40 protein-coding genes and 1 pseudogene are annotated in these 40,397 nt (G+C 70.7%); 22 read left to right on the top strand and 19 right to left on the bottom strand.

Annotated features, from left to right (window positions below):
* Positions 1-217 precede the first annotated feature (217 nt).
* The 4 genes from GA0115233_RS30730 to GA0115233_RS30715 form a co-directional block, all read right to left on the bottom strand.
* Positions 218-1,135 carry an immunity 49 family protein gene (locus GA0115233_RS30730; protein ID WP_255310414.1) on the bottom strand — a complete coding sequence of 306 codons (918 nt, stop codon included), beginning with the start codon at positions 1,133-1,135 and terminating at the stop codon, positions 218-220.
* Positions 1,136-1,210: 75 nt separating this feature from the next.
* Positions 1,211-1,582, bottom strand: a complete 372-nt coding sequence (locus GA0115233_RS30725; protein ID WP_255310413.1) for a toxin-antitoxin system YwqK family antitoxin — start codon at positions 1,580-1,582, stop codon at positions 1,211-1,213.
* Between the two features lie 9 nt (positions 1,583-1,591).
* Complete coding sequence (locus GA0115233_RS30720) at positions 1,592-2,083, bottom strand: RDD family protein (RefSeq protein ID WP_093723587.1); 492 nt, start codon at positions 2,081-2,083, stop codon at positions 1,592-1,594.
* Positions 2,084-2,248: 165 nt separating this feature from the next.
* The gene (locus GA0115233_RS30715; protein ID WP_093723586.1) at positions 2,249-4,063 is read right to left on the bottom strand and encodes a bifunctional metallophosphatase/5'-nucleotidase; all 1,815 of its coding nucleotides are present in this window, start codon (positions 4,061-4,063) and stop codon (positions 2,249-2,251) included.
* A gap of 189 nt (positions 4,064-4,252) precedes the next feature.
* Here GA0115233_RS30715 and mshD point away from each other — a divergent pair, with 189 nt between their 5' ends.
* On the top strand, positions 4,253-5,179 hold the full coding sequence (gene mshD / locus GA0115233_RS30710) for a mycothiol synthase (RefSeq protein WP_093723585.1): 927 nt from the start codon (positions 4,253-4,255) through the stop codon (positions 5,177-5,179).
* A gap of 104 nt (positions 5,180-5,283) precedes the next feature.
* Here the strand turns inward: mshD and GA0115233_RS30705 are convergent, their stop codons facing one another.
* The 5 genes from GA0115233_RS30705 to GA0115233_RS30685 all read right to left on the bottom strand — a co-directional run bounded on the left by GA0115233_RS30705 (position 5,284) and on the right by GA0115233_RS30685 (position 9,731).
* A complete protein-coding gene (locus GA0115233_RS30705; RefSeq protein WP_255310412.1) occupies positions 5,284-5,919 on the bottom strand; it encodes an ABC transporter in 636 nt (211 codons plus the stop codon).
* 89 nt (positions 5,920-6,008) lie between these two features.
* A complete protein-coding gene (locus tag GA0115233_RS30700) occupies positions 6,009-7,523 on the bottom strand; it encodes an ABC transporter permease (RefSeq protein ID WP_093723584.1) in 1,515 nt (504 codons plus the stop codon).
* On the bottom strand, positions 7,520-8,380 hold the full coding sequence (locus GA0115233_RS30695; protein ID WP_093723583.1) for an ABC transporter ATP-binding protein: 861 nt from the start codon (positions 8,378-8,380) through the stop codon (positions 7,520-7,522). Before GA0115233_RS30695 ends, GA0115233_RS30700 begins: the two co-directional genes overlap by 4 nt.
* Positions 8,377-9,192, bottom strand: coding sequence for a hypothetical protein (locus GA0115233_RS30690; RefSeq protein WP_093723582.1), 816 nt, complete (start codon positions 9,190-9,192; stop codon positions 8,377-8,379). Before GA0115233_RS30690 ends, GA0115233_RS30695 begins: the two co-directional genes overlap by 4 nt.
* A complete protein-coding gene (locus tag GA0115233_RS30685; protein WP_093723581.1) occupies positions 9,189-9,731 on the bottom strand; it encodes an RNA polymerase sigma factor in 543 nt (180 codons plus the stop codon). The genes GA0115233_RS30690 and GA0115233_RS30685 overlap by 4 nt, the downstream gene beginning before the upstream one ends.
* Positions 9,732-9,841: 110 nt before the next feature.
* Between GA0115233_RS30685 and GA0115233_RS30680 the strand changes: the two genes are divergently transcribed.
* The 11 genes from GA0115233_RS30680 to pstB all read left to right on the top strand — a co-directional run bounded on the left by GA0115233_RS30680 (position 9,842) and on the right by pstB (position 21,734).
* Positions 9,842-10,228, top strand: a complete 387-nt coding sequence (locus GA0115233_RS30680; RefSeq protein WP_093723589.1) for a GntR family transcriptional regulator — start codon at positions 9,842-9,844, stop codon at positions 10,226-10,228.
* On the top strand, positions 10,225-11,112 hold the full coding sequence (locus tag GA0115233_RS30675) for an ABC transporter ATP-binding protein (RefSeq protein ID WP_093723580.1): 888 nt from the start codon (positions 10,225-10,227) through the stop codon (positions 11,110-11,112). Before GA0115233_RS30680 ends, GA0115233_RS30675 begins: the two co-directional genes overlap by 4 nt.
* Positions 11,113-11,209: 97 nt before the next feature.
* Positions 11,210-12,205: an ABC transporter permease gene (locus GA0115233_RS30670; RefSeq protein ID WP_093723579.1), complete on the top strand. Its 996-nt coding sequence runs from the start codon at positions 11,210-11,212 to the stop codon at positions 12,203-12,205.
* Positions 12,202-13,101 carry a hypothetical protein gene (locus GA0115233_RS30665; RefSeq protein WP_093723578.1) on the top strand — a complete coding sequence of 300 codons (900 nt, stop codon included), beginning with the start codon at positions 12,202-12,204 and terminating at the stop codon, positions 13,099-13,101. The genes GA0115233_RS30670 and GA0115233_RS30665 overlap by 4 nt, the downstream gene beginning before the upstream one ends.
* A gap of 482 nt (positions 13,102-13,583) precedes the next feature.
* Positions 13,584-15,815: an RNA degradosome polyphosphate kinase gene (locus tag GA0115233_RS30660; protein WP_176712000.1), complete on the top strand. Its 2,232-nt coding sequence runs from the start codon at positions 13,584-13,586 to the stop codon at positions 15,813-15,815.
* Positions 15,796-16,863, top strand: coding sequence for a CHAD domain-containing protein (locus tag GA0115233_RS30655; RefSeq protein ID WP_255310411.1), 1,068 nt, complete (start codon positions 15,796-15,798; stop codon positions 16,861-16,863). Before GA0115233_RS30660 ends, GA0115233_RS30655 begins: the two co-directional genes overlap by 20 nt.
* A 24-nt stretch (positions 16,864-16,887) precedes the next feature.
* Complete coding sequence (locus GA0115233_RS30650) at positions 16,888-17,319, top strand: NUDIX hydrolase (protein ID WP_093723575.1); 432 nt, start codon at positions 16,888-16,890, stop codon at positions 17,317-17,319.
* 277 nt (positions 17,320-17,596) lie between these two features.
* Positions 17,597-18,721, top strand: coding sequence for a phosphate ABC transporter substrate-binding protein PstS (gene pstS, locus GA0115233_RS30645; protein WP_093723574.1), 1,125 nt, complete (start codon positions 17,597-17,599; stop codon positions 18,719-18,721).
* 112 nt (positions 18,722-18,833) lie between these two features.
* The gene (gene pstC / locus GA0115233_RS30640) at positions 18,834-19,838 is read left to right on the top strand and encodes a phosphate ABC transporter permease subunit PstC (protein ID WP_093723573.1); all 1,005 of its coding nucleotides are present in this window, start codon (positions 18,834-18,836) and stop codon (positions 19,836-19,838) included.
* Positions 19,835-20,887, top strand: a complete 1,053-nt coding sequence (gene pstA, locus GA0115233_RS30635; protein ID WP_093723572.1) for a phosphate ABC transporter permease PstA — start codon at positions 19,835-19,837, stop codon at positions 20,885-20,887. The genes pstC and pstA overlap by 4 nt, the downstream gene beginning before the upstream one ends.
* Positions 20,888-20,957: 70 nt before the next feature.
* Positions 20,958-21,734 (top strand): phosphate ABC transporter ATP-binding protein PstB, encoded by a 777-nt coding sequence (gene pstB / locus GA0115233_RS30630; RefSeq protein WP_093723571.1) that lies wholly within the window; start codon positions 20,958-20,960, stop codon positions 21,732-21,734.
* 131 nt (positions 21,735-21,865) lie between these two features.
* Here pstB and GA0115233_RS30625 read toward each other — a convergent pair whose 3' ends face one another.
* On the bottom strand, positions 21,866-22,864 hold the full coding sequence (locus GA0115233_RS30625; RefSeq protein ID WP_093723570.1) for an inorganic phosphate transporter: 999 nt from the start codon (positions 22,862-22,864) through the stop codon (positions 21,866-21,868).
* An 8-nt stretch (positions 22,865-22,872) separates the two neighbouring features.
* Positions 22,873-23,493: a DUF47 domain-containing protein gene (locus GA0115233_RS30620; RefSeq protein WP_093723569.1), complete on the bottom strand. Its 621-nt coding sequence runs from the start codon at positions 23,491-23,493 to the stop codon at positions 22,873-22,875.
* 188 nt (positions 23,494-23,681) lie between these two features.
* On the opposite strand from GA0115233_RS30620, the gene GA0115233_RS30615 reads away from it, so the two are divergent.
* Positions 23,682-24,020, top strand: a complete 339-nt coding sequence (locus GA0115233_RS30615; RefSeq protein WP_093723568.1) for a metal-sensitive transcriptional regulator — start codon at positions 23,682-23,684, stop codon at positions 24,018-24,020.
* A 17-nt stretch (positions 24,021-24,037) separates the two neighbouring features.
* Here GA0115233_RS30615 and GA0115233_RS30610 read toward each other — a convergent pair whose 3' ends face one another.
* Together GA0115233_RS30610 and GA0115233_RS30605 are read right to left on the bottom strand one after the other, a co-directional pair.
* Positions 24,038-24,241 carry a hypothetical protein gene (locus tag GA0115233_RS30610; RefSeq protein ID WP_093723567.1) on the bottom strand — a complete coding sequence of 68 codons (204 nt, stop codon included), beginning with the start codon at positions 24,239-24,241 and terminating at the stop codon, positions 24,038-24,040.
* A gap of 88 nt (positions 24,242-24,329) precedes the next feature.
* Positions 24,330-25,147: pseudogene (locus GA0115233_RS30605) on the bottom strand (hypothetical protein).
* A 453-nt stretch (positions 25,148-25,600) separates the two neighbouring features.
* On the opposite strand from GA0115233_RS30605, the gene GA0115233_RS30600 reads away from it, so the two are divergent.
* Positions 25,601-27,145 (top strand): FAD-binding oxidoreductase, encoded by a 1,545-nt coding sequence (locus GA0115233_RS30600; RefSeq protein WP_093723566.1) that lies wholly within the window; start codon positions 25,601-25,603, stop codon positions 27,143-27,145.
* A 27-nt stretch (positions 27,146-27,172) separates the two neighbouring features.
* Here GA0115233_RS30600 and GA0115233_RS30595 read toward each other — a convergent pair whose 3' ends face one another.
* Both GA0115233_RS30595 and GA0115233_RS30590 read right to left on the bottom strand, forming a co-directional pair.
* Positions 27,173-27,880 (bottom strand): phosphatase PAP2 family protein, encoded by a 708-nt coding sequence (locus GA0115233_RS30595; protein WP_093723565.1) that lies wholly within the window; start codon positions 27,878-27,880, stop codon positions 27,173-27,175.
* 206 nt (positions 27,881-28,086) lie between these two features.
* Positions 28,087-29,109, bottom strand: coding sequence for a C40 family peptidase (locus GA0115233_RS30590; protein ID WP_176711999.1), 1,023 nt, complete (start codon positions 29,107-29,109; stop codon positions 28,087-28,089).
* Between the two features lie 176 nt (positions 29,110-29,285).
* Here GA0115233_RS30590 and GA0115233_RS30585 point away from each other — a divergent pair, with 176 nt between their 5' ends.
* Positions 29,286-29,648 (top strand): DUF1330 domain-containing protein, encoded by a 363-nt coding sequence (locus GA0115233_RS30585; protein WP_093723564.1) that lies wholly within the window; start codon positions 29,286-29,288, stop codon positions 29,646-29,648.
* A gap of 3 nt (positions 29,649-29,651) precedes the next feature.
* Here the strand turns inward: GA0115233_RS30585 and GA0115233_RS30580 are convergent, their stop codons facing one another.
* The 3 genes from GA0115233_RS30580 to GA0115233_RS30570 are packed head-to-tail and all read right to left on the bottom strand — an operon-like array spanning position 29,652 to position 31,677.
* Positions 29,652-29,924, bottom strand: coding sequence for a hypothetical protein (locus GA0115233_RS30580; protein ID WP_255310410.1), 273 nt, complete (start codon positions 29,922-29,924; stop codon positions 29,652-29,654).
* A gap of 51 nt (positions 29,925-29,975) precedes the next feature.
* Complete coding sequence (locus GA0115233_RS30575) at positions 29,976-30,743, bottom strand: PIG-L deacetylase family protein (protein WP_093723563.1); 768 nt, start codon at positions 30,741-30,743, stop codon at positions 29,976-29,978.
* A gap of 28 nt (positions 30,744-30,771) precedes the next feature.
* On the bottom strand, positions 30,772-31,677 hold the full coding sequence (locus tag GA0115233_RS30570; RefSeq protein ID WP_093723562.1) for an oxidoreductase: 906 nt from the start codon (positions 31,675-31,677) through the stop codon (positions 30,772-30,774).
* Between the two features lie 99 nt (positions 31,678-31,776).
* Here GA0115233_RS30570 and GA0115233_RS30565 point away from each other — a divergent pair, with 99 nt between their 5' ends.
* From GA0115233_RS30565 to GA0115233_RS30535, 7 genes are all read left to right on the top strand, one after another.
* Positions 31,777-32,370 (top strand): TetR/AcrR family transcriptional regulator, encoded by a 594-nt coding sequence (locus tag GA0115233_RS30565; RefSeq protein WP_093723561.1) that lies wholly within the window; start codon positions 31,777-31,779, stop codon positions 32,368-32,370.
* Between the two features lie 405 nt (positions 32,371-32,775).
* Positions 32,776-33,084 (top strand): hypothetical protein, encoded by a 309-nt coding sequence (locus GA0115233_RS30560; RefSeq protein WP_003991275.1) that lies wholly within the window; start codon positions 32,776-32,778, stop codon positions 33,082-33,084.
* 198 nt (positions 33,085-33,282) lie between these two features.
* A complete protein-coding gene (locus GA0115233_RS30555) occupies positions 33,283-34,083 on the top strand; it encodes a hypothetical protein (protein WP_093723560.1) in 801 nt (266 codons plus the stop codon).
* Positions 34,073-35,398 carry a hypothetical protein gene (locus GA0115233_RS30550; RefSeq protein WP_093723559.1) on the top strand — a complete coding sequence of 442 codons (1,326 nt, stop codon included), beginning with the start codon at positions 34,073-34,075 and terminating at the stop codon, positions 35,396-35,398. Before GA0115233_RS30555 ends, GA0115233_RS30550 begins: the two co-directional genes overlap by 11 nt.
* Positions 35,395-36,954 carry an SCO6880 family protein gene (locus GA0115233_RS30545; RefSeq protein ID WP_093723558.1) on the top strand — a complete coding sequence of 520 codons (1,560 nt, stop codon included), beginning with the start codon at positions 35,395-35,397 and terminating at the stop codon, positions 36,952-36,954. The genes GA0115233_RS30550 and GA0115233_RS30545 overlap by 4 nt, the downstream gene beginning before the upstream one ends.
* A 9-nt stretch (positions 36,955-36,963) precedes the next feature.
* Positions 36,964-38,373, top strand: a complete 1,410-nt coding sequence (locus tag GA0115233_RS30540; protein ID WP_093723557.1) for an ATP-binding protein — start codon at positions 36,964-36,966, stop codon at positions 38,371-38,373.
* A 16-nt stretch (positions 38,374-38,389) separates the two neighbouring features.
* Positions 38,390-39,835 (top strand): type IV secretory system conjugative DNA transfer family protein, encoded by a 1,446-nt coding sequence (locus tag GA0115233_RS30535; protein WP_093723556.1) that lies wholly within the window; start codon positions 38,390-38,392, stop codon positions 39,833-39,835.
* Here the strand turns inward: GA0115233_RS30535 and GA0115233_RS30530 are convergent.
* Entirely contained in the window at positions 39,824-40,381 is a 558-nt protein-coding gene (locus tag GA0115233_RS30530; protein ID WP_093723555.1) for a GNAT family N-acetyltransferase, read from the bottom strand. The two genes, GA0115233_RS30535 and GA0115233_RS30530, sit on opposite strands and share 12 nt — an antisense overlap.
* Positions 40,382-40,397 lie beyond the last annotated feature (16 nt).

Here is a 40,397-nt window from a genome sequence, read left to right as displayed (position 1 = left end):
CCCTCACCGTGGACCACGACGTACTCCAATCCCTTTCCCACAACGCCTTATCCATTGCACGAACAAGATCGCGTTCACCACGCTTCGCCATTGCCGCAAGGATGTCTTCAAAAAAATCCGATTGAAGCCGCTCGGCGAATTTTCAAGCCTGTCGATGGAACGAGTTAGACTGTCGCGCAGGATTTTCAGCGCCTCCGGTGATGAGGCGGTAGGAATTTCATGGCGCAGCAGTTGCGTCGGCACCGGTCACCCCCTCCACCGTTGGCGCGTGGCGTTGCAGCAGCGCCTTGGGAAGGTAATCGGACTCGACCTCGATCGGCATGCCCGCGTCGAAGGCCATGCAGGCGATGGCCAGCGGAGCGAGAGCGACAAGGCCCTCGCCACTCAGGGAGCGAGCCTCGTTGGCGGTCCAGTACTCCCGGTGCCAGGTCAGCGCGTCGGCCAACGCCGCGTTGAATTCGTCGGCCTGCCCGCGCGAATATCGGTGGAAGAGCTCCAGCGGAGGATGGAGAAGCTTCAAGGCGAGTTCTGCGCCGACGATGCGCGCGACTTGCGGGTCGGTTCCTTGCACGGCCGTGACCAGGGCGTTCCAGGTCTCGCGATGGTGGAAACAACCGTGCTGCAAGGCTTCCACCCAGGCGTAGACGTACTCGTCGAACTCCGCGCCAGATGCGCGGAGGAATGAGACGGGGACGCGCGCGAGCTGCTCGGCTCTGTCGTGCTCGCGGCAGATCACGGCCAAGTAGTACGCCGTGAGCCAGTTTCCGGCGTGGAGGTAGTCCTGGGGACCGGTCGCCGGGAGGTGTTTCACCTCGCCCATGCTGCCGATACGGCACGCCACGGGGCCCTCCGTCGCGGTGCCCGCGGCGAAGAGAGCGGAACCGACCTGCGTCGCCGTGACCCATGCCTCCCAGGTCGGGAACTGCCCGGCGAACGGGTCCGTCAGGCAGTGCCACTTCGCCACGGGCAGCGTCAGCATTTGTGCGTCGTAGCGTTCGAATTCCGAGGTCTCGATCTCGGCGAGTGATGCCTGCGCGGTCTCGACGATGGGCGCCATGGCGTCACCGGCGTTGTCGTACGGAATGCGTGGCGCGGAACACGTATCACCGTCTGCTTCCCCCTCCTGGGCGCTCACTGGCACCTTCAGCCGCTGCGTCGCTGAACCCCGCCGCATCGGACTCCGGAAGCTCATGCCACACGATCCGCACACTCACGCCCCGCTCTCCTCCCCCAACCGCCAAGTCCTGACCGGCCGCCCCTCCTCATCCCATTCGCAATGCTCACGAACCGTCAACCCATCGGCGTCGAACACCTGCTGGGACGCCAGTACGCCATTGCGGTGCCACTCCTTGAACTCGTCGCGAGGCAAGCCGTTCTGCACGAGGCCCTCGGAGCGCGGGGTGCCGTCCTCGTACCACTCCTGGGAGAGGCCGTTCGGGATGCCGTCGGTGTAGGCGTCCAGGCTCACGAGGTTTCCGAAGACGTACTCCGCCACCTCTCCCGTGAATGGCTCGCCCCGGTAGTAGAGGAGTTGACTATCCGTCATATCCACCTCGGGGTCGTCGATGTCGATGCGGCGCACCGTCTTCTCCTAGCGCTCCACCGCCACACTGTCCGCGAGCTTGTCATGCCAGCACTGGCGCAGCGGCTGGTCCCAGGTGCAGCGGAGGGAATTCGTCCAGCCGAGCACCGGGATCACTATCGAGACGCCCCAGACCAGCTCCCGTGTGGTCGCGTCCCAGAAGCCGGGGTTGCCGCCCGTCTCGCGGTCCACGATGCGGACGCCGCAGATGCGTTTGCCGAGGGTGGAGCCGAACTGCCAGATGGGCAGGGCGAAGCAGATGAGGTAGGAGGTGAGGAGCCAGACCAGGAGTCCGGTCCTCGCTGTGTCGTTGCCGGCGTCGATCTCGTCGGCCAGCCACCAGCCCAGGCTCATGTAGACGACGTACCAGATGATCACGTCCAGCACTCGTGCCCCCAGCCGGGATCCGGGGAGCGCCAGGGCGAAGGGGTGCGCGAGGCCCTCGGGGTGGGGGTACGGGGAGTAGCCGGGGTGTTGGGGGTAGTGCGGGAGGTTCGACATGCCACCTTCTGCGCGGGGTCCGAAATCGACGGTATGGAAGGAGAGTTCGGAGCCGCGTCTGCGGTTGCGGTCGCAACTGAGATGGGGTGGAGATCACATACGGCGAAGGCGGTGACGGGCCGCCTCGGCCCGTCACCGCCTTTCTGTCCGCGGCCCGTTAAGGGCTCAGCTCACGATCGTGATCCGGTTCGCCGCCGGAGGGGCGATCGGGGTCGTGGGCGAGGAGTTGGCCGTCAGGTACTGCTCCAGGGCCGTGAGGTCGTCGGAGCCGACGAGGTCGTTGGTGCCCTGGCCCAGGGTGGTGAAGCCGTCGCCGCCGCCCGCGAGGAAGCTGTTCGTCGCGACGCGGTAGGTGGCGGACGGGTCGATCGGGGCGCCGTTCAGACGGATGGTGTCCGTGAGCACACGGTCGGCGCCCGTCTTCGTCATGTCCAGCGTGTACGTCAGGCCCGCCGACGGCAGCAGAACCTTCGGCGCGCTCTCGTTCACGCCGCTGACCTGCTCCTTGAGGACCTGGATCAGCTGGGCGCCGGTGAGGTCCTGGAGGTTCACCGTGTTGGAGAACGGCTGGACCGTGAAGCCCTCGGCGTAGGTGACCACACCGTCGCCCTCGGAGCCCTGGGCCGCGTAGGTGAGGCCGGCGCGCACGCCGCCCGGGTTCATCAGCGCGAGATCGGTCTCGGGGTCGAGCTGCTTGCCGTGGGCGAGCTGGGCGTCGGCGATCAGGTCACCCATCGGGGACTCGGTGCCGGTGCTGGGGATGTCGGCGGAGATGTAGCCGATCGCGCGGTTGCCGATGGGCGCCGCGAGGGTGTTCCACTTGCCGATCAGCGCGGTCATGTCGGCCGCCTTGGCGACGTCCCGGGTGACCACGTGGTTCGCCGACTTCACGGCCGTACGGGCGATGTCACCCGTGCGGCGGTCGTAGGTCAGCGTGGTGTCCGTGTACAGGCGGCCGAAGGACGCGGCCGAGGTGACCGTGCGCGGCTTGCCCGACGGGTCGTCGATCGTGCAGGCGTATGCCTGGTGGGTGTGGCCGGTGACCAGCGCGTCCACCTGCGGGGTGACGTTCTTGGCGATGTCGACGATCGGACCGGAGATGCCGTCGCCGGCGCCCGGGGAGTCACAGTCGTAGTTGTACGCCGTCGACGCCGGGGCGCCGCCCTCGTGGATCAGCGCGACGATCGACTTCACGCCCTTGCGCTGCAGCTCGCGGGCGTACTTGTTGATCGTCTCGACCTCGTCCTTGAACTTCAGGCCCTTGACGCCCTCGGCCGAGACGACACCCGGGGTGTCCTCCAGGGTGACGCCGATGAAGCCGATCTTGACGTCCTTCTTCTTCCAGACCCAGTACGGCTTGAGGATCGGCTTGCGCGTCTTCTCGTTCAGCACGTTCGCCGCGAGGTAGGGGAAGTCGGCGCCCTTGTACCGCTTGTCGGTGTAGCAGCCGTCCGTCTTGTGGCAGCCGCCGTACTGGAGGCGCTTCAGCTCCGCGGAGCCCTCGTCGAACTCGTGGTTGCCGACGCTGGTGACGTCCAGGTCGAGCTTGTTCAGCGCCTCGATGGTGGGCTCGTCGTGGAACAGGCCCGAGATCAGCGGGGAGGCGCCGACCATGTCACCGGCGGCCGCGGTGATGGAGTACTTGCTGCTCTTGCGGGCCTCGCGCAGATGGGTGGCGAGATACTCCACACCGCCCGCGTTGATGGTCTGGGTGGTGCCGTCCTCGTTGAGGTGCGTGACCCGGCCGGAGGAACCGGACGGCGGCTCCAGGTTGCCGTGCAGGTCGTTGAAGGACAGCAGCTGGACGTCCTGGTAGCGGCTGTGGCCGTGGTTGCCCTTGTGCTTGTTCTCGTGCGCGCTCGCCGTCGTGGGCAGCGCGGCTACCAGCGCGCCGACGGTGGCGAGGCTCGCCGCGCCGGTGAGGACGAGCTGTGTCCGGCGTCTGCTGCGGTGCGGCGGCTGCTGGGACTTGGCTGGCATGCGCCCCCCTGTGGTCATGTCGTACGGACCCCTGCGGTCGTGTCGTACGGAGCGGAAGAGAGTCATGAGAAGGCAGTAGTGCCCGGGCGCAGCCTAGAGTCAACGCGCGTAGCGCGGAAGGTGGTTCCGGTTACATCCTGGTTTATCTTTTGCCGCCGGTTTCCGGTGCCCTCGGCTTACCGTGTACGCATGACCAGCGACGACACCCCACGGCGCGGCGCGGGCCGCTCCATCGAGACCTACTCCGCGCTCGAACCGGACCAGATCGAGGCCGTGCTCGCCCTGCTCGCCGAGGCCGCCCGCACCGACGGCCAGCAGGCGGTGTCCGAGCAGGGCCGGCTGCAACTGCGCGGCGGTGAACGGGAGGGAGTGGCGCATCTGCTGCTCACCGTCGGCGACCAACTCGTCGGGTACGCCCAGCTGGAGGACACCGATCCGGTGGAGGCCCCGGCCGCCGAACTGGTCGTCCACCCCGCGCACCGCGGCCACGGCCACGGCCGGGCGCTCGGCTCGGCCCTGCTCGCCGCCTCCGGCAAGCGGCTGCGGGTCTGGGCCCACGGCGGCCACTCCGCCGCCCGGCACCTGGCGCAGGTCCTCGGGCTCACCCTCTTCCGCGAACTGCGGCAGATGCGCAGGTCATTGACCGACCTGGACCTTTCCGAGCCGGGTCTGCCCGGCGATGTGACGGTACGTACCTTCGTGCCCGGCCAGGACGACGCGGCCTGGCTCGCGGTGAACGCCGCCGCCTTCGCCCACCACCCCGAGCAGGGCTCCCTCACCCAGCGCGACCTCGACGACCGGATGGCCGAACCGTGGTTCGACCCGACCGGGTTCTTCCTCGCCGAGCGCTCCGGCGAGCTGATCGGCTTCCACTGGACCAAGGTCCACGCCGAGGAGCAGCTCGGTGAGGTCTACGTCCTCGGCGTGAAGCCCGGCGCCCAGGGCGGCGGCCTCGGCAAGGCCCTCACCGCGATCGGCCTGCGGCACCTGGCGGACCAAGGGCTGCCGACCGCCATGCTCTACGTCGACGCCGACAACAAGGCCGCCGTGTCCGTGTACGAGCGGATGGGCTTCGAGACGTATGAGACGGACCTGATGTACCGGACGGAAACGTAAGAGACGGATCTGATGTACCGGACGGGGACGTAGGGGACGGAGACCCAGGGTCCAGCTGCACGCGCCGGGCCCCGGGTCTCGTGGGGTGGCCGCCGGACGGAGCCCTAAGCCCCCGACCGCCGGTACCCCCGCCGCCCCAGCGGTTCCCTGGCCCATACGGCCGCCAGCGTCACCGCCGCCGCCAGCACCCCCCACCACCGCTCGTGCGAGTCCGCCCAGCGCGGGTCGTCCGGGTCGACGAACAGCGTCCAGTCCTCGGGTATGAGCAGCAGTGTCAGTACGGCGAGGGTGAGGAGTGCCACCGCGATACTCACCCCCGGTTCCGGCTCCTGGGACCACCGTATCCAGGCCGCCCCGAGAGCCAGCGCCAGCACGCCCGCGGTGATTGCCTCCAGGGTGACCGGGCCGAGCGGAGGGCGCAGACCGGTGGGGACCAGCAGGATCGCCGCGATCCACGACAGTGCCGCGAAGGGGGCGACCACCGCCAGGCGCAGGGCCTGGCGGAGGGGCCGTGGGGTGGGCACGGTGGCCGTGGTGTGGCGGGCCGGGTCGTCCAGGAGGAAGGCCAGGCCCAGGGCGAAGGCGAGGGCTGAGGCGCGCAGGGTGTTGAGGGCGAGCCAGGGGTTGTAGTGCTCCTCCCACACCCGGGTGGTTCCGGCGATCACCAGCCCCATCGCCGCGCCGGAGCCCAGCGCGCGCCAGGGCAGCGTGCGCCAGACGGCGGGGATCAGTTCGGCCACGTGGGCCGGGGACAGCGGCCCCGGGGCCGCCCCTCGGGCGGGGCTCCCCCCGGGCTCCTGTCGCGCCTGTCGCTCCGGTCGTGCGGCGCTCACTCCTCGCACCCGTTCTTCTCGGTAATGCCCTTCACGCCGACCAGTTCGGCGGCCCGCGCGGTGGTGATGCCCGGTGCCGTCAGCTCCTTCCAGTGCTTCTTCACCAGGGCGGTCACCTCGGCACGCGGCCGGGTGAGCAGCGTGCGGACGACATCGGTCTGCGCGGCCGACATGGAGATCGCCGAGGTCGGCTGGAGCACGATCGCCGAGCCGCTGATGCTGTCGTCGAGGCGGACGTTGCGCAGTTCGTCGATCGGCTTGTCCTGCCAGCCCAGGGAGATCCACATCACGGTGACGACCCGTCCGTCGCACATCGAGGTGCCCTCTTGCTCGGACCCCGCCACCAGGACGGCGGCGACGGCCGAGGAGAACTCGGGGACCCGGGGCCCGCCCCAACGGGTGCCGACGGTGACCTCGTTCGGGGCGTCCAGGGTCTCCAGGGCGCCGTCGGAGGAGAGGCCGTAGCGGGCCTCCACGCGCTGGCGGACGAGGAGCTTCTGGTCCTTCGCCGTGCCGCCCGCGAGTCCTTGGACACCGTCGACGACCTCGGCCCAGGTCCCGATCCGGGGCTCCCACTCCGGGAACGCGCAGTACGTCGAACCGCCGCGCTGCTCACAGGTCTGCTCCGGGTTGAGCGTGGCCTTCTCCCGTGCCGCCGTCAACGAGGCCGGGGTGCCGCCGGACTGGCCGAACGCGCCGGCCAGCAGCAGGGACAGGGCCGCGCCCAGGGCGGCGTAGCAGGTCCGCACCCGGCGTCCGCCGCCCGCCAGCACGGCGAGCGCACCGAGAGTGAGGCCGAGGCCGAGCAGATACAGGGCGTGCCAGGCGGCCGGGCGGCCCAGCAGGTCGGAGGGGAGGGTCTTGCTGCTGCCCTCGCCGACCACCGGGTTCAGCCAGCGCGTGCCCTCGCCGTCCTGCGGGCTCGCCCCGAGCACGAAGAAGAACAGCAGGAACACCACGAGCATCGGGCCGACGAAGGTCGACTTCAGCACCCGTGCCATCAGCACCCCGAGCGCCCCGCACACCAGCACCGTCAGCGGTCCGACGGCCAGTTCGCCCAGGGAACCGTGGCCGACGGCGCCCGGCTTGAGCGCCTCCCAGCCGAACTGGACGCCCACGCACACCGCGGTCAGCAGCACCGCCGGGACGACGGAGAGCACATGGGCGACGGTCCGGCGCCAGGTGTTGACGGGCAGCACCGCGAAGTGGCGTTCGGTGTCGCGGCGCCGCGAGCGCAGCACGGCCTGGTTCACGCTCAGCATCACCGCGAGCCCGACCAGCAGCGGGGTGCTCTGGGTGTCCCGGTCGGCGTCCTGGAGGGCGGGGAAGCCGTGGTAGGAGTCGAGGGTGTGCCAGACGATCCAGGCGATGTAGACCGCGAAGGCGACCAGGACGGGGATGGAGAGCAGCAGGCGCCGCCCCTCCAGGCGGGCGAGGGCGAACACGGCCCCCCAAGCGTTCCGGGGCTCGGTGGTCACGGCGGCGGGCGCCGGCTGGACGAGGGTGGTCATGCGGTCACCGCCATGCCGTAGCCGTCGAGGGTGAGGAGGTAGCCGTCCTCCAGGGTGGGTTCGAGGAGTTCGGCGCCGGGCGGGGGATCGCCCACGTTGCGGAAGGTGCCGGTGCCGGTGCGCCAGCCCGCCTTGGCGTGCGGGGCGCGTTCGGCGCTGCTCCACACCCGGCCGGCCGCCTGGGCGGCCAGTTCGGCGGGGGTGCCGTCGAAGTGGATACGGCCGCCCGCCATCACCAGGACGCGGTGGCAGAGCATGGCCACGTCCTCCGTCTGGTGGGTGGACAGCAGCACGGTGCGGCCCTCGCCCGCCTGGGCGATCAGCTCCCGGAAGCGCATGCGCTGCTCGGGGTCGAGTCCGACGGTGGGCTCGTCCAGGACCAGAAACCCGGGGTCGCCGACGAGGGCGGCGGCGAGCGCGACCCGCTGCCGCATACCGCCCGACAGCTTCTTGATCTTCCGGCCGCGCACCTCGCCGAGGCCGACCTCGTCCAGCACCCGGCGCACCTCGCCGTGGCGGGCGGAGCGCTGGTTGAGCTCCTTCAGGATCGCCACGTAGTCGACGAACTCGAAGGCGGTGAAGTCCGGGTGGAAGCCGGGCGTCTGCGGCAGGTAGCCGAGCCGCCGCCGGACCTCCTGGCGGCCGCGCAGGGAGCCGGGGTCGTGTCCGAGGACGGTGAACTCCCCGCGCTGCGGGGGGACGGCGGTGGCGAGCACCCGCAGCAGGGTGGTCTTCCCGGCGCCGTTGGGCCCGATCAGGCCGGTCACGCCGGGGGTCAGCCGCAGCGAGACCTCATCGAGGGCGCGGGTGCCTCCGTAGTGGAGGCTGAGCCCGGAGGCGGAGACGGTGGAGGTCATGCGGCGCTCCTGAGGAAGACGTCGAATCGGTCACGTACGAGGTAGAGAAGGCCGGCCGCGAGGGCGGCGACCGTGGCCGCGGCGCCCTGTCCGGCCGCGGTGAAGGGGGCGAGGGAGCCGCCGTCGGCCATCGCGTCGGCGATGGCGATCAGCGCCGCCCAGGCGCCGCCGACCAGCGCGGGTGCGAGGACCGGCCCGAAGCGGGGAGTCAGCGCCAGCGCGGTGGCGGTGAGGGCGAGCGCGGGCAGCAGCCAGGCCAGGGCGCGCAGGCCGTAGGAGGGCAGGGCGAGCGTCGCCAGGCCGTTGAGGACGAGTCCGGCGGTGAGCACGGCGACCGTACGGATCATCAGCAGCCGGAACCCGTGCACAGGCGAGACGACCGCCATCTCGTACGTCGGGTCCAGGGCGGGTCCGTAGCTGGCCGCGACCCCGGCCAGGGGAAGCAGCGGTGCCAGGGCGAGGAACAGGGTCGGCGAACCGGAGGAGTGGACCGCGAACACCGTCGCCACCAGCAGGAACACCACCGACGCCAGCCAGGAGCGGCGCAGTACGGGTGTCGCCGCGAGCAGCCGGGCGGTGTGGTCGGCGGCCCCGAGCCGCACCAGCAGCCTCTCGAAGAGCCCTGGGCGGGGCGCGTCCAGCTCGGCGTCCAGGCGCTCCCAGCCGAGGTCGACGGGCTCGCTGACCTCGGCGAGGACGGCCCGGCACTCGGCGCAGGAGGCGAGGTGGGTGTCGGCGGACCAGAGCATGGGGGCCGCCAGTTCGGCACGCGCGTAGGCGCGCAGGTCGGCTTCGGATACGTGCCAGGTCATGCCAGCGCCTCCCGCAGTTGCTTCCGGGCCCGCATCGCCCGTGTCTTGACCGTCCCGGGCGGGATGCCCAGCACCACGGCCGCCTCCCGGGTGGTCAGCCCGTCGACGACCGTGGCCTGGATCACCGCGCGCAGTTCGGGTGAGAGCCGTATCAGGGCGCCGGCCAGGTCCCCGTGCTCAACCCCCGCGAGCACGCGGTCCTCGGCCGACGCCTCCTCCCGGTGCCTGAGCCGGGCCAGTGCCTGCCGCAGCCGGCCGCGCGCCCCGTCGCCGCGCAGTGCGTCGACGAGCCGTCGCGAGCCGATCCGCCACAGCCATCCGGCCACGTCCCCCTCCTCCCGGTAGCGCGCGCTGCCCCGCCACACCGCGAGGAACGTCTCCTGTACGACGTCGTCGACGATGCCGGGGTCGGCGCAGCGGCTGCGCAGCCGCGCCGTCAGCCAGGGCGCGAACCGGCGGTACAGCTCCTCGAAGGCGCGCCGGTCCCCGTCCGCGGCGACGGCGCGCAGCAGATCCCCGTCGCTTCTCGTTTCGCTCACGTCACCCTCATCGGACGAGCCCGGTCGATCGGTTCACGGAATCACGGCTTGACTTTTCCGGGCCACTTCCACCACCCTTTCACTACTCAATTAGTGAAAGGGTGGTGGAAGTGGTCGAGTACCGCATCGACCGGCGCAGCGGCGTCGCCACCTACCTGCAGATCGTCCAGCAGACCAAGCAGGCCCTGCGCCTGGGCCTGCTGGCGCCCGGGGACAAGCTCCCCACCGCCCGGGAGGTGGTGGAAGCCACCGCCATCAACCCGAACACCGTGCTCAAGGCGTACCGCGAGCTGGAACGCGAGGGCCTGGTCGAGGCCCGCCGGGGACTGGGCACGTTCGTCCGCAGGTCGCTGGGCGCCGCGCCCGCCGACTCCCCGCTGCACGCGGAACTGACGGACTGGGCGGCACGGGCCCGCGAGGCGGGCCTGGAGCACGACGACGTGGCGGCGCTCTTCGCCGCCGTACTGGAAGAACACTTCAAGGGGGACGAGGCGTGACCGATATCGCCATCGCGGCGCAAGGGCTGGGCCGGAGATTCGGCCGACGCGGCAGGCGGGCCCTGGACCGCTGCGAATTCGTACTCCCCGCCGGCCGGGTCTGCGCCCTCGTCGGCCCCAACGGCGCCGGGAAGTCCACCCTCCTGTCCCTCGCCGCCGGACTGCTGCGGCCCAGCGAGGGCCGGGTCACCGTGCTCGGGACCACCCCGGCCGGGGCCCGCGAGCGCCTCGCCTACGTCGCCCAGGACAAGCCGCTGCACCCGCACCTCACCGTCGCCGCCACCCTGCGGCTCGGCCGGGAGCTGAACCCCGGGCGTTGGGACGAGTCGGTCGCCCGGCGCATCGTCACCGACGCCGACCTGGACATGGACGCCAAGATCCGCACCCTCTCCGGCGGCCAGCGCACCCAGGTCGCCCTCGCGCTCGCCCTGGCCAAGCGCCCCGAGCTGCTGCTCCTGGACGAGCCGATGGCCGACCTCGACCCGCTCGCCCGGCACCGGATCACCGGCCTGCTGATGGCGGACGCGGCCGAACACGGCACCACGATTGTCATGTCCTCGCATGTGGTGGCGGAGCTGGAGGGCTCCTGCGACCACCTCCTGCTCCTCGGCGCGGGCCGCGTCCGCCTGGCCGGTCCCCTGGACGACCTGCTCGCCGCCCACCGCCTGGTCACCGGCCCCGCCCAGGACAGCCTCGACCCGCACACGGTCGTGGAGTCCCGCACCACGGGCCGCCAGCTCACCGCCCTGATCCGGCCCGCGGGCCCGGTCCCCGCCTCCTGGCAGACCGCCGAGCCCACGCTGGAGGAACTGGTCCTCGGCCATCTGCGCGGCCCGGACGCCCCGGCGCTGAGCCTCACCGAGAGCGAGGAGGCGGCGGCATGAGGAACGCCCTGGCGCACACCGACGTAACCGTGCGCACCCACACCGCCGTGACCGTGCACACCACACCCGCACTCACCCACACCCCGGAGGCCGCCGTATGACCGCCCTCTCCCTGCGCGCCTCCGCCGCCGAGCCCCGCACCCGCGGCCCGCGCGGGCTGGTCTGGGTCATGCTGCGGGTGCACCAGTCGGCGCTGCTGTTCTGGCTGATGCTGGTGACCGTCGCCGCGGGCGGACTGCTGTGGGCGTACGGGCCGGGCGCCGACGCCGCCTGGGCCGAGTACAGCGAGGCGGGGTGCGGCACCACGACGTCGGGCTTCGACTGCGACATGTACGGGACCGCCTTCCAGCGCTACGACAACATCGTCGGCGTCAGCAGCGGCCTCCTCACCCTCGTCCCGCTGCTCACCGCCGCCTGGGCGGCGAGCGCGCTCATCGGACGCGAACTGGAGAACGGCACCGCCCGCCTGGCCTGGACACAGTCCGTGTCCCCGGCCCGCTGGCTGGCCGCCAAGCTCGCCGTCCCGGCCGCCCTGCTCACCGCCGGCATGCTCACGCTCACCCTGCTGCACCGGCTGATGTGGAGCGCAGGCACGGAACTGCACGAGGCCTGGGCCGTACGCGCCTGGGACGACAGCGCGATCTTCCTCACCAACGGCACCACCGCCACCGCCCACGCCCTGCTGGGCCTGGCCGTCGGCGCCCTCGTCGGCCTGCTCCTGCCGCGCGCCCTGCCCGCCCTGGCGGTCGCCTCCGTCACGACGCTGGCCATCGCCGGTGCGCTGGTCGAACTCCGCCCGCACCTGTGGCCGACCGTGACCGTGACCTCCACGGACGACGTCCCCGCCCCCGCCGCCGTGGTCCGCGACGGCGCCCTCACCTCCGACGGCAGCCGAATCCCCCTCCCGGACTGCCTGGGCGAACCCGGCTGCCTCACCAAGCACGACATCACCGGCTACTACGCCGACTACCACCCCACCTCCCACTTCTGGCCCCTGCACCTGGTGGAGACCGGCATCGTCCTGGCCGCCGCGTCCGTGGCCGTCGGCGCCGCCTTCTGGCTGCTCCGCCGCCGCACGGGAGGCGCCGTATGACCGCGATCCCCGTCACCTCCGTACGCACTCCGGGCCGGCTGCCCCGGCCACGGGGCCTGCTGTGGGCCGTGCTGCGGCTGCACCGCGCGGCGCTGGTCGTATGGGGGCTCGCCCTGCTCGCCGCGGCGTCCTTCCTGTTCCGGCTGGCCGCGCTCGCGGACGAGGCCGAGCGGGGCGACAGCGCCTGCGCCGAACCGGCCACCGACGGACTGCCGTCCTGCACGGCGGTCGACGCGATCACCGCGGACGAGACCTACTCCACCGGCATCGCGTTCGTCACCGCCTGCACGGCCTGGCTGATCGTCCCGGTGGCCGCCTGGGCGGGCGGGGCGCTCATCGGGCGCGAACTGGAGAACGGCACCGCCCACCTGGCCTGGACCCAGTCGGTCACCCCGGCCCGCTGGCTGGCCGCCAAGCTCGCCGTCCCGGCCGCCCTGCTCACCCTCGGCACCACCGGGCTGGTCCTGCTCAACGTCTGGGCCCGCGGCGCGGACAACCCGAACCTGGTCGGGGACTGGTACCACCCCGACGTCTTCGTCGGCACCGGCCCCACCGCCGTCGCCCACGCCCTGGCCGGCCTCGCCCTCGGCGCCCTCGCCGGGATGCTGCTCGGGCGGGCGCTGCCCGCCGCCGGTGCCGCCCTCGGGGCCGCGCTGCTCCTGTACAACGCCCTGGATCGGTACCGCGAGTTCCTGTGGCCCACGGTCACCCGGGACACCACCGGCTGGGAGGCACCGCGCTCCGCCTTCCAGGTGGCGGCCGACGGCAGCGAGCTGGCCTTCCACCCACGCTCGCACTTCTGGCCGATCCAGTACGTCGAGAGCGGCATCCTGCTCACGGTCGCGGCCCTCGCCGTCCTCGCCGCGTTCCGGATACTGCGCCGCCGGACCGCCTGATCTCCGGGTCCGTACGTCCCTCCTACGGGGGGAGGGACGTACGGGCCCGGCACGCGCGCGGGCCCCGACGCCCGGGGCGCCGCCCGGTGTTCCGACGCCCCAGGGCACCGCGCCTACGCCCACCGGGCCCAGACCGACCGACGCCCGGGAGCCACCCCGCCTACGCCCACCGAGCCCAGGCCGGCCACAGGCGACCCGACGCCCGAGGGCCGCCCCGGATACCGTCGGTCGACCAGGCCCAGGCCGGCCTCGCGTGCGCTCCGACGCCCGGGAGCCGCCCCCCGGTGTCCCGCCCGCCATGTCGCCGTAACCGCCGGTTCAAACAGCCTTGCGACGCTCGGCGAATGAAGCCCGCCGTGCCCGCGCCTTCGCCGCCTCCCGAGGGAGTCAGGAGGGACGGAAAGGCCCGCCGTCTCGCCGCCGTCCTCCCTCCCACGACTTCCGACGCGCCTGTATCGGCCATGGCGCGGAAGAATGGGTCCATGAGTCAGCAGAACGCCCAGGCACCGGCCCAGCACGCGCAGCCCTCCGTGGGCTCCATCGCGGCCCACCGCTCGCGCACCGTGGCCGGTTCGGTCTCCGATCTCGAACCCGACATCGACGCCGACCTCGACGCCTACGAGGAGTCCCCGGCCGACGGTGCCCCCCTGCCCCAGGGCCGTTTCCTGGACCGGGAACGCAGCTGGCTGGCGTTCAACGAACGGGTCCTCGAACTCGCCGAGGACCCCACCACCCCGCTGCTGGAGCGGGCGAACTTCCTGGCCATCTTCGCCAGCAACCTCGACGAGTTCTTCATGGTCCGGGTGGCCGGTCTCAAGCGCCGTATCGCCACCGGCGTCGCCACCCGCTCCGCCTCCGGCCTACAGCCCACCCAGGTGCTGGAGATGATCTGGGCCCGGTCCCGGGAGCTGATGGCCCGGCACGCCGCCTGCTTCCACGAGGACGTCGCCCCCGGCCTGGCGGAGGAGGACATCCACCTGGTCCGCTGGAACGAGCTGACGGAGAAGGAGCAGGCCCGCCTGTTCACCCTCTTCCGGCACCAGATCTTCCCCGTGCTGACCCCGCTGGCCGTCGACCCGGCCCACCCCTTCCCCTACATCTCCGGCCTCTCCCTGAACCTGGCCGTCGTGGTGCGCAACCCCGTCAGCGGGCACCGTCACTTCGCCCGCGTGAAGGTCCCGCCGCTGCTCTCCCGGTTCCTGGAGTCCAGCCCCGGCCGCTACGTCCCCATCGAGGACGTCATCGCCGCGCACCTGGAGGAGCTGTTCCCGGGCATGGAGGTGCTGGAGCACCACGCCTTCCGCATCACCCGCAACGAGGACCTGGAGGTCGAGGAGGACGACGCCGAGAACCTCCTGCAGGCCCTGGAGAAGGAGCTGATGCGGCGCCGCTTCGGGCCGCCGGTGCGCCTGGAGGTGGAGGAGTCCATCGACCGCGAGGTCCTGGACCTGCTGGTGCGCGAGCTGAAGATCACCGAGGCCGAGGTCTACCCGCTGCCCGGCCCGCTGGACCTGACGGGCCTGTTCCGGATCGCCTCCCTGGACCGGCCCGAGCTGAAGTACCCCAAGTTCGTCGCCGGCACCCACCGCGACCTCGCCGAGGTCGAGTCGGCGTCCGCGCCCGACATCTTCGCCGCCCTGCGCAGCCGGGACGTGCTGCTGCACCACCCGTACGACTCCTTCTCCACCTCCGTGCAGGCCTTCCTGGAGCAGGCGGCCGAGGACCCGGACGTCCTCGCCATCAAGCAGACCCTGTACCGGACCTCCGGCGACTCCCCCATAGTCAACGCCCTCATCGACGCGGCCGAGGCGGGCAAGCAGGTCCTCGTCCTGGTCGAGATCAAGGCCCGCTTCGACGAGCACGCCAACATCAAGTGGGCCAAGCGGCTTGAGGAGGCGGGCTGCCATGTCGTGTACGGCCTGGTCGGTCTGAAGACCCACTGCAAGCTGTCCCTGGTGGTCCGTCAGGAGGGCGACACGCTACGGCGGTACAGCCACGTCGGCACCGGCAACTACCACCCCAAGACAGCGCGCCTCTACGAGGACCTCGGCCTGCTCACCGCCGACCCGCAGGTCGGCGCGGACCTGTCCGACCTGTTCAACCGGCTCTCCGGCTACTCCCGCCGCGAGACCTACCGCCGTCTCCTGGTCGCCCCCAAGTCCCTGCGTGACGGCCTGATCTCACGGATCAACAAAGAGGTCCAGCACCACCGCGCGGGCCGCCCCGCGTTCATCCGCATCAAGGTCAACTCGATGGTCGACGAGGCCATCATCGACGCCCTCTACCGCGCCTCCCAGGCGGGCGTACCGGTCGACGTCTGGGTACGCGGCATCTGCGCCGTGCGCCCGGGGGTCGCGGGCCTGTCGGAGAACATCCGCGTCCGCTCCGTCCTCGGCCGCTTCCTGGAGCACTCCCGCGTCTTCGCCTTCGGCAACGGCGGCGAGCCCGAGGTGTGGATCGGCAGCGCGGACATGATGCACCGCAACCTCGACCGCCGTATCGAGGCGCTGGTCAGGGTCACCGACCCGGCCCACCGGGCGGCCCTGAACCGGTTGTTGGAGACCGGCATGTCCGACACCACCGCCTCCTGGCACCTCGGCCCGGACGGCGAGTGGACCCGGCACGCGACCGACGCGGACGGCCAACCCCTGCGCAACGTCCAGGAGATGCTCATTGACGCCCGGAGGCGCCGACGTGGCACAGCAACACCCTGACGGGGAGGCCCTGGAGAGCTACCTGCGCACCCAGGCCACGGAGTTCCTCCGCGCGCTCCGCCTCCTCCGGGAGGCGGGCGTGGGTGACGGCGCCGGAGCCACCCTGCTCCGGCCCACCCGCCGCCTCACAGCCACCCTCCACACGTACGGCCCCCTCCTCACCCCCACCTGGACGGACAGCCTCCGCCCAGAACTGACCTGGCTGACCTCAACACTGACCCAGGAACACACGTACGCGGCCCGCTTGGACCGCCTCCTCACGGCCCTGCACCGCTTGTCGGGCACAACGGTGCCGGGCCAGAGCTCGATCACCACCCCAGCTACGGGCAGTCGTGCCGCTGGGGCGGCCCCCGCAGCCAAAGCAGCGACACCCCGCCCGCGCGGGCAAGCCACACCCCCCACGGCACCCCCAGCCCCCGGCCACCTCCCCACCGACGGCTCCCCCGGCTCCCCCACCCCCGGCGCCCCCAAGGCCGCCGCCCTCCTCACCCGCCGTCTCACCCTCGCCCGCACCCGAGCCCACAGCACCGCCCTCCAGTCCCTGGACTCCGCCCGCTTCCACGCCCTCGCCGACACCATCGCCGTACTGGCCAGCGAGGTCCCCCTGACGAGAACCGCCCGAACAGCAGACCTCCGCCCCCACGCCACCGCAGCCGAGGAGCGCCTCACCGAGGCAATCGCCGCCCTCCCCCCGGTCACCGCCCCCGGCCTGCCCCCCGACCCGCACCCGCACCCCCACGACACCCCCTGGCACCAGACCCGCCGCCTCCTCCGCCTGCACCGCTACGCCCGCGAAGTCCTCCACCCCCAGCACAACCCCCCGGAAGACGAACGCCTGCTCACCGCCACCCGCACCCTCGACCGCCACCAGGACGCCGCCGAGGCAGCCGCAGAGGCCGCAGCAGCCGCCCGCACCCCCCGCATCACCCCCGCCACGGCCTACGCGCTCGGCGTCCTCCACGCCGACCAGCGCCACGAGGTCGAAGCCGCCCGTTTCGCTTTCCAGCAGACCTGGCGCACCCAGAAAGTCGCCCTCACCGCACGCTGACACGACGGACGAAGGAGGCGCCCCGTGACATCCCCCACCGACGACCGCGATCGCGACCGCCCCGTCCAGGCCGCCGGCTGCGTCCTGTGGCGCCGCTCCCCCGCCACCGGCGAGCTGGAGATCTGCCTCGTCCACCGCCCCAAGTACGACGACTGGTCGCACCCCAAGGGCAAGCTGAAGCGCACCGAGGACCCGCTGGCCGGAGCCCTGCGCGAGGTCGAGGAGGAGACCGGCTACCGGGCCACACCGGGCGCGGAGCTTTCCACTGTCCGCTACATGGTCGACGCGCGCCCCAAGGAGGTCCGCTACTGGGCCGCCGAGGCAGGCCCCGGCACCTTCGTGCCCGGCACCGAGGTCGACCGCATCGCCTGGCTGACCCCCGAGGCCGCCCGCCGCAGGCTGACCCAGCCCCGCGACCGCGCCCTCCTCGACGAGCTGGGCATACCCACCCGCTGAGCCGCCGCGGGCGCACCGCACCGCACCGTCCTCAGGGGTTCACCCCCCGTTCATTCACGCCCATCGGCGCCTTCACCTGCCCTGCCTAATTTCGGCCTTACGCGGTAAGGAACGCGGTCCCGAACAGGCCCGAGGACAAAGCCCGAGGACAAAGCCCGAGGGCAACGGCCGAGGACAAGGCCGAGGACAAGGCCGAGGACAGGACCCCGCCCCCGCCGCCCAGACTTCGCACGCCGCCGGATTCAGGACGGCGGCTCCCGGAAGGAACTCCCTCAAAGTGAAGCTTCAGCGCATGAACCGGCGGGCCCTCGCTCTCGGTGCTCTCGCCGTCTCCGGCGCCCTGGCCCTCACGGCGTGCGGCTCCGACGACACCGGCGGCAGCGGCAACGGGGACGCCGCCGCCAGCGCGCAGGCCGGCAACATCAAGTGCGACGGCGCCACGGGCCAGCTGCTCGCCGACGGCTCGTCCGCGCAGAAGAACGCGATCGACGCGTGGGTGAAGCAGTTCACCGCCGCCTGCAAGGGCGTCCAGATCAACTACAAGGGCGGCGGCTCCGGCGCCGGTGTCACCGCGTTCACGCAGGGCACGGTCGCCTTCGCGGGCTCCGACTCGGCGCTGAAGCCGGAGGAGATCACCGCCTCCAAGGAGGTCTGCGAGGGCGGTCAGGGCATCGACCTGCCGATGGTCGGCGGCCCGATCGCCGTCGCGTACAACGTCGAGGGCGTCGACAACCTCGTCCTGGACGCGCCGACCCTGGCGAAGATCTTCAGCGACAGGATCAAGAACTGGAACGACCCGGCGATCAAGAAGCTGAACCCCGAGGCCGACCTGCCCGACCTCAAGATCCAGGCGTTCCACCGCTCCGACGAGTCCGGCACCACGGACAACTTCACCAAGTACCTGATCGCCACCACCCCGGACAACTGGAAGTACGAGGGCGGCAAGGCCTGGACCGCACCCGGCGGCCAGTCCGCGTCCGGCTCCTCCGGTGTCGCCCAGCAGGTCAAGCAGACCCCCGGCGCGATCAGCTACATGGAGCTCTCCTACGCCAAGGACTCCTCCGTCGTCGCCATCGACACCGGCGCCGGTGAGCCGGTGAAGGCCTCCGTCGAGGGCGCCACCACCGCCATCGCCGACGCCAAGATCGTCGGCACCGGCAAGGACCTGGCCCTGGAGGTCAACTACGCCACCAAGGCCGAGGGCGCCTACCCGATCACTTTGGTGACGTACGAGATCGTCTGCGACAAGGGCAACAAGGCCGACACCCTGCCGACGGTGAAGTCCCTCCTCACCTACATGGCGAGCGAGGACGGCCAGAAGATCCTCGCCGAGAACGACTACGCCCCCATGCCCGACGAGATCATCACCAAGGTCCGCGAGACCGTCGCCGGCCTGAGCTGACCCGAGTGCGGCCCGGTCCCCGGCGACCGGGCCGCACCGTCCGGTGCACCGCCGCCAGGAGCCGTACGGACGCGCAAGCGCGCCCGCACGCGGCTCCGCAGACCGGAGAATCATGGACACCACACAGATAACCGACGCACCACCCCCGAGTCCCCGCCCACCGGTGCTCGTGCCCGGGCGCGCCGCCCGCGCCGCCACCCGCCCCGGAGACCGCGTCTTCCTCGGCCTCGCCCGCGGCTCCGGCATCTTCCTGCTGCTCGTCATGGCCGCCATCGCGGTCTTCCTGACCTGGCGGGCCGCCGCCGCGATCAGCGAGGACGAGGGCAACTTCCTCACGACCTTCGAGTGGAACACCGCCGGGACCGAGCCGGTCTTCGGCATCGCGGTGCTGGCCTACGGCACGGTCGTCTCCTCGGTCATCGCCATGCTGATCGCCGTCCCGATCGCGGTGGCCATCGCCCTGTTCCTCACCCACTACGCCCCCCGCAGGCTGAGCGGCCCGATCGCCTACGTGATCGACCTGCTCGCCGCGGTGCCGTCCATCGTCTACGGCCTGTGGGGCGCCCTGATCCTCGTGCCGCACATGAACGGCCTGTTCGGCTGGCTGGACGACTACCTCGGCTGGACCGGCGTCTTCGACTGGGAGGGCGGCCCGGCCCGCTCCATGCTCACGGTCGGCATCCTGCTGGCGGTGATGATCCTGCCGATCATCACCAACGTCAGCCGTGAGGTGTTCCGTCAGGTCCCGCGGATGCACGAGGAGGCCGCGCTGGCCCTCGGCGCCACCCGCTGGGAGGTGATCCGCATGGCGGTGCTGCCCTTCGGCCGTTCCGGTGTGATCTCCGCCTCGATGCTGGGCCTCGGCCGCGCCCTCGGCGAGACGATGGCGGTCGCCACCGTGCTCTCCCCGGACTTCCTGATCCACGGCAGCCTGCTCAACCCGGGCGGCGGCACCTTCGCGCAGAACATCGCCAGCAAGTTCGGCGAGGCCGACGAGTTCGGCCGGGACGCGCTGATCGCCTCCGGTCTCGTTCTGTTCGTCATCACCCTGCTGGTCAACGGCGCGGCCCGCGCGATCATCGCCCGCCGCAAGGAGTACTCGGGGGCCAACGCATGAGCACCGTCGTCCAACACCCCGGCTCCCTCAAGGGCGCCCGGCTGCCGAAGTGGTCCCCCTGGGCGATCGCGGGCGGCTCGGTCGCCGTCTCCGTCGGCCTGGGCCTGGCCGCCGGCATCGAGAGCCGCATCCAGTGGGGCCTGATCGCCTCGCTGCTGTTCGTGCTCGGCACGTACGTCCTCGCCGCCCGCGTCGAGGGCAGGCGGCAGGCCAAGGACCGTATCGCGACCTCGCTGGTCTGGGTCGCCTTCCTGCTGGCCGTGGTGCCGCTGTTCTCCCTGGTCTGGTCGACCGTCGAGCGCGGTGTGAAGGTCCTCGACGTCTACTTCCTCACCCACTCCATGGGCGTCGTCGGCGACAGCGAGCCCGGCGGCGGCATCTACCACGCCATCATCGGCACCCTGGAGCAGGTCGGCATCGCCACCCTGATCGCGGCGCCGATCGGCGTGCTCACCGCGATCTACCTGGTCGAGTACGGCCGCGGCGCCCTGGCCCGGGCCGTCACCTTCTTCGTCGACGTGATGACCGGCATCCCCTCGATCGTCGCCGGTCTGTTCATCCTCAGCCTGCTGCTGATCCTCGACATGAGCTTCTCCGGCTTCGCGGGCGCGCTCGCCCTGGCGATCCTGATGATGCCGGTCGTGGTGCGCTCCACCGAGGAGATGCTCAAGCTCGTCCCGAACGAGCTGCGCGAGGCGTCCCTGGCCCTGGGCGTGCCGAAGTGGCGCACGATCCTGAAGGTCGTCCTGCCGACCGCGGTCGGCGGCATCACCACCGGCGTCATGCTGGCGGTCGCCCGGATCGCCGGTGAGACCGCGCCGGTCCTGCTGCTGGTGTTCGGCAACCCGTTCATCAACAACAACCCCTTCGACGGGGCGCAGGCGTCGCTGCCGCTGTACATCTACCAGCAGTACGCCAACAGCGCGGGCTCCGAGGCGGCGTACGACCGCGCCTGGGCCGCCGCGCTCACCCTGATCGCCTTCGTGATGATCCTCAACCTCGCGGCCCGCGGCATCGCCCGCTGGAAGGCCCCGAAGACCGGTCGCTGACGCGGCCACCCAGCGACCGAGCGCCGGACGCGACCGGCGCCACACCTTCCCGAAAGAAGCAGTGATACCCATGGCCAAGCGCATCGACGTGAGCGGCCTCAGCGCCTACTACGGCCCCTTCCGCGCCATCGAGGACATCTCGATGACCGTGGAGCCCCGCTCCGTGACCGCCTTCATCGGCCCCTCCGGCTGCGGCAAGTCCACCTTCCTGCGCACCCTGAACCGGATGCACGAGGTCACCCCAGGCGGCCGGGTCGAGGGCAAGGTCATGCTGGACGCCGAGGACCTGTACGGCACCGGCGTGGACCCGGTGACCGTGCGCCGCGAGGTCGGCATGGTCTTCCAGCGCCCGAACCCGTTCCCGACGATGTCGGTGTACGACAACGTCGCGGCGGGCCTGCGCCTGAACGGCTCGTACAAGAAGTCGCAGCTCGACGACGTCGTGGAGAAGTCCCTGCGGGGCGCCAACCTCTGGAACGAGGTCAAGGACCGCCTCAACAAGCCCGGCTCGGGCCTGTCCGGCGGTCAGCAGCAGCGCCTGTGCATCGCCCGGGCCATCGCGGTGGAGCCGAAGGTGCTGCTGATGGACGAGCCCTGCTCGGCCCTGGACCCGATCTCCACGCTCGCCATCGAGGACCTGATCGGCGAGCTGAAGCAGCGGTTCACCATCGTCATCGTGACGCACAACATGCAGCAGGCGGCCCGCGTCTCGGACCGCACCGCCTTCTTCAACCTGGCGGCCGTCGGGCAGCCCGGCAGGCTGATCGAGATCGACGACACGGAGCGCATCTTCTCCAACCCGTCCGTCCAGGCCACCGAGGACTACATCTCGGGCCGGTTCGGCTGACAGACCCCTCGCGGTGCTGCATGGCGGTGCCACCGCGGGGCACAGAGAGGGCCCGTTCCCCGAGTTCTCCCGGGGGACGGGCCCTCCGCCGTGACGTTTCTCCTACGCCCCGGCACGACGCGGCGCGTCCGCTACAGGAACGCCAGGTCCACGATCCCGAACGACGCCGCGGCCACCACCGCCGCGGCCGGCATGGTGATGAACCAGCCCAGGACGATGTTCTTGGCGACGCCCCAGCGCACCGCGTTCACGCGCTTGGTGGCGCCGACACCCATGATCGCCGAGGTGATGACGTGGGTCGTGGAGATCGGCGCCTTGAACAGGAACGCCGTGGTGAACATGATCGACGCGCCGGTGGTCTCGGCCGCGAACCCCTGCGGCGGGTCCAGCTCGATGATCTTCCGCCCCAGCGTCCGCATGATCCGCCAGCCACCGGCATAGGTGCCCAGCGACAGCATCACGGCACAGGCGATCTTCACCCACACCGGGATCGGATCGCCGTAGTCCTCGACATCGGCGATGACCAGGGCCATCACCACGATGCCCATGGTCTTCTGGGCGTCCTGGAGACCGTGACCGAGGGCCATACCGGCCGCCGAGACGGTCTGCGCGATCCGGAAGCCGCGCTTGGCCTTGTGCGGGTTGGCCCGCCGGAAGATCCACATGATCGCGGTCATGACCAGGTAACCGACGACCAGACCGACGATCGGGGAGACGAACATCGGGATGACGACTTTCTCCATCACCCCGCTCCAGTACACGGTGGTGCCGCCCGCGAGCGCGGCCCCGACCATGCCGCCGAAGAGGGCGTGCGAGGAGGACGAGGGCAGCCCGAAGTACCAGGTGATCAGGTTCCAGGCGATGGCGCCGACGAGCGCGGCGAAGAGGATGCCCATCCCCGTCGAGCCCTCGGGCGTCTCGATCAGGCCCTCACTGACGGTCTTGGCCACGCCCGACCCGAGGAAGGCACCGCCGAGGTTCATCACGGCGGCCATGGCCAGCGCGGCCCGCGGCGTGAGGGCGCGGGTGGAGACGGAGGTGGCGATGGCGTTCGCCGAGTCGTGGAAGCCGTTGGTGTACGTGAAGAAGAGCGCGACCCCGATGGTCACGACCAGAGCGAAGGTGTCCATGGACGCGCTCAGGACTCCTTCACGGCGATCGTCTCCACCGTGTTCGCCACGTGCTCGAAGGCGTCGGCCGCCTCTTCCAGGACGTCCACGATCTGCTTGAGCTTGAGGACCTCGATGGCGTCGTACTTGCCGTTGAAGAGATGTGCGAGCAGCTTGCGGTGGATCTGGTCCGCCTGGTTCTCCAGCCGGTTGACCTCGATCCAGTACTCGGTGAGGTTGGCCATGGTGCGCAGGTTCGGCATGGCCTCGGCGGTCAGCTCGGCGGCCCGGGCGAGCACCTCGATCTGCTGCTCGACGCCCTTGGGCAGTTCCTCGATGTTGTAGAGGACGACCAGGTCGACGGCCTCCTCCATGAAGTCCATGATGTCGTCGAGGGACGACGCGAGGGAGTAGATGTCCTCGCGGTCGAAAGGCGTGATGAAGGAGGAGTTCAGCTGGTGGAAGATCGCGTGCGTGGCGTCGTCACCAGCGTGTTCCGCTGCCCGCATACGCTCCGCGATCTCGACCCGGGCGGCGGAATCCGCCCCGAGCAGTTCCATCAGGAGTTTCGAGCCCGTGACGATGTTGTCCGCGGACGCGGCGAACATGTCGTAGAAGCTCGTCTCCCTGGGGGTCAGACGAAAGCGCACGTGGGGTCCTCGGGGTGCTTCGGTTTCGGTCAGGCTGATGCTAGGCGCATCATCCGGCCACGGCTAATGGGCCGTCCCCCAGTGTCGCCCATCAGGCACAGTGATCATCACGGGGGCGTACCAAGGGCCCTATACCCAGCAAAGTTCGGTACGATATACCCAGTAGGGGTATATGTCTGGAGGACGCGATGACGACGACCGAGGCCGGCGCCACGGCGCCCTCCGAGCAGGCGCACGACCACGCCACGCACGGTTACCACAAGCAGAAGGACGAGCACCTCAAGCGGCTGCGCCGGATCGAGGGCCAGATCCGGGGTCTGCAGCGGATGGTCGACGAGGACGTCTACTGCATCGACATACTCACCCAGGTGTCGGCCTCCACCAAGGCCCTGCAGTCCTTCGCGCTCCAGCTCCTGGAGGAGCACCTGCGGCACTGCGTCGCGGACGCGGCGGTCAAGGGCGGCGACGAGATCGACGCGAAGGTGGAAGAGGCGACGAAGGCGATCGGCCGGCTACTGCGGACGTGAGGCCGACCGGCCGGAAGTCACCGCTGCGATCTTGCGGGGTCGGCGCCGGGGCCGGGCAGACGGTCCCGCTCCTCGGCCACCCGCAGCACCTGGTCGATGCTCTCCATGCTGAGCCGGTCCTCGGCGGCCGAGGCCGCGATGATCAGTTCACCGCACAGCTCGATCTCGGCGAGGGCCACGTGGTCCTGAACTGCCGTACCGCCGACCGGAGCCACGCGCATCACCTCTTCTCTGCCGTTACCGACTTCCTAGAGTAGGGAGAGGTCTACACACCGCGCATGGCACGGACGGGCTAGTTCTTGACGACCCTCACTCTTCCGCGATACGCCCCGCGAAGATGTCGTCACGGTCCGGCAGCCGTACGTCCACGTCGACGCCGAACTCGTACAGCAGGGTGGTGGAGGCGACGTCGACGGGCCGTTCCTGCTGCCCGTTCACAAAGCTGAACCGGTGCCGGATCTTCCTGACCCGCCCCTGCTCGTCGAGGTACACATCGAACGGAACCCGGGGAGTGGCGAACCCTTTCGCCGCCGCGGCCAGCGCGTCCCGCGGCCCCTCGGAGGCCCGCCGGGCGGCCCGCCCCAGGTCGGCGACCCCGCGATAGTGCCGCACGTCGACCCCGCCGACCCGCTCCGCCCCCATGTACCGGACGTCCCGGGCGCCGCGCAGGATCTCGGCGGCGGCGAGCGGATCGGTGGCGCCCCCGGTGACCAGATTCCCGTCCGCCATGGACCCGGTCTCCACCCGCACCCACTTGTCCTCGGGAACCCCGGCCCCCGGTTCTTCATGAACAGCGCGCCGGGCGCGAGCAGCTCGGTAATGGGCTGCCGCGTGGGGTCCCCCGCAGGCCCCTGCGGCAGCGACACCTTCAACTGCCCGACCTGCTCCCGGAAGTCGTAGACCCCGCGCCCCCGGATGGTCACCCGGGTCCCCCCGGCAGCCATCTCCATGGAGGTGCGCGCCTTGGAACTACGAGCCCGCACCAGTTCGGCAGCGGCCCCCCGCACCACGGCGGCCCCTTCCTCACCACCCCCGTCCGGCACGGCCTCACCACACCCCCCGGCCACCATCACAACCCCGGCGGCGGCGACAACCGCCCCCCTACGCCTGAACTGCCGCTCCGCCATCGCCTGCCTACCCCCCAGTCCGGTACGTCCGTCACGGGCCCCCACCGCTCCCCTTAACGACGCCCACCAGCCCCCGTAACGCCCACCCGAACCCACCCAGCCCGACCCGCAGACCACAACTCAGCCCGTCCGGCGCTTGAGGAAAAGGCCCGTTCAGGGCCGACACCCCCCAACCCCCCACCCACCCGCAGACCACAACTCAGCCCGGCCACCCCACCCACCCGCAGGCTACGCGAGCCCGGCCATCCCCAGCCCGTCCGGCGCTTGAGGACGAGGCCGTTCAGGCCGATGGGGGTCCAGGGGGCGGAGCCCCCTGGTGGGGTCGAAGGGGCGAAGCCCCTGGAGGTGGGACGGGTAGGGGCGGCGGGGGCGTAACTTGCTCGGAGGCGCGGCGGCGATGGAACCCCCGCCCCCACCACCCCGTCTCGTTCCACGTAACCCAGGGGAGGCGACATGGAACGGCGTACCTTCATCGCAGCCGGCGCAGCCGCACTCGCGAGCAGCACCACCGCCGCCTGCACAGGCACCGAGAGCAAGAGCAAGCCCAAGACCTCCACCCCTAACTCCACCCCCGCCGCCGCCACCTCCCGCGCCCTCTCCTGGCCCGCCCTCGCAAAGGACCTCGACGGCACCCTCGTCCGCCCCGGCGACACGGACTGGCCCAGCGCCCGCCAGCTCTACAACACCCGCTTCGACACCCTGAAACCGGCCGCGGTCGCCTACCCGGCCCACCCGGAGGACATCCGCACGGCCCTCGCCCACGCCCGCAAGAACAACATCCGCGTGGCGATCCGCAACGGCGGCCACTCCTACGCCGGCTGGTCCTCCGGCAACAACCGCATGATCATCGACGTCTCCGAGCTGAACCGCGTCCGCACGGGCAACGGCACCGCGGTCATCGGCGCGGGCGCCAAGCTCATCGACGTCTACCGCGCCCTCGCCGCCAAGGGCGTCACGATCCCGGCCGGCTCCTGCCCCACCGTCGGCGTCTCCGGCCTCACCCTCGGCGGCGGCCACGGCGTCGTCTCCAGGGCGTACGGCCTGACCTGCGACAGCCTGACCTCCGCCACGATCATCACGGCGGACGGCAAGCAGCTCACCGCCGACGCCACCCACCACAAGGAGCTCTTCTGGGCCCTGCGCGGCGCGGGCAACGGCAATTTCGGCGTCGTCACGGAACTCCGCTTCAAGACCCACCCCGCGCCCCAGGCGGTCACGGCGTACCTGTCCTGGCCGTGGTCGAGGGCGGCCGCCGTACTGAAGGCATGGCAGGAGTGGGGCCCCACCCAGCCCGACGAGATCTGGTCCTCGCTGCACCTCGCCAACGCCGCCGGCGGCACCCCCACCGTCTCCGTCGCCGCCTTCTCCCTCGGCACCTACGGCGAACTCCAGAACGCCGTCGACCGCCTGGCCGACCGCATCGGCGCCCCCGCCACCACCGTCACCCTGCGCCGCCGCTCCTACGAGGAGTCGATGGAGCTGTACGCGGGCTGCTCCTCCTTCACCTCGGACGCCCAGTGCCACCTCCCCGGCAGCACCCCGGGCCGTTCCCCGCAGGGCGCCCTGCAGCGCGAGACGTACGCGGCGAAGTCGGACTTCTTCGACCGCTCGATCTCAGAGGCGGGCGTCCAGGCCCTGCTGGCGAAGATCAAGTCGGTACGCGGTGGCTCCGGCAGCATCGCCCTCACGGCACTCGGCGGCGCCGTGAACCGCGTCGACCCCACGGCCACGGCGTTCGTCCACCGCCGCTCCCGCATGCTGGCCCAGTACATCGCCGCGTGGCGGGCGGGCACGAGCGGCACGACGGCCCAGTCCTGGCTGACCGAGGCGCACACCGCGATGCGCCCGTACGCATCGGGCGCGGCGTACCAGAACTACACGGACCCGACCCTGAAGAACTGGCGCACGGCGTACTACGGCGACGCGGCGAACCGGCTGACCCGTCTGAAGCGGGTGTACGACCCGAACGGCTTCTTCAGGTACCCGCAGTCACTGTGAAGGACTCGGGCACGCCAGCCATGCCCCTCAGGCCGCCAGATCCCGCTCCTCGCTCCCCGCGCTCTCCTTGCGGGCGCCCGGAACGAACGCCCCCTGCCCGTCGTACCCCGCCTTCCGCGACCGGATCAGCCACGCGCCCCGCCGCGACCGCCCGATCGCCTTCATCAGCGGAGTGAGCAGCGCCGAGGCGACCGGCGACAGGAGCAGGGTGACGGCCGTGCCGAGGGCGAACCCGCCGATGACGTCGGTCGGGTAGTGCACACCCATGTAGACCCGGCAGAAGCCTTCGAGGAGCCCGAGCAGGAGTCCGACGAGACCGAACTTGCGGTTGGCGACGAACAGTCCGACGCCCATGGCCATGGTGATCGTCGCGTGGTCGCTGACGAAGGAGTAGTCGGTCTTGCCGGAGACGAGGACTTCGAGTCCCTGATGGTCGAGGAACGGCCGCGGCCGTTCGACGAAGCCCCGGATCGGCACGTTCACCAGCACCGCGACGGCCGCGGCGAGCGGCGCCCACACCAGCGCGGCGACGGACGCGGGCGCGTCCTCCCCGCCCTTGCGGCGGACAGTCATCCAGCACCACAGGATGAGCGCGATCATGGCGAAGAGCAGGCCGTACTCGCCCACGTACTCCATGACGCGGTCGAACCACGGCGGTGCGTCCTTGGCCAGGCCATTGATGTCGTACAGCAGCTCGACGTCAGGGTTCGACCCGGATGCGGCGAGTCCAGCCATGATGCTGCGGCCCCTTCGTCGTCTCTCTCACGGCACGCCTGTTCACGCGCCCTTCTGCCACCCCCGTGGTTGTAGATCCGCGCTCGGCTACGTGAACAGGAACGCACGGTCCCTGTTGATACGTTCCACACTCCACTGAATGATCACGCAGACGTTATCGAAGAGAGATACATCGCCGCAGCTCAGGGGGTGGGTTCACGCTGCGCTTACACCGAGGTGGGGAGCGCTTTCGCGCCATCTTCGGTGACCCGGGTGGCCCCGAAGTAGTCGGGGGTGTCGATCGGGTCGAACCGGATCACAGCACCCGTTCTCGGGGCATCGATCATGTACCCGCCGCCGACATAAATCCCGACATGGCGGATGGCACGGGAGTTCGTGAGGTCGTCCGAGAAGAACACCAGGTCCCCCGGAAGCAGTTCCTCCCGCGACGGATGGGGGCCCGCGTTGTACTGGTCGTTGGCGACCCGGGGGAGCGAAATCCCGACACTTTCGTACGCGGCCTTGGTCAGCCCCGAGCAGTCGAACCGCCCGCCGTCCTCGGCGGTGCCGTCACCGCCCCACAGATAGAGCGTGCCGAGCTTCTTCTGCGCGTAGGCGATGGCCCCGGCGGCCTGCTCGGAGGGATCGACGCGGCCGACGGGCGCGGCGAAGCTGGCCTCCAGCGTGGTGATGGTCTTCACATAGTTCTGCGTCTCCCGGTACGGCGGCACGCCCCCGTACTTGATGACCGCGTACGCCCCCGCGTTGTAGGCGGCGAGCATGTTCTTGGTCGGGTCCCCGGGCACGTCCTCGACGTACTTGGCGAGTTCGCAGTCGTACGAGGCGGCGGACGGGATGGCGTCCTGCGGGTCCCACACGTCCCGGTCCCCGTCCCCGTCCCCGTCGATGCCGTGCGTGGCCCAGGTGCCGGGGATGAACTGCGCTATCCCCTGCGCGGCGGCCGGGCTCTGCGCCTTCGGGTTGAACCCGCTCTCCTGGTAGAGCTGGGCGGCGAGCAGCGCGGGGTTGATGGCCGGGCAGAGCCCGCCCCACTTCTGCACAAGATCCTTGTACGCGGCCGGCACGGCTCCCTTGGCGAGGTTCTTGGCCCCGCCCCCGACCCCGTTGGCGAGGTTCCCGGCGACGATGTAGACCCCCACGACGAGCAGCATCACAAAGCTGAGCCCCGCCGCGACAGCGCCACCCGCCACGATCCAAGCCTTACGCACCGTCAACCGCCCCTCACCCACCGGGATTCCGCCCGCGCCAGTCTAGGAGCTTCCCCCGCACAACCGTCCGCAACCGGGCACCCACGGCGAGGGCGCCATTACCTGACAGGTCATCGACCCCGCTCCGACGCCCTGCCACGATCGTGACCACAGGGATCCCGACCGCAGCGGCGCACCGCGACCGGAAAGGACGTCAGATGACCGCCTATGCCATAGCCCACCTCCGCGAGATCACCCCGCACCCCGAGATCGCCGACTACATCGAGCGCATCACCGCCACCTTCGAGCCCTACGGCGGCCGCTTCCTGGTGCACGGAGCCACCCGCGAGACGGTGGAGGGCGACTGGCCCGGCGACGTGGTGGTGATCGCCTTCCCCACCCTCACGAAGGCCCGCGAGTGGTGGACCTCCCCCGCCTACCAGGAGATCGCGCCCCTCCGCACCCGCCACATCAAGGGCGACATCATCCTGGTGGAGGGCATCCCCGACGGCTACGACCCCGCCACAACCGCCAAGAAGGTACGGACCCTGTGCGAGGACGACGCCACGCCCTCGGGGTGAGCCTCACAGAGCCCGCCACGCCTCCTTGATGTCCCCCACCTCGTCCAGCGCCGGATCACGCATCCCACCGGGCCCGTAGGCCGGGGAGCGCTCCGCATTCAACGGCACATGGGCGCAGTACCAGGCCCTGTCGGCGCCCGCCCGCTCGGCGTCCGTGCCGCCGCGCCGGTAGTCGAGCAGTGCCGCCATCACGCGGCGGCGGCCGAAGGCGTACACCGCCGGTTCGACGAACCAGCGGCAGAAGCTGGGGTCCGGGTCGTACACGGATGCCGCCATCAGCGGGGCGAACAACTCTCCGCACACACGCCAGGAAGGCGTCCGACTCGGTCACGAGGGCACCCGCCGCACCGTCAGTTCCGTCTCCTCGCCCCCGGTTATGAGGTCCTGGCGGATGTACCACTCCGTTCCGAGGATCCGGTCGCGGAGTTCCTCCCGCAGGGCCGCCAGCAGCCCCGGGGCCGCCCCGCGCTCCGCCTCGCTGCGGTGGGCGGAGATCGCCGCCCACTTCTGGGGCAGCCAGGGGCGTACATCGACCGTGGTGGTGATCCGGTCGTCCGGGACGGTCCGCAGGTCGTCGGTCGGCAGCCCGAGTTCGGCCAGGGGCCGGACGGCCGAGTGGGGGTGGGAGGCCAGGTAGAGCGCGCGGGGCTGCCAAGGGGCGCCGGCCTCCGGGTACAGGCGCTCGTACCCGGCCGCCTGGACCGCCAGTACCGTCAGGCGGTGGGTGCGGACGTGGTCCTCGTGGCCGGTCACGCCGCCGTACGCGTCGTGGGTGAGGACGATCTCGGGGCGGAACTCCCGTATGTGCGCCACCAGTCGCCCCACCGCCTCGTCCAGGGGCGCCTCGCACAGCCGGGGGCTGCCGGGCGCCGACGCGGGCACCCGGGAGTCGGCGTAGCCGAGCAGGCGGGGTTTCTCGGAGGCGCCGAGCAGGCGCACCGCCTCGGCGAGTTCGGCGGCCCGGTGGGTGCCCTCGGTCCAGGTGGCGGTCACGACCGCCGTACGGCCGCCCGAGGCGGCGTTGCGCGCCAGGACGCCGCCCGAGGACAGGGACTCGTCGTCGGGGTGGGCGTACACGGCCAGCAGGCTCGGCATCGGTCGGCCACCTCCACACGTCGGCTACTCAGGCCACTCGCACCTCCAACGGGCAGCGCACCCCCGTGAGTTCCTCCGACACCGTCCAGAGCCGCCGGGCCGCCACCGGATCGCTCGCCGCCCGGGACCGGCTCACCAGGGTGGGGCGCCCCCGCCACTCACCGGGGCCGTCGGGGCCGACGTAGCTGGCGCCCGGCAGATCCTGCGTGGCCGCGTACAGCGTCGGCAGCGCCCCGGCGCGGTCGGACTGCGCCGCGAGCCGGTTGGTGATCCACATCCCCACCCGGGCCACCGTGCTGGCCGCGTGGCTCTGCAGGTTGGTGGCGGAGTACCCGGGATGCGCGGCCAGGGCGCGGACCTCGGAGCCCGCCTCGGTCAGCCGCCGCTGAAGTTCCAGCGTGAACAGCAGGTTCGCGAGCTTGGACTGCCCGTACGCGCGGCGCGGGTCGTAGTCGGCGTCCATGTTCAGGTCGTCGAAGCGGATGGTGCCGTAACCCCAGCGGTGGGCGGCCGAGGCGACGGTGACCACGCGGCCGGTGATGTGCGGCAGGAGCAGGTTCGTCAGGGCGAAGTGCCCGAGGTGGTTGGTGCCGAACTGCATCTCGAAGCCGTCCTTGGTCCGCTGCCGCGGGATCATCATCACGCCCGCGTTGTTGATCAGCAGATCCAGCGGCCCCTTCCAGTCCGCGGAGAACTCCCGCACGGAGGCCAGATCGGCGAGGTCGAGACGGCGCACCTCGGTACTGCCGGACACGGTCGCGGCGGCGGCCCGGCCGCGCTCGGGGTCCCGTACGGCGAAGACGACATGCGCGCCCGCGCGGGCCAGCGCGTCGGCGGCGGTGAGCCCGATGCCGCTGTTGGCGCCCGTGACGACGGCCGTCCGGCCGTGCAGGTCGGGCAGCTGGGTCTCGTTCCACTTCTGCGTCTCGATCATGCCTCCTGAATGTAGACGCCGCCAACAATGCTGTCAATGACAACAATGTTGGCGGCGCCAATAAAATTGACGACGTCAACATCCCGCTACCATGAACCCATGCCCGAGAGCCGCCCCTACCACCACGGAGACCTGCGCTCCACCCTGCTCGCCAGCGCCGAGCGCACCCTGCGGACCAAGGGCGTCACCGCGCTCTCCCTGCGCGAACTGGCCCGCGAGGCCGGCGTCAGCCACGCCGCACCCGGCCGCCACTTCAAGGACAAGCAGGCCCTGCTCAACGCCCTGGCCCTGGTCGGCTACGACCGCCTCGAACAGGCCCTGAACGCCGCCGACGACCCCGAGCTCCCCCTCGAACCCCGGCTCACCGCCCTGGCCCGCGCCTACCTCGGCTTCGCCCTCGACCACGCCGAGCTGCTGGAGCTGATGTACGCGCGCAAGCACGACCCCGACGCCCACGAGCAGATGGCCGCCGCCGTCGACCGCACGGTCGGCTCACTGGAGCGGGTCATGGCCGACGCCATGCACCGGGGCGAGATCATCGAGGCCGACCCCGCCCACCTCACGATCATCACGGGCGCCGGACTGCAGGGCCTCGCCTCACTCGCGGCCGGCGGCCTGCTCGCCCCCGAAGAAGCCCTGGGCAGCATCGAGGAACTGGTCCACTACATGCTGTACGGCATCAAGCCCCGCTGACCGCGCACGCCGTGACGCCCGCTCAAAGTCCGGGCCTGCCAGGGGCGTAGCCTTCACCCGGGGAACATCTCCCCGACCCGTCACCCGACCGGCCGTCAGAAACCGCACGAGCCGGGCAAGTAGGCGCAAGAGGGGTCAACGACGGAACCACACGACAGGTTCCGCTCCGACTTCGTTGCCCGGTGTAACCTGCCGTGATACACAGAGTGACGATACGACTCCGCGTACACCGCCCCGCGCTCCCCGAGGAGACCCCGCGCGCGACGGTGACAAGCTATTCGTACGAAACCCGCCAATCAATGACGCCAAGTCGACATACGGCAGCGGCATTGTCGGCGACAATGATGCCTGACCTCTGCGCCACGACAGAGGAAGTGGAACTACCCAACAGGGGCGGTGACTTACATGCTCTTTGCGGCCGACAAGGGAGACATCAACACCATCATCGGCGGGATCGCTCCGGACTGGGGCCCCTTCGGCAGCCTGGGCAACGAGGCCAAGGTGATGATCGAGGTGGTGATGGCGGTCGCCATCCTGCTCTGCCTCGGCATCGCCATCTGGGGTGCCGCCAAGCAGCGCATCGGAGCCACCGCACTGCGCGACACGTTCAGCGCGGAACAGGGCAAGGGCCTCATCATCGCGGGCCTGACCGGCGTCTTCATCATCGGTTCGCTCGGCACGCTGTTCACCATCGTGTACGGCATGGCCGTGTAGCCGCGCCCACCCGTCCCCTCCGGGCACGCCCGGTCCGGTACCCCGTCCTTCCCACCCGCCCGTCGTGCCCACCGGCTGAGGTTGCGTTTCCCTGATGTCGAGTCACCACACCGCGCCCGCGCGGGAACCAGCACGGCTACCGTCGTACTCCTACGGCTATCACGGCTTCCGGTACGACGGTGAGGGGGCGTACCCGGCATGAGTCTCGGCGACGACCGCGAATCCTCCGGCGGCTACGGGGGCACCGGCCATACGCGTATCCGCCTCCCGGAGAACGAAACCGACCCCTACGCCCCGCCGCGCCGCACCTCCTCCCGGAGCCTGGTGACGGTGGTGGGCGTGGTCGTCCTCCTCATCGCGGCGATCGCGTTCGCGAACCGTGGAGGAGACGATTCCTCTTCCGACGACACCCCCGAGAACAAGCCGAAGGCGGCGCCCACGGCCGCGACGGGCACACAGCCGGTGAAGTCCGGCTTCGCCCGGGACGAGCAGGGGGCGCAGAGTGCGGCGGCGAACTATGCGGTGGCCCTGGGATCGGCCGAGATGTTCGACAAGGCCAAGAGAGACTCCATCCTGCAGGCCATCATCGTTCCCTCCCGCGTGTCGGAGTTCGAGGCGAACCTCGACAAGGCGTACACACCGGAGTTCAACGCGAACGTCGGCCTGAACAAGGACGGCTCAGCGCCCGAGGGCTACACCTTCGTATCGCGTACGACTCCGATCGGCACCAAGGTCACCGAGGCGTCGGACAGCCAGGCCACCGTGGAGGTCTGGTGCAGCGGGCTTCTCGGGCTGGCCGGTGAGAAGTCCACCAAGCCGGTCACCAACAGCTGGTTCACCATCACCATGCAGCTTGAGTGGACCAACGATGACTGGAAGATCGTGAGCCACTCCCAGAAGGACGGCCCCACGCCCGTTCCCGGTGACGAAAGGGCCTCCACCGCCGATGAAATGGCGAAGGCCGTCGAGGAGTACGGAGGGTTCACGTATGCCCGCTAGCCGCCGCGTACTCAAGCTGCTCGCCCTCGGCACGGCCGCGCAGGGCGCCCTGCTGCTCACCGCCACGCGTGCCTTCGCCGCGCCCACGCCTTCACCCACGCCGAGCAACGACCCCTGCGACCTGATCCACGGCCCCGCCAAGGACTACTGCGAAAGCGACAACCGCGGCGGCCGTTCCGGCTCCACCGACACCACCCTCCCCTCCACCCTCGACCCCCTCTCCTCCCTCGCCAAAGGCTGTGCCGACGCCGCCGCATGGACCGTCGACAAGCTCAGTGAGGCGGTCAAGGACACCGCGAACGTCGACTTCACGAACCCCAAGTTCCTCCAGCAGTACGCGGTCGTGTTCGCGGCGTCGACCGTGCTCACCCTCCTCCTGTGGCTGCTGGCCGTCGCCAAGCGGGCCGTGAGAGGCGTACCGCTCACCACCGCCCTGAGCGAAGCGATCGGCTTCCTCTGGCTGACGGTGCTCGCGTCGGCGTTCACCCCGCTGATCCTGTACACGGTGGTCTCGGCGACCGACGGCATCTCCGAGGTGCTGGCCACGACCACCGGCGACCAGACCGACACCTTCTTCGGCACCTTCTCCGGGGCTCTGGACAAGGGCGAGGACATCGGCGGCGGGCCGATCATGCTGATCGTCGTCTCCCTGGTGTCCATCCTCGCCGCCGGAGTCCTCTGGCTGGAGCTCGTGATCCGCGCCGCCCTGCTCTACGTCGGCGCCCTCCTCGGCACCGTCGTGTACGCGGGCCTGGTCGACAAGAACCTGTGGGGCCACGTCCGCCGCTGGGCGGGCATCATGATCGCCGTCATCCTGGTCAAGCCGGTCATCGTGATCGTGCTGGGCCTGGCCGGCGCCCTGTCCGCCGACGACGGCCCCGACGCCTTCTCCGCCGTCGTCTCCGGCCTCGCCATCATCCTGCTCGCCATCTTCGCCTCGGCGATGATCTACCGCTTCGTCCCCGGCTTCGGCGACGAGATCGCGAACTCCCGCAACAACCGCATCATGCAGGGCGCCGAGGGCAAGGCCGCGGCCGTCATCAGCTCCCCGGCGACCCTCGTCGCCCAGGGCATCAAGACCCACAGCTCGCGGGCCGACAACAACGGCGGCCAGAGCTCGGCCACCCCCCGCCCCGCCAACCAGGCGGCCGGCGGAGTCGCCGCGCACAGCTCCCGTACCGCGAACGGAGGCGGCGGATCTGTCCCCTCCGCCGCACCCGTACCCCGCTCCGGCGGCAGCACCGCGGTCAACAGCCCGCACGCCAGCAACACCCGCAACAGCAGTACCAACCGCACGGGAGGTGAAGGGCGTTGACGACCGAGTCCCACCTGTCCCATCCGGTCACGCCCCGCCGTACATATCTGATCGGCCGCGCCAGGCCGAACGCGATCGTCGGCCGGAATCGTGAGACCGGCGAGATCGCGCTGATCATCGGCGGCGCGTTCCTCGGCATGATGTGCGGGCTCCTCGTTCCCTTCCTGGCACTGCGCATCGTGCTGCTGATGGGCTTCCCGCTGCTCGCGCTCGCCGCGGTCTACGTGCCGTACAAGCGCCGCACGTTCTACAAGTGGTACGAGATCAACCGCAGCTACAAGCGCACCCTGCGGGCCGGCACCGTCTACCGTTCGGCGGCGATGGAGGCGGGCACCCGGATCGACGGGCGGGAGGTCGAGATCGGGCCGCCGCCCGGCATCGGCCGGATCACCTGGCTCGCCGCCCCCTTCGGCCCCGACGAGATCGCCGTACTGCTGCACGCGGACCGCAAGACCGTCACCGCCGCCATCGAGATCGAGGGCCCCGGCGTCGGCCTGCGCGACTCCGAGGACCAGGAAGCCCTCGTCGACCGCTTCGGCACCCTGCTCAAGCACGTGGCCAACGGCGACGGCTTCGTCACCCGGCTCCAGATGCTTGCCCGCACCCTCCCCGCCGACCCCGACGCCCACGCCAAGGACGTCGCCGTACGCGGGGACGACAAGGCGCTGCCCTGGCTGCAGCAGTCGTACGACCAGCTCCAGTCGATGGTGTCGACCAGCAGCGAGCAGCACCGCGCCTACCTCGTCGCCTGTATGCACTACACGCGCGAACTGGCCGCCGAGGCCCACGCCATGGCCCGCGCCGCCCGCCCGCAGCAGGGCCGGAAGATCGACAAGGACGCCGGGCTCGCCGTCGTCATGGCCCGTGAGCTGACGGACATCTGCTCGCGGCTCCAGGAGGCCGACATCCGCGTACGGCAGCCGCTCGGTCAGGGGCGGCTGGCTTCGCTGATCCACTCCATGTACGACCCGGACCACCCCATCGACCACATCCAGGCGATGACGAAACGTAATGCCTGGCCCGCCGAGCTCGACGCCATGGAGCCCACCTACCTCCAGGCCAAGACCCGCGAATCCTCCACCCGGGCCCCCTGGTGCCACGCCACGGCCTGGATCAAGGAGTGGCCGATGACCCCGGTCGGCGTGAACTTCCTGGCGCCGCTGCTGGTCCACACCCCGGACGTCATCCGCACGGTCGCCGTCACGATGGACCTCGAACCCACCGAGATCGCCATCGAGCGCATGCTCACGGAGAAGACCAACGACGAGGCCGAGGCGTCCCGCGCCGCCAAGATGAACCGCACCGTCGACCCGCGCGACATCGCCGCCCACAACCGCCTGGACCAACGCGGCGAGGACCTGGCGAGCGGCGCGGCGGGGGTCAACCTCGTCGGCTACATCACCGTCTCCTCCCGTTCCCCCGAGGCCCTGGCCCGCGACAAGCGGACCATCCGCGCCTCGGCCGGCAAGTCGTACCTGAAGCTGGAGTGGTGCGACCGCGAGCACCACCGCGCCTTCGTGAACACACTCCCGTTCGCCACCGGCATTCGAAGGTAGGGCCGCCGCATGCGGGATCCGCTGTCCATCCTCACCGACGCCTTCACCTCCTTCCTCTTCGGCAAGGTGGAGACGACCCGGCCGCCGGTACGCACCTCCACCGGCCAGGCCCAGGCCGTCTACCTCCCGACCGCCGCGCCCGGCCTCGGCGACTCGGGCGTGATCATCGGCCGCGAGGTGTACTCCGGGAAGGGCTACATCTACGACCCCTTCCAGCTGTACGGCCAGCAGCTGCCCGCCCCGCACTGGCTCGTCCTCGGCGAGTCCGGCAACGGCAAGTCGGCGCTGGAGAAGACGTACGTCCTGCGCCAACTGCGCTTCCGCGACCGGCAGGTCGTCGTCCTGGACGCGCAGGGCGAGGACGGGGTCGGCGAATGGAACCTGATCGCGCAGGAGCTGGGGATAACTCCCATCCGGCTGGACCCGATGGCCGCCCTGGACCACGGCATCCGGCTCAACCCCCTGGACCCGGCGATCACCACCACCGGGCAGCTCGCGCTGCTGCGCACCATCATCGAGGTCGCCATGGGCCATGGCCTCGACGAGCGTTCCGGCTTCGCGCTGAAGGTCGCGCACGCCTACGTCAACGAGACCATCGTCGAACGCCAGCCGGTCCTGACCGACATCGTCGAGCAACTGCGCCACCCCGAACCGGAGTCGGCGGAGGCGATGAACGTCGCCATAGACGATGTACGGGCCTGGGGCCTGGACGTCGCGCTGGTACTGGACCGACTGGTCGACGGTGACCTGCGCGGCATGTTCGACGGCCCCACCACGGTCGGCATCGACCTGGACGCCCCGCTGATCGTCTTCGACCTGTCCCACATCGACCGCAACTCCATCGCCATGCCCATCCTGATGGCGATCGTCGGCGTGTGGCTGGAGCACACCTGGATCCGCCCCGACCGGAAGAAGCGCATCTTCCTGGTCGAGGAGGCCTGGCACATCATCAACAGCCCGTTCGTCGCCCAGCTCTTCCAGCGCCTGCTGAAGTTCGGCCGACGCCTGGGTCTGTCCTTCGTGGCGGTCGTCCACCACCTGTCCGACGTCGTCGACGGCGCGGCGGCCAAGGAGGCGGCGGCCATCCTGAAGATGGCCTCCACCAGGACCATCTACGCCCAGAAGGCGGACGAGGCGAGGGCGACGGGACGGGTACTCGGCCTGCCCAGGTGGGCAGTGGAGATCATCCCCTCGCTCACCCCGGGTATCGCCGTCTGGGACGTCAACGGCAATGTCCAGGTGGTCAAACACCTGGTCACCGAGACCGAACGCCCGCTGGTCTTCACCGACCGCGCGATGACCGAGTCCTCCACCGAAACCACCGACGACGTCCTGCGCGCCGCGGAGCTGGAGGCGGAGGAACGGGCGGCGGCCTTCGTGGAACAACACCTCGGCGACTCCGAGTCGACGGTGGCATAAGGGGGAGGGCGGCACAGTGCGTGCGGACGACCGGCGGCAGGAGACTTCTGGCGGCATCCCCGACGGGCTGCTGGTCGGCATACTCGCCTTCCTCCTCGGCATGACCCTGCTGGTGTGGACGGCAACCGGGCTGGCCGGTCTGCTCGCCCACGGCTCCTGGCCGACCGGCGTCACCTTCACCCGCACACCCCTGGCCATGCGCCACCTCTTCGGCGCCGCCCACGACCTCCCCGGCGCCTGGCCGGAGACACCCGCGGAGGAACTCTCCGGGTACGGCCTGTTCTGGGGCCTGTTCATCGGCCAGCTGATGGTCCTGATCGTGCTCACGGTGTTCGTGATGGGCACCCTGGCCCGCTGGCGCGCGGTACGGGCACGGCGCCGCGAGGAGAAGCGCCTGGCGGCCCAGACCCCCGAACCCCAGCCCCCCGTCACCCACGAGGTACCGACCCCTCGCCCCGCGGAACCAGTCACCCACAGACCGGTGCAGGAGCCCCCAAGACCCGCGCCCCTCGAACCGGCGAACACGTGGGAACCCACCCGCTCCCCCGTCGTCTACGGCACCAAGGACACCCGCCACGCCACCGCCGCCCAGGCCGTACGGGACGCCGACGGCCCCGCCCTCGTCATCACCTCCAACCCGGCCGTCTGGCAGGACACCAAGGACGCCCGCGCCAAACTGGGCCCGGTCCACCTCTACGACCCCACCCACCTGTGCGACACCCCGTCCCGCCTGCACTGGTCACCCACGGCGGGCTGCGAGGACAAGCAGACAGCGGCAGCCAGAGCAGCGGCCCTGCTGGCCCCCGTCCGCCCCACAGCGAAGATGGATCAGGCGGTGGCCGACGTCGCGGAAACGCTCCTCCGCAGCGCCCTGCACGCCGCCGCGATAGACGGCCGCACCATCCGCCACGTCCACCGCTGGTCCCAGGGCACTCAACTCCAGGACGCGGTACGCATTCTCCGTACGAGCCCCAAGGCCGCTCCCGGTGCCGCGGGCGAGTTGGAGGCGGCGCTCACCGCGCACCCCGAACGCCGGGACATGGCCCAGCAGTTGACCACCCGAGCACTGTCCGCCCTCTTCACGGTCAACATCCGGGAGTCCTGCACTCCAAACCGAACTGATGCGCTTGCCTTGGATTCCTTCGTCAACGAAGGGGGCACGCTTTATGTAGTGGGGGAATCCATCGAGGACCCGCGCACCAACCCGGGCGCGATGCCCCTGCTCACGGCACTCGCCGCAAGCGTGGTCGAGCGCGGCCGGCGCATGGCCGAACGGTCATCCTCCGGTCGCCTCGACCCACCACTCACCCTCGTCCTGGACGACGTCGCCGCCGTGGCGCCCCTGCCCCAACTCCCGGAACTGCTGGCCACCGGCACCGACCGAGGCCTGCCGACCCTGGCTCTGCTCCGTTCCCGGGAACAGGCCCGCGCCCGCTGGCCGCACGACGAACTACCGGTCTAGCCGGGCCCGTTCGAGAGCGAACTCAAGCTCCAAGTCGTCCGGCGCCTGCGGCAGCGGCACGGTGACGCCGGTCGGTTCGAACCCCACCTTGCGGTACAGCCGCTGGGCCCGCCCGTTCTCCTCGTGCACGATGAGCCGCACCCGCTCGGCACCTTGCGCCCAGGCCCACTCCAGGCCGGCGTCGAAGAGCACCTCGGTAAGCCCGATCCCCCGGTGCGTGGGCTGTACGAACACCCCGACCAGGTGCCCCTGGCGCCGCTCGACGGGCATACCGGCCCAGTCCTCGGTGCCGGCCTCCTCCATGAGCACGGTCAGCGTCCCGACCCACTCCCCGTCCGGCCCCTCGGCGATGATCTGCTGCGCGTCGGCAGCTCCTTCGGCGGCGCGCGTGACCCGGTCCTGCCAGAACGAGTCGGGCTGGGTCACGGCGGACTCGTAGCTCTCCAGGAAGGCGAGGTGCGCCACCGGGTCCTGAAGGGCGGCAAGCCGCAGGGCCTTGGCCTGGGGCCACTCGTGGGACTGAATGGAACGGACTTTGTAGCTCATGCGGCAACGGTAGCGG

The organism is Streptomyces sp. DI166, from assembly GCF_900091315.1.
Taxonomy (GTDB): Bacteria; Actinomycetota; Actinomycetes; order Streptomycetales; family Streptomycetaceae; genus Streptomyces; species Streptomyces fuscus.
Note: the sequence above shows the minus strand (reverse complement) of the source record. Positions and strands in the feature narration are given on the sequence as shown.

Excerpts from the sequence above, each read along its gene's own strand:
- GA0115233_RS30720 (WP_093723587.1), bottom strand. The coding sequence starts at position 2,083 with ATGTCGAACCTCCCGCACTACCCCCAACACCCCGGCTACTCCCCGTAC.
- GA0115233_RS30715 (WP_093723586.1), bottom strand. The coding sequence starts at position 4,063 with ATGCCAGCCAAGTCCCAGCAGCCGCCGCACCGCAGCAGACGCCGGACA.
- mshD (WP_093723585.1), top strand. The coding sequence starts at position 4,253 with ATGACCAGCGACGACACCCCACGGCGCGGCGCGGGCCGCTCCATCGAG.
- GA0115233_RS30700 (WP_093723584.1), bottom strand. The coding sequence starts at position 7,523 with ATGACCACCCTCGTCCAGCCGGCGCCCGCCGCCGTGACCACCGAGCCC.
- GA0115233_RS30695 (WP_093723583.1), bottom strand. The coding sequence starts at position 8,380 with ATGACCTCCACCGTCTCCGCCTCCGGGCTCAGCCTCCACTACGGAGGC.
- GA0115233_RS30690 (WP_093723582.1), bottom strand. The coding sequence starts at position 9,192 with ATGACCTGGCACGTATCCGAAGCCGACCTGCGCGCCTACGCGCGTGCC.
- GA0115233_RS30670 (WP_093723579.1), top strand. The coding sequence starts at position 11,210 with ATGACCGCCCTCTCCCTGCGCGCCTCCGCCGCCGAGCCCCGCACCCGC.
- GA0115233_RS30665 (WP_093723578.1), top strand. The coding sequence starts at position 12,202 with ATGACCGCGATCCCCGTCACCTCCGTACGCACTCCGGGCCGGCTGCCC.
- GA0115233_RS30660 (WP_176712000.1), top strand. The coding sequence starts at position 13,584 with ATGAGTCAGCAGAACGCCCAGGCACCGGCCCAGCACGCGCAGCCCTCC.
- pstC (WP_093723573.1), top strand. The coding sequence starts at position 18,834 with ATGGACACCACACAGATAACCGACGCACCACCCCCGAGTCCCCGCCCA.
- pstA (WP_093723572.1), top strand. The coding sequence starts at position 19,835 with ATGAGCACCGTCGTCCAACACCCCGGCTCCCTCAAGGGCGCCCGGCTG.
- pstB (WP_093723571.1), top strand. The coding sequence starts at position 20,958 with ATGGCCAAGCGCATCGACGTGAGCGGCCTCAGCGCCTACTACGGCCCC.
- GA0115233_RS30625 (WP_093723570.1), bottom strand. The coding sequence starts at position 22,864 with ATGGACACCTTCGCTCTGGTCGTGACCATCGGGGTCGCGCTCTTCTTC.
- GA0115233_RS30615 (WP_093723568.1), top strand. The coding sequence starts at position 23,682 with ATGACGACGACCGAGGCCGGCGCCACGGCGCCCTCCGAGCAGGCGCAC.
- GA0115233_RS30610 (WP_093723567.1), bottom strand. The coding sequence starts at position 24,241 with ATGCGCGTGGCTCCGGTCGGCGGTACGGCAGTTCAGGACCACGTGGCC.
- GA0115233_RS30600 (WP_093723566.1), top strand. The coding sequence starts at position 25,601 with ATGGAACGGCGTACCTTCATCGCAGCCGGCGCAGCCGCACTCGCGAGC.
- GA0115233_RS30595 (WP_093723565.1), bottom strand. The coding sequence starts at position 27,880 with ATGGCTGGACTCGCCGCATCCGGGTCGAACCCTGACGTCGAGCTGCTG.
- GA0115233_RS30585 (WP_093723564.1), top strand. The coding sequence starts at position 29,286 with ATGACCGCCTATGCCATAGCCCACCTCCGCGAGATCACCCCGCACCCC.
- GA0115233_RS30580 (WP_255310410.1), bottom strand. The coding sequence starts at position 29,924 with ATGGCGGCATCCGTGTACGACCCGGACCCCAGCTTCTGCCGCTGGTTC.
- GA0115233_RS30575 (WP_093723563.1), bottom strand. The coding sequence starts at position 30,743 with ATGCCGAGCCTGCTGGCCGTGTACGCCCACCCCGACGACGAGTCCCTG.
- GA0115233_RS30570 (WP_093723562.1), bottom strand. The coding sequence starts at position 31,677 with ATGATCGAGACGCAGAAGTGGAACGAGACCCAGCTGCCCGACCTGCAC.
- GA0115233_RS30565 (WP_093723561.1), top strand. The coding sequence starts at position 31,777 with ATGCCCGAGAGCCGCCCCTACCACCACGGAGACCTGCGCTCCACCCTG.
- GA0115233_RS30560 (WP_003991275.1), top strand. The coding sequence starts at position 32,776 with ATGCTCTTTGCGGCCGACAAGGGAGACATCAACACCATCATCGGCGGG.
- GA0115233_RS30555 (WP_093723560.1), top strand. The coding sequence starts at position 33,283 with ATGAGTCTCGGCGACGACCGCGAATCCTCCGGCGGCTACGGGGGCACC.
- GA0115233_RS30550 (WP_093723559.1), top strand. The coding sequence starts at position 34,073 with ATGCCCGCTAGCCGCCGCGTACTCAAGCTGCTCGCCCTCGGCACGGCC.
- GA0115233_RS30540 (WP_093723557.1), top strand. The coding sequence starts at position 36,964 with ATGCGGGATCCGCTGTCCATCCTCACCGACGCCTTCACCTCCTTCCTC.
- GA0115233_RS30530 (WP_093723555.1), bottom strand. The coding sequence starts at position 40,381 with ATGAGCTACAAAGTCCGTTCCATTCAGTCCCACGAGTGGCCCCAGGCC.